Source organism: Pantoea sp. X-Soil-ISGK-259, from assembly GCF_059730705.1.
Genome location: NZ_AP035986.1, coordinates 461,372 through 519,042 on the forward strand (window position 1 = coordinate 461,372; position 57,671 = coordinate 519,042).

Here is a 57,671-nt window from a genome sequence, read left to right on the forward strand (position 1 = left end):
TGAACCAGGCACTGCGTGAGCAGACGCTGGAACGCCTGAAAGATGGTCGTCTCGACATCCTGATTGCAACCGACGTTGCGGCCCGTGGCCTGGACGTAGAGCGCATCAGCCTGGTTGTGAACTACGACATCCCGATGGATTCAGAGTCTTACGTTCACCGTATCGGCCGTACCGGTCGTGCCGGTCGTGCTGGCCGTGCGCTGCTGTTTGTTGAGAACCGCGAGCGTCGTCTGCTGCGTAACATCGAACGTACGATGAAGCTGACCATTCCTGAGGTTGAACTGCCTAACGCAGAACTGCTGGGTGAGCGTCGTCTGGCTAAATTTGCCGCGAAAGTACAGCAGCAGCTGGAAAGCAGCGATCTGGATCAGTACCGTGCTCTGCTGGCTAAAATGCAGCCAGAAGATGAAATGGATCTGGAAACCCTGGCAGCCGCACTGCTGAAGATGGCACAGGGCGAACGTCCTCTGATTCTGCCACCAGAAGCACCACGTCCTGCACGTCGCGAATACCGCGATCGTGACGAGCGTGATGGCCGCCGTGACAGCCGTGAAGCGCGTGGCGATCGTGCTCCGCGTGAAAACCGCGAAAGCCGTGATGGCGACCGTCCACGTCGCGAACGTCGTGACGTTGGTGAAATGCAGCTGTACCGCATTGAAGTAGGCCGCGATGATGGTGTTGAAGTTCGTCACATTGTTGGCGCTATCGCTAACGAAGGCGACATCAGCAGCCGCTACATCGGTAACATCAAGCTGTTTGGCACCCACTCAACCATCGAGCTGCCGAAAGGCATGCCAGGCGATGTGCTGCAGCACTTCACCCGTACGCGTATTCTGAACAAACCGATGAATATGCAGCTGCTGGGTGATGCACAGCCAAACGAAGGCCGTGGTGATCGTCGTCCAGCTGGCGGTGAGCGTCGTGGTCCAGGTGCTGGCGGTCCGGGCGCAGCTAACCGTGAAGGTGGTCGTCGCTTCTCTTCTGAACGCCGTGAAGGTGGTCGTGAAGGCGGTGGACGTACATTTAACCGTGAAGGTAGCCGTGGTCCACGTCGTGAAGAAGGCGCAGCTGCCGCTCCACGTCGTCGTGATGCATAACGACTTAGCGTCGTAGTAAAAAGGGAAGCCACTGGCTTCCCTTTTTTTATGCCCGTCAGGCACCGCCGCTAATCATGACGCGCTCTCCGCTGACATAGGCGGACTCCTCAGAGGCCAGAAAAAGCGCCACCTGCGCGACATCCTCTGGCAGACCAAAACGCCCCAACGGCGTAGCCGCCAGCAGCTGCGCTTTGAGCTGCGGACTCATCCTCTTCGCTGCCAGTAATCCCTCAGTCAGGATCATGCCAGGCGCCAGGGCGTTAACCCGTATGTTCCTGGCACCCAGCTCGCGCGCCAGTCCCTGAGTCAGGGTATCCACCGCACCTTTGGTGGCTGCCCAGAGTACGGAGCCCGGCGTGCTGTTTTTACTGTTAAGGGCGCTGAGGTTAATAATGCTGCCGCCGTGCGCGGGGAAGTGGCGAATCGCCTGCTGACAGACCATCAGCGTGCCGAGCAGGTTAACGTTAATTTGCTGCTGCATCTCCTCCTGTGTCAGCGCCTCAAACTCGCCGTGATGAAAGCTGCCTGCATTGTTCACCACAATGTCAGGTGCGCCGAAACAGTCTGCGGTGGTGGCGAACAGCCGTTCAACATCCCGCAGGCGAGAGATATCTGCCTGAACTGCCACGGCTTCACTGCCCAGGGTGACGATATCGCTGACTACGTCAGCGGCCCCGACTTCATCCTGACGATAATTGACCACGACGCGTGCGCCCGCTGCGGCAAAGGCGATAGCAATCGCCGCACCTATGCCTTTCGAGGCGCCGGTCACCAGTGCGATTTTGTTCTGCAGTGCTTTCATTATGTCATTCTCCGCCGTAATGATTGCGTCGAAAGACTATGCGCGCTGGTGCTGAGAAGCGGGTAGCGCAATCCTGCAAGCTTTTTGCACAATCCTGCAAAAGTGCCTTATCGCAACAGGTATTTGGCCGGAGGTCAGGTAATATCAGCACAGCGAGCAGGAGGGGGAAGAACAGAGTGACAGAGAGTGATAAGTGGCAGGCGCTGGCACAGTTAATTGCCCGTCATGCGCCGGAGGATGGCCGGCATTCCAGTGCCATCGATTGCTTGTTTTTTGGCCGGGTTTCAGCGCCCACTGAGCCCATGCACTTTGCTCAATGGGCCAGTTTTGCGCTGGTGGCGCAGGGCAGTAAAGCGCTGCATATGGGTGATGAGGTGCTGCACTATGGGCCGGGTGATCTGCTGCTGGTGACTCTCGATATGCCGGTACGCGCCTGCGTGACTGTCGCCACGCCGGAAAAGCCGAATCTGGGGATTGGTATTGCCATCAACGAATCCCGGCTGAGGCGCTATCTTGAAAAGTTTCCTCCCGCGCTGCCGCTGGCGATCGCACCTGATGAACGCGGCGTCACCGTACACAAAGTCTCACCTTTGCTGGTGGATGCGGTCATTCGACTGGTACGCCTGCTTGACCATCCCGAAGATATTGATGCTCTGGCTCCGCTCATTGAGCAGGAGATTTTCTACCGGTTGCTGACCGGGCCAGAAGGCTCGCGGATTTTAAACATGGCGCTGGCTGAGCGGCCGGGCAGTCGGGTGGCACAGGCTGCACGCTGGCTGCGGGAGAATTTTCATCAGCCGCTGAAAATCGATCAGCTTGCCAGTAATGTCGGCATGAGTATCTCTTCACTGCATCATCACTTCAAAGCCGTCACTGCCATGACGCCGATGCAATACCAGAAACAGCTTCGGCTGAATGAGGCACGGCGTTTAATGTTGGTTGAAAAGCTGGATGCCGGTACGGCAGGTTATCGGGTGGGGTATCAGAGCGCGTCACAGTTCAGCCGGGAGTATCGCCGCCTGTATGGGCAATCACCGGCGAGGGACAGCCGTGAACTGGCGGTGAGCACGGAGACCCGCCGCCCACCGCAAAACTGATTAGAGGCTGTTTGCCGCTTCCATCGCAATGGCAAAGGATTTGAGGCGCGCATCGCGGTTAAAAATCTGGCCGTTGACCATAATCTCATCCGCCTGGGTTTCACGCATCAGTGAGGCCAGCCCATGACGCACTTTATCAATATCGCCGACCAGTGACATGCTGAGTGCCTGCTGAACACCATATTGTTCTGACGGTGACCAGAGGTTATCCATGTTTTCAACCGGTGCCGGTAGCGGGCCCGGTTTGCCGCGGCGCAGGTTAATAAACTGCTGCTGCATTGAGGTAAACAGGAAACGTGCATCCCGCTCATTATCAGCGGCAACCACATTAATGCAGACCATGGCATAAGGTTTGTCGAGACGCGCCGATGGCTTGAAGTTCTCGCGATAGACGTGCAGGGCCTGGAACAGCTGGTCAGGCGCAAAGTGGGAGGCAAACGCAAACGGCAGGCCCATTTTTGCTGACAGCTGTGCGCTGTAAAGACTGGAGCCGAGCAGCCAGACCGGAATTTTCAGACCCAGACCGGGCACCGGTTGCACTGGCAGCTGCGCATCCGCGTCAGCATCGAACCAGTTAATCAGTTCAGCGACATCTTCGGGAAAGGTGTCGATGTGCATGTTGGCCTGATGACGGCGCAGCGCCATCATGGTGCGCTGGTCAGAACCTGGCGCACGACCTAAGCCGAGATCAATACGCCCAGGATAAAGGGAAGCTAGCGTGCCAAACTGCTCGCCGATGACCAGCGGCGCATGGTTAGGCAGCATGATCCCGCCCGATCCCAGCCTCAGGGTCTCGGTATTCGCCGCCAGATAGCCAATCAGCACTGACGTCGCGGCGCTGGCAATCCCTGTCATGTTGTGATGTTCAGCCAGCCAGTAGCGTTCGAAACCCAGTTTTTCCGCCTGACGCGCCAGCGCCAGTGAATTATGGAACGCATCCCGTGCGGTCGCGCCCTGTGGAATCGGCGCAAGATCCAGTACGGACAGGCGAAGAGGTTTTTTATCAGACATGACTACTCCCGTTGAATGGCGCAGGCATTAAGTGAAGGCCTGCACCATTAAGTATTACGCATCATTCCTTCTATTAAAACTGCTAACCTGTGCAGGAATATAGCCGGTATGTGCTTTTACTCAGGAGACCAGCGTCATACCCGCCAGTTTGCGCCAGTAACCGTTACAATCGCTGCCTTTCGCGACCATTAACGGTGCCTGGCCGTTTTCATTGGCGCGGAAACGGTCGATCTCCGCCAGCGTCGTGACACCCTGCGGCGAGAGCCGGACACAATCAACCCGATCGCGCATACCGGCCAGATCGTTACCCAGGTTATAGCAGTAGCCGCTCATGGTCTGAATGCCATTGAGGACGAACACCTGCTGTCCCTCCTGAGAGTTAACGCGACGGCCTGCTGGATAGTTGATGCAGCAGGTTTCGCAGTCATCTTTCGCGCGGTTTTCCGAGCGGGCGGTGAAGCAGCGCGCCGAGAGCGCCAGCGGCAGATGACCGTAGCCCAGCACCTCCACCTCAAATTGCTGCCGGATACCTCGTCTCTCGCACTGCTCCAGCAGCTGTAGCAGCCAGTCACGGGACATCTCCACCGGCATACACCAGCGCGTCATGCCCTCTTTGACCAGCAGTTGTAGCGTGTCAGCGTTATAGACATTCAGCGTCGGGCCCGCGACAAAAGGCAGGTGACGTTCAGCGGCCATATTGACCGCGCCGATATCATTAGCTTCAATCAGAAACTCGCCGTTCTCAACGTAACGCTGCAGCTCTTTCAGCTCAGAGGGTGACTGCAGCAATGCCAGCGTGCTCAGCACTACCTGTTTGCCGCTGGCCGCGACTTCGCGGGCCAGATCCATCCAGCGCGCATAGGGCGTGGCGCGGCGTTTACTGCACACCGCTTCGCCGAGATAGATAATATCTGCGCGACTGCGGACAGCCTGTTGATAGAAATCTTCCAGCGTATCGGTTGGCCAGTACCAGAGCACCGGCCCAAGGGCATATTGCATCATGACTCCTTATTGCCATTCACGGTGATAAGCACCCAGCGTGGTTTGCGTGCCTTCGGAGAGATCGCCCAGCGTCTGCATCCACTGCGGCGCGACGTCAAACTGTTCCGGCTGCGCTTTGCAGCGATCGATGGCCTGACGCCAGACGCGCGCCACGTCAGCAACATAGGCGGGACTGCGCTGACGGCCTTCGATTTTCACTGAGGCGATGCCTGCCCGCAGCAGTTCCGGCAGCAGTTCCAGGGTGTTGAGGCTGGTGGGTTCTTCCAGCACGTGATAACGCTGATTGTTAACCTCATAACGCCCTTTACATAGCGTCGGGTAACCTGCACTTTCGTCCGGCGCGTAGCGATCAATCAGCACTTCATTGAGACGTGACTCCATGCCCTTTGGCGTCTGCTGCCAGCGCACAAATTTCGCCGGGGAACAGGCGCCCGCGCTGTTAGGTGATTCGCCAGTCAGCCAGGAGGAGAGGTAGCAGCGGCCTTCGGCCATAATGCACAGGCTGCCAAAGGCGAACACCTCCAGCGGCACTGGCGTGCTGCGCGCCAGCTGTTTAACCTGATGAATCGACAGCACGCGCGGCAGCACGACACGTTGCAGATTGAAGTGGCGATGGTAAAAGCGAATCGCCTCCAGATTGGTCGCGGAAGCCTGGACAGAGAGATGACGTTCAACCTGCGGATAGTGCTTCGCGGCATATTCCAGCGTGGCGATATCGGCCAGGATCAGCGCATCGGCGCCGTTTTGCGCCGCCACATCGATTGCCCGCTGCCAGCGCCCCATACCATCCGGATGGGCAAACGTATTAATCGCCACATGCAGTTTGCGCCGATGCTGATGCAGATAGCGCGCTGCTTCAGCCAGCTTTTTATCGGTGAAATTCAGGCCCGCAAAGTGACGGGCATTGGTGTCATCTTTCAGTCCCACATAGACTGCATCAGCCCCATTCTCTGTGGCGGTGCGGACGGCGGGTAAATTTCCTGCCGGACAGAGCAGTTCCATAGATGTTCCTCTCAACATGCGATGGGCGTCGAGTCTAGGCATCTGATCCGGGCAGTGTTTTGATTTGGGGCAGTGAAATTCCAGTTCATCGGCCCTTGCGGCACTTTTTTCCTTGCCACCGCAGCCGTTTTTATTGATCTCAGAGGAGGCGCGCAGAAAAGGATATGGCAATATACGTAAAATTTTCTAAAGGGAGTGACGAAAGTGTTAGAGCGGATACATGCCCATTTTGTAAAAAACGGCCCTAAAATCTTAGGGTTACCCGCAGCACTCACCCCATTTCCGGTCAAACAGTTGATTCTGCAACAACTCTTAAACTGGCAATTTCGCCATGCTTTGGCTGAAGGTGAGTTAGACTTTCTGAACGGTCGCCTGCTGGGTATCGAGATTGCCGATCTCAATCTGCACTGGATCACCACGCTGCAGGACGGCCGACTGGCGGTATTGCAACAGTCCGAAGCGGATGTCTGGTTTCGGGGCAATGCCAATGATCTGTTGCTGGTGGCAGCACGTAAAGCAGATCCCGATATGCTGTTCTTTCAACGCCGGTTGGTGATTGAAGGTGACACTGAACTGGGACTTGAGGTGAAGAACGTAATGGATGCTATTGAACCTGAGGCTATGCCCACCGCGTTACGCACGGCAATTGAACAGATGGCGAAATTTATCGATGCCGGTATGAAACAGGACGCGAAGGCCGCACGGGCGCGCGCGGGTGCCGCATGTTGATCCGTAGCGAAATTGGTGTTGATGCCGCGGGCATCGACGCATTGCTCAAACGCTGCTTCAGCACCCCGGCAGAAGCGGAACTGACTCAGGCGCTGCGTGAAGATGGTCTGCTGACGCTCGGCGTGGTCGCCACTGATGAGGAAGGACAGGTGCTGGGTTATGCCGCTTTCAGTCCGGTCAGCGTTCAGGGTGAAGATCGCGGCTGGGTGGCTCTGGCACCGCTGGCCGTCGATGAGACGCTACGCGGCCAGGGTCTGGCCAGCAAGCTGATTTATGAGGGGCTGGATACGCTCAATGAATTTGGCTACAGCGCGGTCGTCGTGCTGGGCGATCCGGCGCTGTTCAACCGTTTTGGTTTTGAACCGGCGGCACGTTACGGTCTGCGCAGTCGCTGGCCGGGAACAGAGGCCGCATTCCAGGTCTACCGTCTGGCGGAGAATGCTTATGACGGCGCGGAAGGGCAGATCGACTACGCCGAACCCTTTAATCGCCAGCCGTAATACTCAGCCAGCTCTCCAGACTGATCGGCTGAGCCGCCACCAGCAGTAATTTCTGTTGGCGGGGCAGTTGCTTAACCTGATACTCCAGTCTGGAGGCGCTGGCACGATCGCCCGCTGCACAGTGAAACACCAGGTCCAGCGGACCTTTGCCGCGTAGCGCACGTGCGCCACGCCCGCTCTGGTGCTGAGCGACCCGGCGCACCACATCCGTGGTGATGCCGGTGTACAGAATCCCTTTCGCCGTGCGGACGATGTAGAGTTGCCACTGCTGACTCATCGCAATCATTTCCCAAAAAAAGGTGCCGGGCAGTGTAGCGCGCTTCACGCTCTGGTGCACCGCCAGGAGTTTATCTTGTCCGATCACGCCCATCTGGTTCGCTACCTCAGAAAGCAGCATGTGCTTTCACTCTGCTGTACCGCCGACGATCAGCTGTGGTGCGCTAACTGCTATTACGTCTTTGATGAGACGCGCATGGTCTTCTGGATCATGACCGAACCCGATACCCGCCATGGCGAGTTGATGGTGCAGAATCCGCAGGTGGCGGGCACCGTCAATGGTCAGCCCAGAAGTGTGTTGCTGATAAAAGGGGTGCAGTATCGTGGCCGGATTAAAAGGCTGGAGGAGGCCACAGAGCAGATTGCCAGAGCCGCTTACCAGAAACGTTTTCCGGTCTCACGCAAAGTGTCGGCACCGCTGTGGGAGATTGAGCTGGATGAGGTGAAAATGACGGATAATGCGCTGGGATTCGGCAAGAAAATTGCCTGGGTGCGGGAAAAATAGAAACGCCCCTTTCAGCTGAAAAGGGCGTATCGAGTTTACAGCGCTTCGAGGATCCGCAGGGATTCACGATTAAAGGCCGGTAAATCGGCCGGCGTGCGGCTGGTGACCAGCTTATCGCCGTCTACCACCACTTCTTTATCATGGAAGTCAGCACCGGCATTGATCAGGTCAATGGCAACGGCTTTAACCGTGGTCATCTTGCGACCGCGAACGCCATTCGCGCTGATCAGCAACTGTGGCCCGTGGCAAATGGCAAAAATGGGCTTGCCGCTGGCAACAAACTCTTTGGTAAAGGCCACGAAACGATCGTCGCCGCGCAGGGCGTCAGGCGAGTGACCGCCTGGCAGAAGCAGGGCGTCAAATTCAGCCGGGCTGACGTCATCGATGCTGCGATCGATGGTCACTTCCGCTTCGCCTTGCTTGCCTTTAACAACATTACCGGCTTGTTTCTCAATGGTAACCACCTCAAAACCAGCGCGTTTATACACTTCCGCAGGTGAAGTAAATTCTGAGTCTTCAAATTCATCGGTAATTAAAACCGCAACTTTCTTGCTCATCTTTTTCCTCCTGAAATTTGTGGAGCGCGAGGCGCGCTTTCCGGATAACGCTGTAAGTCTGGTCGCTGAGAGTCAGAACGCAAGCCAGCCCGTGAAGATCAGCTATCTTTTAACCTATACGCAGTGAAATAAGGACGAATCTGAGATGAATCGCGTATTACTGACCGGTGCAACCGGCTTAGTCGGGTCGCATCTGCTGCGCTTACTGATTCAGGATCCGCGCGTCGATGAAATCATCGCGCCAACCCGACGGCCACTGCCTGTGATGCAGAAAGTCGTGAACCCGGTTGAAGCCGATCTCACCGATGTGCTGGGGCCGCTGGACTGTTCACTGGATACGGTGTTCTGCTGTCTTGGCACCACGCGTAAGCAGGCGGGCAGCAAACAGGCATTCATCCACGTCGATTACACTCTGGTCGTGGACAGTGCATTGTGCGGATTACGCTTAGGGGCGAAGCAGATGCTGGTGGTCAGCGCGCACGGCGCCAGTCGTCACTCACCGTTTTTATATAATCGTGTTAAAGGTGAAATGGAGAATGCGCTGCGTCATCAGGGCTGGCCGCGCCTGACGCTGGTGCGGCCTTCACTGCTGCTGGGAGAGCGCAAGCAGAAGCGCGGCGGTGAAAGCCTGGCGGGGCCGCTTTTCGCGCTGCTGCCGGGTAACTGGCGCGCCGTGCATGCGCGCGACGTCGCGCGCTGTCTGCACCAGCAGGCTTTCACCCAGGGAGGTGAGAGTGTCACTGTCATTGAGTCAGGCGATATCCCGCGTCACTCAGCGTAACGGCCAGATAATCTGATTACGACTGCCGCGCCATTGCAGCGTGGCATCTTTCTCTTCTTCGACAAAGCGGCCATCGATCAGTACGTCGAGATAGTCCAGCACAGCGCGCTGCGCGCTGTTCAGCTCCTGCATCCGGTAACCGGTCCAGAGCCAGATATCTTTATCGGGGCACGCCTGCCGCACCCGTTTTACCAGACGGCGGATGTGCGGCACGTTTTGCGGATGCAGCGGATCGCCGCCGCTCAGCGACAATCCCTGGCGCGGAATGCGCGTATCCTGCAAATCCGCCAGCAGTTGCTCCTCCATCTCAAGTGTAAAGGGCACGCCGGAGTCGAGCCGCCAGGTGCTCTGGTTGTAGCAGCCGCGACACTGATGTTCGCAACCGGCGACAAACAGTGTGCAGCGGGTGCCGGGACCATTAATAATATCGACATCATAGTAGCGATGGATATGCATCATCCCAGCGGTCCCTCTTCAAGATGTTTTACCCGACGCTGCACTTCCTGCTGCTTACCGGCGTTAAACGGCCGTGCATCCGGACTGCCCAGATAGCCACAGACCCGTCGGGTGACAGAGACGCGCGCTGGATCGTGGTTGCCGCAGTTCGGGCAGGTAAAGCCGCGGCTGGTACAGGTGAACTCGCCGTTGAAGCCGCACTCGTAGCATTCATCAATCGGTGTGTTAGTGCCGTAATAGGGCACGCGGTCATAGCTGTAATCCCAGACATCCTCCAGCGCTTTGAGATTGTGCTGGACATTCGGGTATTCGCCGTAACAGATGAATCCGCCATTCGACAGCGGCGGATAGGGTGCTTCAAAGTCGATTTTGTCGTAAGGATTCACTTTCTTCTCAACGTCGAGATGGAAGCTGTTGGTGTAGTAGCCCTTGTCGGTGACGCCCGGCACCAGGCCAAACTGCGCGGCATCAAGACGGCAAAAGCGGTCGCACAGATTCTCGCTCGGCGTGCTGTAAAGGCTGAAACCGTAGCTGGTTTCCTCTTTCCAGCGCTCGGTGGCATTACGCATACAGGCGATAATCTCCACACCTTTAGCACGCAGCGCCGCGTCATCGTAAGGGTGTTTATGACCGCCGCTGAGTGCGTTCAGCGTTTCGTGCAGGCCGATATAGCCCAGCGACAGCGACGCACGGCCATTGCGGAAAACAGGACCAACTTCATCATCCGCATTCAGCCGGACGCCACAGGCACCTTCCATGTAGAGGATGGGCGCGACGCGTGCTTTGGTCTTCTCCAGCCGCGCGACCCGCGTCATGAGCGCCCGCTTAGCCAGCAGCAGGCGCGCATCGAGCAGCGTCCAGAAACGCACCTCATCGCCGCCTGCTTCCAGCGCAATGCGCGGCAGATTCAGGCTGATCACGCCGATATTATTGCGCCCTTCATGAATCTGCTCGCCATTCTCTTCATAAACGCCCAGGAAGCTGCGGCAGCCCATTGGGGTTTTAAATGAGCCGGTCACTTTCACCACCTGATCGTAATTGAGGATGTCGGGATACATCCGCTTGCTGGCACACTCCAGCGCCAGTTGCTTGATGTCGTAGTTAACGTCGCCCGCCCGGCGGTTAACGCCCTCGCGAATGCTGAACACCAGTTTTGGAAACACCGCTGTTTTGCGATTTTTACCCAGCCCCGCCAGTCGGTTGCGCAGAATTGACTGCTGAATCAGCCGCGCTGCCCAGTCAGTCCCCAGACCAAAACCAAAGGTGACAAACGGCGTCTGGCCATTGGCGGTGTGCAGGGTATTCACCTCATACTCCAGCGACTGAAAAGCGTCGTAGCACTCTTTCTCCGTACGCTGGCGTGCATACTCTTCTGCCTGTGGAATCTGCCACTGCTCAGCAATCGCCAGATGCCGGGTATAGCTCTGCTCAACAAACGGAGCGAGCACTTCATCAATGCGGTTTATGGTGGTGCCACCGTAAATGTGGCTGGCGACCTGGGCGATGATCTGCGCCGTGACGGCGGTGGCGGTGGCGATCGATTTAGGCGGCTCGATCTCAGCATTGCCCATTTTGAAGCCGTTGGTCAGCATACCTTTCAGATCGATCAGCATGCAGTTGAACATCGGGAAGAAGGGCGAGTAGTCGAGATCGTGATAGTGGATCTCGCCGCGCTCGTGCGCCAGCACCACATCGCGCGGCAGGATCTGCTGCTGCGCGTAGTGCTTTGCCACGATCCCGGCCAGCAGATCGCGCTGCGTCGGGATCACTTTGCTGTCTTTGTTGGCATTTTCATTCAGCAGCGCCGCGTTGGTCTGATCGACCAGGCCGCGAATGGCGTGATGTAACTGGCTCTGACGATCGCGAGCGACATCGCGATCGTGCCGGTATTCAATGTAAGCGCGCGCCAGCTGCGGGTATGGGCCCGCCATCAGCGTTTCTTCCACTGCACACTGAATCTCCCGGATATCCACTTCCGGACGATCGGCCAGCCGCAGGGCAACCTGCTCAGCGACCTGCGTGCACCAGGCCAGGTCATCGACCTCTGCTGCCTGTGCCGCCGCCGCGACGGCCTGCTCAATACGCTGCGCATCAAAACCCGTCCGACATCCATCACGCTTGATGACCACCGTCGCCATTTCTCTCTCCGTAAACTACATATAGGTGTTTGATGGATTCTATCCCCTACATGTAGTGATTGCTGCGAATTATTGCGTTCTGTTTTGACCTGAAACAAGGAAGATTCAACGCGGCAGGGCATGCCGACTGAGGTAAGAATCAGGTTTTGAGATCAGGTTTCCGGGTGATTAACTGGCGTATTGGCGTGCAGCAACTTTAATCAACGTTATGCCCTGTTAAAACGTTGACGTCACAAGGATGCCCGCCAATGTGGTTACCCCGTTCTCTGCTCCTGCTTTCAGCCTTTTGTCCACTCGTCCTGGCCAGTCCGCTGCCACTGATGCCCTGGCCGCAGCAGGTGGAGCAGCCCGCCAGTGGCGGTGCACTTACCCTGACGCCGCAACTGACGCTGCAAATCTCAGGTGATCATCTGGCAGGTGCTGAAGCGCGCTGGCTGGCGCGAATCAGTAACCAGACGGGCTGGCCGCTGTTGCCTGCATCCCAGCCGGTGGCCGCGCCGACTATACGTATCGTCATTGCAAAGGCGGTGGACCCGCTGCCACTGCCCGACAGCGATGAGAGCTATCAGTTGCAGGTCGATGGCGACGGCGTCCTGTTAACTTCACCCAGCCGTTTTGGCGCGATGCGCGGTATGGAAACCCTGCTGCAACTTATCCAGAACGGTGCACAGGGCACGACGATTCCTTACGTGACCATCCACGATCATCCCCGCTTTCCGTGGCGTGGTGTGCTGATCGACACAGCGCGCCACTTTATGCCGGTAGAGACACTTAAACGTCAGATCGACGGCCTGGCCGCCGCGCGGATGAACGTCTTTCACTGGCATCTCACTGACGATCAGGGCTGGCGCTTTGCCTCCAGCCACTATCCCCAGCTGCAGCAGAAAGCCAGCGATGGCAACTACTACAGTCAGCAGCAGATGCGGGAGATTGTGAAATATGCCACCGAGCGTGGGGTGCGTGTGGTGCCTGAGCTGGATATGCCGGGACACGCCTCAGCGCTGGCGGTGGCGATGCCGGAGCTGATAAGCAGACCGGGAAATTATCAGATGGAGCGCGGCTGGGGCGTCTTTAAACCGCTGCTCGATCCCAGTAACGAACAGGTTTATCAGGTGATCGACACGCTGGTGGGTGAGATGGCGGCGATCTTCCCCGATCCCTGGCTGCACATCGGCGGCGATGAAGTCGATCCCACCCAGTGGAACGACTCACCCGCGATTCAGCAGTTCATGCGCGATCACAATCTGAAAGATGCGCATGCGCTTCAGGCGTACTTCAATCAGCGGGTGGAAAAGATCCTGGAAGCCCATCACCGTCAGATGGTGGGCTGGGATGAGATCGCCCATCCCGATCTGCCGCGCAGCATTCTGATCCAGTCGTGGCAGGGCCAGGATACGCTGAGTGCGCTGGCAAAAGAGAACACGCGCGGCATTCTCTCCACCGGGTTCTACCTCGATCAGCCCCAGCCTGCCAGCTACCACTACCGCAATGAGGTCACGCCGCGCGGGCTCAACGGCCTGGATCGTCTGCGGCCCGGCGATCAGGCGCAGAGCTGGTCATTCACGATGCCGCGCCTCAAAGGCAGCCCGGTGAAGGGCAGCTTTACGCTCATTCAGGGCGAGTCGGGCTGGCGCGGTTTTATCGACTTCGACGGCAAGTCCCGGCGGATGGTTCGTGAGATCAACTGGCTCTCGACGCAGCAGGTGCAGTTCAGCGTGGATAGCTGGATGGGACCGTTCCAGCCGGTGTTCACGCTGCAGCAGCCGTCCCTCAAAGGCTATGTGCTGGTAGGCAACGTCCGTTATCCCACCAGCGGTCAGCGCCTGATGCAGCCGCCGGCGGGCATCGCGCCCGTGCTGCCCACGCCAGAACAGGTGCAGCACAATCTGCTGGGTGGTGAGGCAGCGCTGTGGGCGGAAAACATCAACAGCCAGATTATTGATACCAAATTGTGGCCGCGCGCCTTTGTGGTGGCTGAGCGGTTATGGTCGGCAGAGGATGTCACGAACATGGATTCAATGTATTCGCGGCTGTCAGCGATGGATCGCTGGAGCACTGTATCGGTGGGAACGCTGCAGCAAGCCCAGACGGAGCAGCAAATGATGCGGCTGTCCAACGGGCACGATATTGCCCCACTGCAAATACTGGCTGAGGTGCTGGAACCGGCGCAGTACTACACCCGCCAGCATCTGAAGTTTCAGGCGGGCCATTACGACTATCACGAGCCGTTAAACCGGCTGGCGGATGTGCTGCCTGCCGAGAGTGAGGCGGTGCGCCAGCTGGCGCAGCATGTCGCCGTGTTAATCGCCAACCGTAATAACCCGGCCGCTGCCTCCGCAGTTCGTGCGCCGCTGCAGCGCTGGCAGGCCAACACGACTGCGGTAATGCCGATCATCAACGGTAGCGCGACGCTGAAGCCGCTGGCACACAGCGTGCAGCAGATTGAGGTGCTGAGCACCATGGGCCTCGCGCTGGTGAATGCTTACGTCCGCAATCAGGCGTTTGGTGCCAGCGAAGTGGCGGAGATGCATGCGACACTCGATGCCGCTGCGCAGGTGCAGGATGAAACGGTGATTGCGCTGGTCAGGCCGCTGGAGACGCTGTTGCGCGCCTTTCAGTAAATGCGGTGGCCGGTGCGGAACCGGCCACCGTGGCATCAGGCCGGGCCGCTGACTGAATGGCGACGCACCAGCGTCGGGCTGAACATGTGGGTGACTTCTGGCAGCGGCAGATCGTTAGCCAGTGCCAGCGCAAGCTGGGCTGCCTGCTGCGCCATGGTGACAATCGGATAGCGGACGGTGGTGAGGCGCGGTCGCACATAGCGCGACACCAGCACATCATCAAAGCCGATCAGTGACATCTCTTCCGGCACGCGAACACCGTTATCGCTCAGCACTGCCAGTGCACCTGCCGCCATGGAGTCGTTGTAACAGGCGACAGCGGTAAAGTTCCTGCCGCGCCCCAGCAGTTCCGTCATCGCCTGCTCACCGCCGACTTCATCCGGTTCGCCCCAGGTGACCAGCCGGTCGCTGCACGGCAGGCCGTGCTCTTTCAGCGCATCGTAGTAACCCTGCAGGCGATCTTCGGCATCAGAGATGGTGTGGGTCGAACAGATAAAGGCGATATTCTGATGGCCGAGCTGGATCAGATGACGGGTGGCAAGCCAGGCACCGTAGCGATCGTCAAGCGCAATACAGCGCTTTTCAAAGCCTTTTATCAGCCGGTTCAGCAGCACCATACCGGGCACCTGCTTCATCAGCACTTCCAGCTCTGCGTCGGGAATTTTCTTGGCGTGAACCACCAGCGCCGCGCAGCGATGACGCATCAGCTGTTCAATCGCCTGCCGCTCTTTTTGCTCATTATGGTAACCGTTACCAATCAGCAAAAAGTTACCGGTATCGCCTGCCACCTCATCCACGGCTTTAACCATCGCGCCAAAAAAGGGATCGGAGACGTCACCGACAATCAGGCCGAGCGTTTCGGTCGATTGTTGCGCCAGCGCGCGTGCGTTGGCATTCGGGTGATACTGAAGCTGCTCCATCGCCTGGCCTACGGCCTGTCGGGAGCTGTCGCTGGCTTTGGGAGAATTATTGATTACACGTGAGACTGTGGCGACAGAAACGCCCGCCAGTCGCGCAACATCCTTTATGGTAGCCATGCGTTGACCTGCTTTGGGGAAAACGTTTACACATCACATCAGTGTTACGGAAAAGGGCGGACACATCAACCCGACAGAATGTCAGCGTCGTCGCAAAAAGGGGCGAAATCGGGCACTCAGGCACATCTTCTGCTCAGCCGCCGCCCCGTGTTATGCTCAATCTCCCACCTGGCTACCGTGAAAAACAACGATGAAAACCAAAGTGCCACATCTGGCTCACTGGGGCGCCTTTACCGCCGTCACTGAAAACGATCGCCTGATTGGCTGCGAACCCTTCTTCGCCGATGCCGATCCGTCACCGATGATCCACACCATTCCTGAACTGGTCTACTCCGACAAACGCATTCGCCAGCCGATGGTGCGTCGGTCGTGGCTAAAGTCACGCGAAAAGAGCGATCGCACGCTGCGTGGCCGGGAAGATTTTGTCGCCGTCGACTGGGAAACCGCGCTGGACCTGGTGGCGGAGGAGAATCGCCGCGTGCGCGAGCGTTACGGTGCATCGGGCATTTTCAACGGCTCCTACGGCTGGTCATCGGCTGGACGCGTTAATCACGCCCGCACCCTGGTTCGTCGTTTCTACTTTCAGGGTGGCGGTGGCGTCGATCAGCAGGGCAACTACAGCTGGGGTGCCGCGCAGTTCTTCCTGCCCTATGTAATCGGCACGTATATGCCGCTGACCGGGCGTGTCACCGAATGGCCGCAGGTGGTGGAACACGCCGAAATTTTTGTCGCTTTTGGTGGGCTGGCGCTGAAAAATGCCCAGGTTGCCTCGGGTGGCGCAGGGCAGCACAGCCTGAAACCGGCGCTGATGCAGCTGGCGGCCAAAGGGACGCCAGTAATCAACATCAGCCCGATGCGCGATGACTGCCCGGAATTCGTTAACGCCGAGTGGATCCCGATTCGCCCCAATACCGACGTGGCGCTGATGCTGGCGCTGGGCCATGAAATCACCCAGCGCGGCGCGGTTGACGAAGCGTTTCTCGCCAGCCACTGCACCGGCTGGCCGCAGCTGCGTGCCTATCTGCTGGGTGAAACCGACGGCGTGGCGAAAACCGCTGGCTGGGCCAGTCGTATCACCGGCGTTCCAGCGGATAGAATTGTGCAGCTGGCGCAGCAGCTGACCGGCAAGCGCAGCTTTATTACCTGCTCCTATTCCGTTCAGCGCGCCCATCGCGGCGAACAGCCTTACTGGATGATGATTGCGCTGTCGTCGATGCTCGGCCAGCCAGGCCTGCCGGGCGCAGGTTTCTCCTTTGGTCACGGTTCAATGAACAGCGTTGGCAACCCGCGTCAGGAGGGGCCAGCCCCGATGATGAGCACCGGCCCCAATCCGTCCGGGCTGTCGATTCCGGTGGCGCGCATCAGCGACATGCTGCTCAATCCCGGCCAGCCGTACCGCTTCCAGGGCGAAACGCTGCACTATCCCGACATTCACATGGTGCACTGGGCGGGCGGCAATCCGTTCCATCATCACCAGCAGCTGAACCGGCTGGTGGAGGGGTGGCAACGGCCCGATACGGTGGTGGTGCAGGATATCGTCTGGACGCCTGCTGCGCAGATGGCGGATATCGTGCTGCCTGCCACCACCACGCTCGAGCGCAATGATATAGGCGGCTCCTCACGCGACCGCTTTGTGCTGGCGATGCATCAGGCGATTAAACCGCAGCACCAGGCGCGCAACGACTTCGATATTTTTGCGGACCTGGCCGAGCGCCTCGGCTATCGCGATACCTTCACCGAAGGGCGCAATGAGATGCAGTGGATCGCCCATCTTTATCAGCAGTGTGCGACCGCGCATCAGCGCAAAGGCATCGATTTCCCCGAATTTGATGCGTTCTGGCAGCGCGGCTTTGTGGAAATTCCGGAAGGGGGCAAGCCCTATCAGTTTATGGAGGCGTTCCGCGCCGATCCGCAGGCGAATCCGATTAAAACCGCCAGCGGCAAAATCGAGCTTTTCAGCCAGACCATTGCGGACTACCAGCTTGACGATTTTGCCGGTCATCCGGAGTGGCGTGAACCGCAGGAGTGGCTCGGCTCGCCGGTCAGCCACGACTATCCGCTGCACATGATCTCAATTCAGCCTTCGGACCGGTTACACAGCCAGCTGGATGCCACCGAAACGGTGCAGGGCAATAAAACTGCCGGACACGAAACGCTCTACATGCATCCACAGGATGCAGCAGCGCGCGGTCTGGTGGAGGGCGACGAGATTGAGGTGAGCAACGCACGCGGCGTGATGCTGGCGGGCGTGCGGATCACCGAGGGTGTGACGCAGGGCGTGGTCATTATCTCCACCGGTGCCTGGTTTGATCCCGGCTTCGGCAAGGCGTGGCAGCCGCACGATCGCGCGGGTAACCCCAATGTGCTGACGCTTGATATCGGAACCTCGTCGCTGACGCAGGGACCAAACGCCATGAGTTGCCTGGTGGAAATCAAAAAACATCAGGATTGCACAATAGCGTAAGGATCTCATGGCTGGTTACATTTTGCGGGTAACTGTTGCGTTTGAGAGATAGCAGCCGATTAATCCCTCTTGCTACATTCAGGGTCCCAGAGGTATTGATGGGTGAACATCAATAGATTTTCTTGATTACACCAACCTGCGCAGATGCGCAGGTTTTTTTTGCCCAAAATCTGCGGCCGATAACGAACTGATACACAGTTTTCCTGTTATACAGCCAGCGCTTTCTTTATAACTGCTGGCACCAGCCTCTTTCTCTTTATTTTGCGCAGCGGAATGCCATGCCCCGGATTAAAAAACTACTGGGAAAAGACCAGATAAAAGCGCCATTTAACCCTTTTCGTTTTCGGCTGATCTGCCTGGGTGTCACGACCTGTCTGGTGGTGCTGCTGGCGCGCGTCGCGGACCTGCAGTTCCTGAATCAGCCGATGCTGGAGCACGAAGCCGATCAGCGATCGCTGCGTACCGTCACGCTGCCGACCAGCCGCGGTACCCTGCTGGATCGTAACGGTGAAGCGCTGGCGCTTAGCGTGCCATCGCGCGATGTCATTGCCGATCCGCAGCGTGTGCTTGAGAGTAACCCCGATTTCACCAGCGCTAAATGGGCCTATCTTGCGGCGGCGCTTAACACCCGTCCTGAAGAGCTGGCGGCGCAGATCACCGCCAACCCGAAACGTCGCTTCCTCTATCTGGGCCGTAAAGTTGAACTGGGCATCGCGAAAGATATTAAAGAACTGAAGCTGAAAGGCATCAGCGAAGTCTACGATGACAGCCGTTTCTATCCGATGAGCGAGGCCTCTGCGCCGCTGCTCGGCATTGTGGGGGCGGATAACGTGGGTCTTAATGGCCTGGAAAAAGGCTTTGATAAGGTGTTGCAGGGCGAGCCGGGCAAAGAGGTCTATCGTCAGGATGCGGCGGGCAATATCATCGCAATGATCAACTATCAGCCGCCGACTCAGCCGCCAACGGTGCAGCTCAGCATCGACAAATATGACCAGTACACGCTTTACAGCAAACTGCGTGACGGCGTGCTGATCAACAAGGCGGATTCAGGCGCCGCCGTGCTGGTGAAAATTGACACCGGCGAGATTCTGGCGATGGCCTCCTATCCGTCGTTCAACCCTAATAACTACGAAGGGGCGACCCCGGCGCAGATGCGTAACTCGGCCATCAATGACAGCTATGAGCCGGGATCGACTGTTAAGCCGTTAGTGGTCATGGAGGCGCTGGAGCGCCACCTGGTGCGCCCGGATTCCGTCATCGATACCACGCCTTATAGCGTGAACGGCCACCTGATCCGCGACGTCGGTCACTGGCCGCGCCTGACCATGACGGGCATTCTGCAGAAATCGAGTGATATTGGCGTATCACACCTCGCGCTGGCGATGCCTGCGGAAGCGCTGGTGAATACCTATCAGGCGTTTGGCCTGGGTAAACCCACCGGATTAGGGCTGACCGGCGAAAGCGTCGGCTACTTCCCGCTGCACCGTACCCGCTGGGCCGATATCGAGCGGGCCACTTTCTCCTTTGGCTACGGCCTGCGTGTCACGCCGCTGCAGATTGCCCGTGAATACGCCACGCTCGGCTCTTATGGCGTTTACCGTCCGCTGTCGATCACCCGCGTTACGCCACCGGTCATGGGGCGGCAGGTTGCCAACCCGGAAACGGTGAAAGAGGTGGTGCATATGCTGGAGAGTGACGTCCTGCCGGGAGGAACCGGGCTGAAAGCCGCGGTGCCGGGTTATCGTCTGGCGACCAAAACCGGTACGGCGGAAAAAATGGGCACCAGCGGCAAGTATGATGGCGGCTACGTCAACTACACCGCCGGTATTGCGCCAGCCAGCCACCCTGAAGTGGCGCTGGTGGTGATGATCAACCATCCAACGGCAGGCGATCACTTCGGTGGCTCGGTTGCCGCACCAGTGTTCGGTAATATTATGGGGCCGGTGCTGAAACACATGAACATTGCGCCAGATGCCATTTACACGAAACCGGCGACCAATACTTCGGATAAATCTTAGTGGAATCAGAGTGTAAGCGAGACGTGAAAGATATTCACACCTCGTTGCACTTCCCCGAATTCGGTTGCGTTTTCTCGCTGTCCCCGCGCGGTCAATCAGTGCGAGGATAGCAGTCCCAGAGGTATTGATGGGTGTGAAAACAACACCGCTTCGGCAGTGAGATCCCTGTTATTACACCAACCCACGCAGATGCGTGGGTTTTTTTTGCCTGCTCGCCGGACGCTCTCTTCCCCGCTGTATAACCGCCGTTAAATCATCATCGTTCTTAACGAAACCCTGACAGTTTGCCAATAGAAAGGCGCGTCGGCTTTCACCGATAATGGCCGCCGTGAACCCTGGCGTTTTTTTGCTCGCCTCAGCCGGTTCACACTGCCGCATTCCGCATGTTCCGGGATTTCTTTTTCTGCTTACCTGAAGAGTTTGACGATGACTCACCTTTCTCGCCCCGGGCGTACTTTTGGGCTCAAATGGCTGCTCCTGTTGCTGGTGGTTGCGATTGTCGCGGGCGTTATCTGGCGTCTGCTGACGGCGGGTCATGGGCCGGGTGAGGGGATGCCGCCGGGCAGGCATGGCGCGCATGGCATGATGGGCGGCGGGGCGACGCTGGTTCACAGCGGTATGGCCAGCACGGCGGATGTGCCGGTGTGGCTCAATGCGCTCGGCACGGTGATCCCCAACGCCAGCGTGACGGTGACCAGCCGCGTTGACGGCCAGCTGGAGCAGGTTTTCTTTACCGAAGGGCAGAAGGTCAGTGCCGGGCAGTTGCTGGCGCAGATCGATCCGCGCAGCTATCAGGCGACGCTGAACCAGTATCAGGGCGAACTCAGCGAAAATCAGGCGCTGCTGAACAGCGCCGAACTGACGCTGGCGCGCTACCGCAAACTGGCGGCACAGGACGCGCTGGCGCGTCAGGATCTGGACAGCCAGATTGCCACCGTCGGGCAGTATCGCGGTGCGGTCGCCGCCGATCAGGCGCAGATCGCCAGTGCGAAGCTGAGCATTGAATATGCCCGCATCACCGCCCCGATCAGCGGGCGCGTCGGTTTGCGTCAGATCGACCCCGGCAACATGGTTCAGAGCGCCAGCAGCACGGGCCTGGTGACGATCACCCAGATGCAGCCCGCCGCCGTGACCTTTAGCGTGCCGCAAAGCGATATCCCGGCGCTGGTCAGCGTCCTGCATCAGGGCCAGAGCCTGCCCGCCACGCTGTTTGATCAGGACAACCAGCATCAGCTCGCCAGCGGCGAAGTAAAGTTCATCAGCAACCAGATCGACATTGCTACCGGCACCGTGGCGCTGAAAGCGGTATTCGCCAACCAGGATGAGTCGCTGTTTGCTAACCAGTTTGTCAATCTGCGACTGCAGATCCGGTTGCTGAAAGGCGCGACGGTGATCCCGGCGCAGGCGCTGCAGTTGAGCAGCGACGGCAGCTTTGTCTTTGTGATCAATCAGGATCACACCGTCACGCGCAAAGCGGTCACCACTGGCCCTGCGTTCGGCGACGATCAGCAGGCGATCCTCAGCGGCGTTTCGCCAGGCGATCGGCTGGTGACAGAAGGGATCGATCGCCTCACCAGCGGCAGCAAAGTCACGCTGGCCGATGAGACACCTGCTGCCGGTGCCGTGTCGAAATGAACCCGTCTCGCCTGTTTATTCTGCGTCCGGTCGCCACCATCCTGCTGATGGTCGGCGTGCTGATCTCTGGCATTTTTGCCTATAAATTTCTGTCGACCTCGGCGCTGCCGCAGGTCGACTATCCGACTATTCAGGTCACCACGCTCTATCCGGGCGCCAGCCCGGATGTTATGGCGTCGTCAGTCACCTCGCCGCTGGAGCGCCAGTTAGGGCAGATGGCCGGGCTGAGCCAGATGAGCTCCACCAGCGCCAGCGGCGCGTCGATCATTACCCTGAAGTTCAGCCTCGATCTCTCGCTGGATGTCGCCGAGCAGGAGGTGCAGGCAGCGATCAATGCGGCGAATAACCTGCTGCCCGACAATCTGCCCAATCCGCCGACCTATAAAAAGGTTAACCCGGCGGACAGTGCAGTGGTGACGCTGGCGGCGAGCTCTAACACGCTGCCGCTGACCGAGGTGCAGGATCTGGTCAATACCCGGGTAGCACTGAAGCTGTCGCAGATCTCCGGTGTCGGGATGGTGACGCTGGCGGGCGGACATCAGCCCGCGATTCGGGTGCAGATGAATCCTCAGGCGCTGGCGGCGCATCATCTGACGCTGGAGGCGGTGAATACGCTGATTGGCAACAGCAACGTTAATGGCTCTAAAGGCGGCTTTGACGGGAAATATCATTCGGTCACCATCGACGCCAACGACCAGCTGCGCACCGCCGACGCGTACGGCAACCTGATCCTCACCTATGAGAACGGCGCGGCGCTGCGCCTGAAAGATATCGCCCATATTGAACAGGGCCCGGAGAACAGCTTCCAGTCAGCGTGGGCCAACAACCAGCCGGCGATTGTGATTAGCGTGCAGCGCCAGCCGGGCGCAAACGTAATTCAGGTGGTGGACAACATCAAGGCGCAGCTCCCCGCGCTGCAGGCGGCGCTGCCGGACGGGGTGAAGATGACGATTCTCTCCGACCGCACTCAGACCATCCGCGCCTCGATCAGTGATGTGCAGTTTGAGCTGATGCTGTCGATTGCGCTGGTGGTGATGGTGACCTTCCTGTTCCTGCGCAACGTGGCCGCTACGCTGATCCCCAGCGTGGCGGTGCCGCTGTCGCTGATCGGCACCTTTGGTGTGATGTATCTGGCAGGCTTCAGCCTGAATAACCTGTCGCTGATGGCGCTGACTATCGCCACCGGTTTTGTTATTGATGACGCCATCGTGGTGGTCGAGAACATTTCCCGGCGGCTGGAGCAGGGCGAGTCGCCGATGGAGGCTGCGCTGAAGGGCTCACAGCAGATTGGCTTCACCATCATCTCGCTCACCTTTTCACTGATTGCCGTACTGATCCCGCTGCTGTTTATGGGTGATGTGGTCGGGCGACTGTTTCGGGAGTTCGCGATCACGCTGGCGGTGGCGATTCTGGTGTCGATGCTGGTGTCGCTGACTCTGACGCCAATGCTGTGTGCGTATCTGCTGCGCCACATTCCGCCCGAACAGCAGTCAACTTTTTCCCGCAAGGGCGGCGAACTTTTCGATGCGCTGGTGCGCGGCTATGACCGGCTGCTGACCGTGGTACTTAACCATCAGAAACTGACGCTGCTGGTGGCGCTGGCGACCTTCGGGCTGACCGCGCTGCTCTATATGATGGTGCCGAAGGGCTTCTTTCCGACCCAGGATACCGGGCTGATTCAGGGCATTACTGTCGCCTCACAGGATGTCTCATTTAAAGCGATGGCCACGCGGCAGCAGGCATTGTCGGCTCTGATTCTGAAAAACCCGGCGGTGGAAAGCGTCTCATCGACGATTGGCATCGACGGCACCAACACCAGCCTCAACAGCGGACGGTTACAGATCAACCTTAAGCCATTTGGCTCGCGTGATGTGAAAGCGGATGAGGTGATTAAACAACTGCAACAGGCGACCGCCGATGTGCCAGGTATCCGGCTCTATCTGCAACCGGCGCAGGATCTCACCGTCAACGACCAGGTCTCGCCGAGTCAGTATCAGTTCACCCTGGACGACGCCGACAGTGAGAATCTGGTCAGCGGGTCGTCAAAAATGGTGGCAGCGTTGCAGCAGCGGCCCGAATTTAATGGCGTGGTAAGTAACCTGCAGGATCAGGGGCGCGTCTCATACGTTGAGCTGAACCGCGATAAAGCGGCGCGCTTTGGTATTACTGCGTCGGACGTGGACACCGCGCTCTATAACGCTTTTGGTCAGCGTCTGGTCTCGACTATTTTCACCCAGTCGAATCAGTATCGGGTGGTGCTGGAAGTGGCTCCGGCTTACCAGCAGGGTCCGGCGTCGTTTGATGATGTTTATCTGCAGCCCTCTTCCGGCAGCAGCTCGTCATCAACCACCAGCACGGCTTCATCCACGGCTTCGTCATCAACATCAACGTCTTCATCAACGTCGACGTCCAGCTCAGCTTCTGATAGCGACACGGCCAGCAGCGGCATGGTGAAACTTACCGCTATCGCCACTATTCATCAGCGCACCGGCTCGCTGATGCACATGCGGCTGAATCAGTTTCCGGCGGTGATGATCTCCTTCAACCTTAATCCGGGCTACTCGCTGGAGGATGGGCAGCGGGCGATCGCCGACGTGCGGCAGCAGTTGCACCTGCCAGAGAGCACCACGCTGCGTTACCAGGGCGAAACCTCGGCGTTCCAGAGTGCCACCGGCAACACGCTGTGGCTGATTCTGGCGGCGCTGATCACTATGTATGTGGTACTCGGCATCCTCTACGAGAGCTTTATCCATCCGGTCACCATTCTCTCAACGCTGCCGTCGGCGGCGGTGGGCGCGCTGCTGACGCTGTTGCTGGCAGGCACGGAGTTCAGCCTGATTGCGCTGATTGGGGTCATCCTGCTCATCGGCATCGTGAAAAAGAACGCCATCATGATGATCGACTTCGCGCTGGAGGCAGAACATAAGCAGCATCTCAGCCCGCGTGACGCGATTCATCAGGCCTGTCTGCTGCGCTTCCGCCCGATCCTGATGACGACCATGGCGGCGTTGCTCGGCGCGTTACCGCTGATGCTGGCTTCCGGCTCGGGCGCAGAGCTGCGGCAGCCGCTGGGGCTGGTGATTGTCGGCGGGCTGATTGTCAGTCAGGTGCTGACGCTCTTCTCCACGCCGGTGATCTACCTGCTGTTTGATGGGCTGGCGCAGCGCGGCAATGCCTGGGTGAAACGCCGTCAGCAGCAGGCGCGGAGTGGACAATGAATCTGACCCGGCTGTTTATCTTTCGTCCGGTGGCGACGCTGTTGCTGACGCTGGCGATACTGTTGCTCGGCGCGCTGGGCTACCGGCTGCTGCCGGTGGCACCGCTGCCGCAGGTCGATTTCCCGACCATCATGGTCAGCGCCAGCCTGGCGGGGGCCAGCCCGGAAACGATGGCCGCCACCGTCGCGACGCCGCTGGAGCGTTCGCTGGGGCAGATTGCCGGTATTAGTGAGATGACCTCCAGCAGTTCGCAGGGCTCCAGCACGGTCATCCTGCAGTTTGATCTGGACCGCGATATCAATGGCGCGGCACGCGACGTACAGGCGGCGATCAACGCGGCGCGCAGCCTGCTGCCGAGCGCGATGGCCTCGCTACCCACTTATCGCAAAGCCAACCCGTCAGATGCGCCAATTGTCATGCTGGCGCTGACCTCCGCCACCCGCTCGCCCGGCGAGCTTTATGACCTGGCAGAGAGCAAAATCGAACAGGTGATGGGGCAGGTGCAGGGCGTCGGCGAAGTCTCGCTGATGGGCAGCGCTTTACCCGCGGTGCGCATCGATCTGCAGCCGCTGAAGCTGACGCATTACGGCATCTCGCTGGAGACGGTGCGCGCCGCTGTCGCCAACAGCACCACCAATCTGCCCAAAGGAATTTTGCAGAGCAGTGACCAGTCGTGGCTGGTGGACAGCAACGGACAGCTGGAAAAGGCCGCCAGCTACCGCGATCTGATCATCACCTGGCAGCAGGGCAAAGCGGTGCGGCTGCGCGACGTCGCCACGGTCTATGACTCGGTGGAAGATCGTTATCAGGCGGGATTCCTCAATGCCACGCCTGCGGTGATGATCGGCATTAAACGTCAGGCGGGCGCGAACATGCTCGAAACCATCGACGCGATCAAAGCGCAATTGCCGCTGCTGGAAAAAAGTCTGCCCGCTGACAGCCAGCTGAAAGTGGTGGTTGACCGTTCGCCCGGCGTGCGCGCCTCACTGTATGACACCGAAGAGACGCTGCTGATCGCGGTGCTGCTGGTGATTGCGGTGGTGTTTATTTTCCTGCGCAATCTGCAGGCGGTGATCATTCCGGCGCTGGCGCTGCCGGTGTCGCTGATCGGCACCTGCGCGGTGATGTACCTGCTGGGTTACAGCCTGGATAACCTGTCGCTGATGGCGCTGATCGTCTCCACTGGCTTCGTGGTGGATGATGCGATTGTGGTGCTGGAGAATATCACTCGCCATATTGAGCGTGGGCTGAGTCCGCTGCGGGCGGCGCTGCGCGGGGCGCAGGAGGTGAGCTTCACCGTGCTGTCGATGACCGTGTCGCTGATTGCGGTGTTTATCCCGATCCTGCTGATGGGCAGCATTGTTGGACGGCTGTTCCGCGAATTCGCCGTAACGCTCACCGTGTCGCTGCTGATCTCGCTGTTCGTCTCACTCAGCCTGACACCGATGCTCTGCGCACGCCTGCTAAAGCCCAAACCGCCCGTCAGCCAGCGACCACATCCGCTTTATCAGTTTATTGAAAATCAGCTGAACCGCCTGCTGGCTGCCTACGGACGCGGGCTGGCCTGGGTGATGCGCCATCAGAAGCTGACGCTGCTCAGCCTGCTGCTGACCGTGCTGCTGAACGTTTTTCTCTTTACCGTGGTGCAAAAGGGCTTTTTCCCCAATCAGGACACCGGGCTGCTGATGGGCGCGCTGCGTGCCGATCAGAACATCTCATTCCAGGCGATGAAGCCGAAAATGCTGATGTTTACAAAGATCATTCAGAAAGATCCGGCGGTCGAGAGTGTGATGTCGTCTATGGGCAGCGGTATGTTTGGCTCCCGCAACAGCGCCAACTTCTTTGTGCGGCTTAAGGATTTTAGCCAGCGCGATGCCACGGCTACTGAAGTGGCTAACCGACTGACGCGCAAAACCAGCCATATCGCCGGGGCGCAGATGTTCCTGATGGCGGCGCAGGATCTGCACATTGGCGGACGTAGCGCTAACGCGACGTATCAATACAGCCTGCAGGCGGACGATCTTGCGCTGCTGCGGGTCTGGACGCCGAAAGTGCAGGCGGCGCTGGCAGCCATTCCCCAGCTTAACAGCGTAGATTCCGACTCGCAGACCGGCGGTCAGGAGGTGGAGCTGACGATTGACCGCGACCGCGCCACCCGACTGGGCGTCAACGTGAAAATGCTGGATACACTGCTGAATAATGCCTTCAGCCAGCGGCAGATCGCCACGCTCTATCACACTCTGAATCAGTATCACGTGGTGATGTCGCTGCAGGACAGCGACACCGCGAATCCGGCGACGCTACAGCAACTCTATGTGATTAACGACAGCGGTGATCGCGTGCCGCTCTCCGCCTTTGTCCGTTTCAGCGGTGGCAACGCGCCGCTGTCGGTAGCGCATCAGGGCCAGTCTGCCACCAGCACGGTGGCATTTAACCTCAATGATGGCGTTTCGCTGGAGCAGGCGCAGTTACTGATTAAACAGGCGATGGCGAAGCTGGGCCTGCCCTCGACCATTCATGCCGGTTTTGCCGGTACCGCCGCGGCCTTTTCACAGCTGACCGCCACCATGCCGTGGCTGATTCTGGCGGCGCTGGCGGCGGTCTACATCGTGCTCGGCGTGCTCTATGAGAGCTATATCCATCCGCTGACCATTCTCTCGACGCTGCCGTCAGCGGGCGTCGGAGCGATGCTGCTGCTGCTGCTGACCAACACGCAGCTCACGGTGATCGCGCTGATTGGCATCATCCTGTTGATCGGCATCGTGAAAAAGAACGCCATCATGATGATTGATTTCGCCATTGATGCGGAGCGGCGGTTGGGCATGTCGCCGCAGCAGGCGATCACCCAGGCGTGCCTGATGCGCTTCCGGCCAATCATGATGACCACACTGGCCGCCTTTTTTGGCGCCTTGCCGCTGGCGCTGGGCAGCGGCGGTGATGCCGACCTGCGCAGTCCGCTGGGGATAGCGATTGCAGGTGGGCTGGCGCTTAGCCAGCTGCTGACACTGTTCACCACGCCGGTTGTTTATCTTTGGCTCGATCGTCTGGGCCGTGCCACTCAACGTCAATGGCGTCGTTTGCGCCCTGCGGAATCCTGATCCATGAAACCTCTCATCCCGTTTGTTGTGATGCTGCTGTGCGGCTGTAGCGTGGGTCCTGACTATCAGCGCCCGTCTGTAGCGATGCCGGTTCACTATAAAGAGGCCCGAGGCTGGCAGCCGGCGACACCGCTGGATGCGCAAAGCAAAGGCGAGTGGTGGACGGTTTACCATGACGCCACGCTGAGCGGGCTGTTGAGCCAGGTCAGCGTGTCAAATCAGAACGTAGCTACCTATGCCGCGCAGTACCGGCAGGCGCAGGCTCTGGCGGCTGAGTCACGTGCAGCGCTGTTTCCCTCGCTGGACTATGACGGCAGCGTAACGCGCAGCGGCAGCCATGCCACCAACAGCAGCGTTCGCACCACCAGCAGCAGCCATCAGGCGGAATTGAGTGCCAGCTGGGAGCTGGATCTGTGGGGTAAACTGCGGCGCACGCTGGAGGAGAACCGCGCCAGTGCTTCGGCCAGCGCGGCAGAACTGGCCAACATCACGCTGAGTGCCCAGTCTGAGCTGGCGCAGGACTATTTCCAGCTGCGCATCATGGATCAGAAAATCGCGCTCTATCAGCAGAGCGTTGATGCTTATCAGCACTATCTGAACGTGATCACCAGCCAGTATCAGGCGGGCACCGCGTCGCGTGCCACGCTGGCCCAGGCGCAGCTGCAACGGGAGAGCGCCAGCGCCTCGGCGCAGGATTATCAGTGGCAGCGTGCGCAGATGGAGCACGCCATTGCACTGCTGATCGGCAAAGCTCCGGCCGACTTCAGTCTGCCCGCTGCGCCACTGACGGCCACATTACCCGCGATTCCGGCAGCCCTGCCGGGCGAGCTGTTACAGCGCCGTCCCGATATCGCGTACGCCGAACGTAATATGGCCGCCGCCAATGCCGCCGTCGGTGTGGCGGTAGCCGGTTACTATCCTGAACTGACTCTGAGCGCGAGTGGTGGTGTCAGCGCCTCCGTGCTGCATTCGCTCTTCTCGCTGCCGGACCGCGTCTGGTCACTGGGACCAGCGCTAAGCGGTACATTGCTCGACGCGGGTGCGACCTCGGCGAAGGTCGATCAGGCGCGGGCAAGCTGGGATGCCAGCGTGGCCACCTATCGTCAGACGGTGCTGACCGCGATGCAGGAGGTGGAAGATAAGCTGGTGGAGTTGAACACGCTGCAGGGCGAAATCGCCGCGCAGCAGCGCGCCACCGATGCGGCCCAGACTTCGGCGCGGGTGACGCGCCTGCAGTATGAGGCGGGCATGATTGACTACTTGGATGTGGCGACCACTGAGAACAGCAGCCTGAGCGCACAGCAGAGTTTGCTGACGCTTGCGACCACGCAGTGGGTGAGCAGCGTCGCGCTGATTGCCGCGCTGGGCGGTGGCTGGCAGGCTCCCTGAAGCCGCATCAGATTGCCGATAATTCGGTTGTCGAACCGCGTCAAATCCTGCATCGTGAGGGCTATTTTTCACGATGCTAAGGAGCTGGCATGGCTTTCACACTTTTACGCCTGATATTTCGCCTGTTATGGCGGGTCGAACTGCGGGGCGACGTCGCCGAACTGCATAAGCAGAAGGTATTGATCACACCGAACCATATGTCGTTTCTGGACGGCATGTTGCTGGCGCTATTTTTGCCTGTTAAACCGGTGTTTGCCGTCTACTCGACCATCAGCGAAAGCTGGTTTATGCGTCTGGTTAAACCCTTTATCGACTTTGTGCCGCTGGATCCCACCCGGCCCATGGCGCTGAAGCAGCTGGTTCGGCTGATTGATACGGGCCGTCCGGTGGTCATCTTCCCGGAAGGACGAATTACTGTTACCGGCTCGCTGATGAAAATCTACAGCGGGGCAGGCTTTGTCGCGGCGCGTTCCGGCGCTAACGTCGTGCCAATGCGCATTGAAGGCGCTGAATACACGCCGTTTGGTCGTCTGGCGGGCGTGTTTAAACGTCGCCTGTTCCCGCGCATCACTCTCACCGTTCTGCCCGCCACCCGCATTCCGATGCCAGAGGCGAAACGGGCGCGCGATCGCCGCGTGCTGGCCGGTGAGCATCTGCATCATGTGATGATGGAAGCGCGCATGGCAGTGCGTCCGCGTGAAACCCTGTTTGAGGCGTTTCTGGCGGCGCGGACGCGTTACGGCGCGTTTAAGCGCTGCATCGAAGATGTGAATTTCAAACCCGACAGCTATAACGGCCTGCTGAAGAAGTCGCTGGGCGTAGGCCGTATTCTGGAGCGTTACAGCCAGCCGCGTGAAGTGGTGGGGCTCCTGCTGCCTAATACCACCGTGACGGCGGCGGCGATTTTCGGTGCCACACTGCGCGGGCGCGTTCCGGCCATGCTCAACTATAGCGCGGGCGTTAACGGCATGCGTGCAGCACTGACCGCGGCGCAGATTAAAACCGTCTTCACGTCGCGGCAGTTCCTGGACAAAGGCAATCTGTGGCATCTGCCGCAGGGGCTGGACGATGTGCAGTGGATCTACCTGGAAGATCTGAAAGATACCGTCACGGGCAAAGACAAGCTGTGGATCCTTGCCCATCTGCTGATGCCGCATCGCGCCCAGTTACCTCAACAGCCGGAAGATGCCGCGATGGTGCTGTTTACCTCCGGCTCTGAAGGCAACCCTAAAGGCGTGGTGCATTCCCATAAAAGTCTGCTGGCGAACGTCGAGCAGATCCGCACCATCGCCGACTTCACGCCGCGCGACCGCTTTATGTCGGCGCTGCCGCTGTTCCATGCGTTTGGTCTGACCGTCGGGCTGTTTACGCCGCTGATGACCGGTGCTCAGGTCTTCCTCTATCCCAGCCCGCTGCACTATCGCATCGTGCCGGAGCTGGTTTATGACCGTAACTGCACCGTGCTGTTCGGCACCTCAACCTTCCTGGGTAACTACGCGCGCTTTGCCGCGCCCTATGATTTTGCCCGTCTGCGCTATGTCGTTGCGGGTGCGGAGAAGCTGCAGGAGAACACCCGTCAGCTCTATATCGAGAAGTATGGCATTCGCATTCTCGAAGGCTACGGCGTCACCGAGTGCGCGCCGGTTGTGGCGATTAATGTGCCGATGGCAGCGAAGACACACACTGTGGGACGCATTCTGCCGGGCATGGATTCACGCCTGATGTCAGTGCCGGGCATTGAGCAGGGCGGACGCCTGCAACTGCGTGGACCAAACGTGATGAAGGGCTATCTGCGGGTCGAAAATCCTGGCGTGCTGGAAGCCCCGGCCGCCGACGACGGCGAAGGTAATCTGGAAGCGGGCTGGTATGACACCGGTGATATCGTCAGCTTCGATGAAGGCGGTTTCTGCCAGATTCAGGGACGTGCCAAACGCTTTGCGAAGATTGCGGGTGAGATGGTGTCGCTGGAGATCGTCGAGCAGATCGCGCTGAAGGCGTCGCCGGAGAAACAACATGCGGCGTCGCTGCGTCCGGATGGACAGCGCGGCGAGGCACTGGTGCTGTTCACCACGGACGCTGAACTGGTGCGCGACAGGCTGCAGAAAGCAGCCCGCGAGCTGGGTGCGCCAGAGCTGGCACTGCCGCGTGATATCCGCGTCATGAAGCAGTTGCCGCAGCTGGGCAGTGGTAAACCCGATTACGTCACGCTGAAAAAAATGGCGGAAGAGGAGCAGGCATGAGCCTTGATCGTAATGCGCCGCTGATGTCGCGCGGCATGATTGCCGTGATTATCGCCCAGTTCTTTTCGGCGTTTGGCGATAACGCGCTACTGTTTGCCACGCTGGCGGTACTGAAAAGTCAGTTCTATCCCGACTGGAGTCAGCCGGTCTTACAGATGCTGTTTGTCGCGGCCTATATTCTGCTGGCGCCGTTTGTCGGTCAGGTGGCGGACAGCATGGCGAAAGGGCGGGTGATGATGCTCGCTAACAGCCTGAAGCTGCTGGGCGCGCTGGTGATCTGCTTCGGCTTCAATCCTTTCATTGGCTATACCCTGGTGGGCGCGGGCGCAGCGGCTTACTCGCCGGCCAAATATGGCATCCTCGGTGAGATCACCCACGGCGAGAAGCTGGTGAAAGCCAACGGGCTGATGGAGGCTTCGACTATCGCCGCTATTCTGCTGGGTTCGGTGGCGGGCGGCATGCTGGCTGACTGGCATATTCTGGCGGCGCTGGGCATCTGTGCGCTGACCTACGGCATCGCTGTGGTCGCGAACCTGTTCATCCCGAAACTGCAGGCGGCACGGCCTGGTCAGAGCTGGCAGTTTGGCGTGATGGTACGCAGCTTTTTCAGTGCTGCCGCGCTGCTCTGGCGTGACGCAGAAACCCGCTTCTCGCTGCTCGGCACCAGTCTGTTCTGGGGCGCAGGCGTAACGCTGCGTTTCCTGCTGGTGCTCTGGGTGCCGGTGGCGCTGGGGATCAATGACAACACCACGCCAACCACGCTGAATGCCATGGTGGCAATCGGCATTGTGATTGGCGCAGCGGCGGCGGCGAAGCTGGTGACGCTGGAGACCGTGCGTCGCTGTATGCCGGCTGGTGTGCTGATTGGTGTCATGGTGGTGGTCTTTGCGCTGCAGCACTCTCTGCTGAATGCTTATTTAGTGCTGATGCTGATTGGTGCACTGGGCGGTTTCTTTGTGGTGCCGCTGAATGCGCTGTTACAGGCGCGGGGCAAAGAGAGTGTCGGTTCAGGCAACGCCATTGCGGTACAGAACCTGGGTGAGAACAGCGCCATGCTGATTATGCTGGGGCTCTATACGCTGGCGATTAAGGCGGGCGCGCCTGCGGTAGCGACGGGCGTCGGCTTTGGCGTGCTGTTTGCGCTTGCGATCGCCGTGTTGTGGCTGTGGCGACCTGCTAAGCGTTAAGTGATTCACCGCCGCTCTCCTGTATCCCCGGAGAGCGGCGGCTTACGCTTTAGCGACGAATCGCAATCGCTTCGATTTCGATTTTCACATCTTTTGGCAGACGCGCCACTTCGACACAGGAACGCGCCGGGAAGTGAGCTTCATGCTCGGTGAAAAACGCTTCATAGGTCGCGTTGACCGTGGCGAAATCATTCAGGTCCTTTACGAACACCGTGGTCTTCACGATGTCGCCAACCTTCAGACCCGCAGCTTCAACAATCGCCTTCACATTTTCCAGTGACTGACGCGCCTGTGCGGCAATGTCATCTGCCACCTGGCCGGTCGCCGGATCAACCGGAATCTGACCGGAGGTCATGATCATGCTGCCCAGATCGACACCCTGAACATAGGGACCGATAGCGGCAGGGGCTTTTTCAGTACTGATTTCACGAGACATCATGGCTCCTTTGATTACGTCGTCAGGCGGCGATGCCGCCAGTGTTGCCCATTATAAGGTCGGGCAGGGCGATTACCAGTGACCGAGCACCACATGGCGGGCGAACTCTTTCTCGCAATATTTGCACTTCAGATGCACATCGTCGGCGCGCTGCTTCACGGTAAAGCTGGAGAAGACCGGCTCACTTCGGCTGATACAGTTGCTGTTGGGGCAGGTCAGCACCCGTTCAACATGATCCGGCAGCGTCGGGGCGATCTTCGCCACTACTTCATAATTGTCGATGCGGTTAACCGTGGCATGGGGCGCATAGACCGCCAGCTGATTGACCTGATCGTCAGTGAGAAACGTATTTTCAATCTTAATCAGGTCTTTGCGGCCCATCTCACCCGACGGCAGATTCAGACCGATGGTAATGCGCTGATCGGTTTCGGTCAGCCGGAACAGGGAGAGCAGTTTAAAGCCAATCTGTGCCGGAATGTGGTCGATGACCGTGCCGCGTTTGATCGCTTCGACCTGCAATTTGTTGTCTTGCGTCATGGGAAATCTCCTTACAGGGCGAGTTCGCTGTTTAAAACCAGTGCCAGCAGAGCCTGGCGCGCATAGATGCCGTTACCCGCCTGCTGGAAATACCAGGCGTAAGGGGTTTTGTCGACATCGGTGGTGATCTCATCGATGCGCGGCAGCGGATGCAGCACTTTCATGTTGTCACGTGCCGTCGTGAGATCGGTGGCGCGCAGAATAAACTGCGCTTTTACGTTGGCATATTCTGACGGATCGAGCCGCTCTTTCTGCACCCGCGTCATGTAAAGAATATCAAGCTGCGGCATCACTTCTTCAAAGCTGTCGTGACGTGACCAGGCGATATTCTTCTCATCCAGCATGTCAGTGATATAAGCCGGCATTGCCAGCGCATCGGGCGCGATAAAGAAGAAGCGGTTACCATCAAACTTCGCCAGCGCCTGCGTCAGAGAGTGCACCGTGCGGCCATATTTCAGGTCACCGACCATCGCCACATTCAGCTGACCAAGACGGCCCTGGGTCTCCTGAATGGTGAAGAGATCGAGCAGGGTCTGGGTCGGATGCTGGTTCGCGCCGTCACCGGCGTTGAGAATCGGAATGCCGCCAGAGAACTCCGTTGCCAGCCGCGCCGCGCCTTCCTGCGGATGACGCATCACAATCGCATCAACGTAGGTGCTGATCACGGAAATGGTATCGGCCAGGGTTTCGCCTTTCTTGCCCAGCGAGGTATTACTGCCGTCAGCAAAGCCTACCGCTGATGCGCCAAGGCGATGAATCGCGGTCTCAAACGACAGGCGGGTACGGGTCGAGGCTTCAAAGAAGCAACTGGCAATAACCTTGTGCTTCAGCAGTTCCGGCTGCGGATGGGCTTTCAGCCTGGCGGCGGTGTCCAGTGCCAGTTCCAGCTCTTCACGACTGAGGTCGTTGATTGAAATGATGTGCTTGCGATATAGCGGGTTAGGCATAGCTCTCTCCTCTGCGCGGCCGGATTGCGGACAAAAAAAAACCCCTCAATGAGGGGCTTTTTTTAAGATCGGTGACGCCAGGTAAGGAAAAACGACACTGCCCGCCTGCGGTGAGGCGCGTCTGGGCGACAATGTCAGCGGTGTTTAACAACATACTTCCTCCCGGCAAATCGCCGCAAAGTATACGCGGTTCCGCAGTGACTTCAAGACGTGATCCCGCTTCTTGTTGACATATCGGACCACGTTTCCTCATCTGCAGGAGGATTTAACAGTCTGAGGATCCGGCGATGCAACTGACGGGTTTGCTGCGTGTTACGTGGGGCAATCCAGATACTGTTGTTGGTGGCAACAATACCCAGTATCCCCGGCAGTTCGCCGTGTTCAATCACCCGGGCTATCGCACGGGCATATCCTGCAACCACATGAACTATAACAAAATTATCGTTAAAATCAGCGTCGATCACCATCGCGCAAAGCGGGCTGATTGCATCGGGTTTCGCCTGCGTTAACGGGTTTAAAGCGTAGATTCTCTCTCCTCTGGCATTGGCTATTTTAATCACGTCCAGCAAGGTTATCAGCTTTGAGATCGTTGACTGACTGATATCAGGCCAGCCACGCTGCTGGAAGGCCAGCCTGATCTCCTGCTGACTGTGAAAGCTGTGGTTGGCGATAAGCTGGCGGCAAAGTGCCAGTTGCTGCTGTTCTCTCTCTAATGTTGCCCTGGATTTTTTTACCATCGCATTATTTTACGCTGTGGTGGGTGGGGAATAAGGCCGTAGTGAATCAATAAAGTTTCTATTAATTATGAGGTTATAATGCTGCCCCGAGGCCAATTACCGCCATCAGCAGCACGAAGAGGATCAGCAGCAGCGGGGCGATCCATTTCACCCAGCGCACGTAGGGCACGCGAGCAATCGCCAGGCCGCCCATCACCACGGCGGAAGTGGGGGTGATCAGATTAACCAACCCGGAAGCTGACTGATAGGCCGTCACGACCAGATCCCGGTTGATACTGGCGAAATCGGCCAGCGGGGCGAGGATCGGCATGGTTAACACTGCCAACCCGGAAGAGGAAGGTACCAGAAATGATAAGATCACCTCGAGGAGGAACATCACGCTGATAAAAGCGACGGATGAGAGGCCGGTGACAATCTCTTCAGCAGCATGCAGAACGGTATGGGTAATCATCCCGTTATCCATGACCACCACGATGCCGCGGGCGATACCAATAATCAGTGCCACCCCCAACAGATCTCGCGCACCGTCGATAAAGGTGGTGGTCAGCTCTTTCTCGCTCATCCGGGCAATCAGTCCAATCATAATCGCAGCCACCAGAAACACGCCGGAGATTTGCGCCATCCACCACCCCTGCACGGAGACGCCATAAATCATGATGGCAAAGGCTAAAGCAAACAGCAGCAGGATCACTTTACGCACCGGCGTGAAGGCCAGCATGTTGCCGCTGGGTTGATTACGCAGGAAAAACGATCGGTGTTCTTCCTGCAGATCTGCCACAATCGACCTGGCTGGATCTTTACGGATACCGATCGCATAGCGCATCACCCAGGCGACGCAGATCAGCCAGCCGAGCAACAGAATGATCAGACGCAGCCCGATCCCGGCGGTAAATGGGATCCCCGCAGCATTGGAGGCTATTACGGTAGCAAAGGGATTGATCGTCGATCCCAGGGTGCCGATTCCGGCTCCCAGCATTACTACAGCAGCGGCAACCACCGAGTCGAAACGGGCGGTAAGCATCACCGGCACTAGCAGAGAATAGAAAGGTAGCGACTCTTCGGCCATGCCATAAATGGTGCCGCCTGCGGCAAACAGCGCCATCAGTATCGGGATCATCCACTCTTCTTTGCCCCGCAGGCGCTGCGTCACCCGCTCAATACCGGCATCAATTGCCCCGGTTTTGGTCACCACGCCAAGAAACCCGCCAATCACCAGAATAAATAGCGCGACATCAATCGCCCCGGCCTGGTCGGTCTTGTGATTATAAAAACCGTCGCCTGGGGCCAGTACTATTGCCACCAGCCCCTGTGGTTGCGGGGCCGTTGGCTGCCAGGTTCCGGCAATGGGCACCTCTTTATTCAGGGCCGGGTTCATCTCCATCCGGTATTGCCCGGCAGGAATAACCCAGGTCAGGCCAGCCACCAGGGCAATCAGCACCAGCAAAATGGTATAGGCCGAAGGAAAGCTGAATTTATGCATAACGTCTTATCCTTTGTCGTCAGCCAGCCGCCCCCGCACCAGGTACGGCGGCGGCTGAGGGAGTTAACTGCCCAGAGTCGCCACCATCACCGCTTTGATGGTGTGCATACGATTTTCCGCTTGGTCAAAAACAATCGAATGAGAGGATTCGAACACGTCATCGGTGACCTCCAGCCCCTTCAGCCCGTAAGCCATTTCGATTTCGCGACCTGTTTGCGTCTGCTCATTGTGGAAAGCAGGCAGGCAGTGCATAAATTTCACCTGCGGGCTTTGCGTGGCCTTCAGTACGGCAGCATTCACCTGATAAGGGGTCATCAGCGCCACTCGCTCGGCCCAGGCGTCCTTGCTCTCTCCCATTGAGACCCACACATCGGTGTAGAGGAAATCCACACCTGCCACGCCTTCTGCCACATCCTCAGTCAGTACGATCCTTGCGCCGCTCTCCTTCGCCAGCTCGCGACATTGCGCAACCAGCTCTTCCTCCGGCCAGAAGGACCGTGGGGCTACCAGGCGAATATCCATCCCCATCTTCGCAGCCCCCACCATCAGGGAATTTCCCATATTGTTGCGGGCGTCGCCGAGATAGGCAAAGGCGATTTGATGCAGCTGTTTGCCCGGCGCGTGTTCCAGCATGGTCATCAGATCGGCCAGGATTTGCGTGGGGTGAAATTCGTTGGTCAGGCCGTTCCAGACCGGCACGCCGGCAAAGGCGGCTAGCTCCTCGACGATTTGCTGCCCAAAGCCGCGGTACTCAATACCGTCATACATCCTGCCCAGCACACGGGCGGTATCTTTCATCGACTCTTTATGGCCAATCTGCGAGCCGCTGGGGCCGAGATAGGTCACCTTAGCGCCCTGATCGAAGGCCGCCACCTCGAATGCGCAACGAGTACGGGTGGAAGTCTTCTCAAAAATCAGCGCGATATTTTTCCCAATCAGCTTCTGCTCCTCGTGGCCGCTGTATTTGGCTTTTTTAAGCGAGAAGGAAAGATCAATCAGGAACTGAATCTCTGTGCGGCTGAAATCAAGCAGCTTGAGAAAATGGCGGTTATGTAATGAAACAGGCATGATTTTTTCCTTTTATTTTGTTGAATGGGTGGCAATAAGGGTGCCTTTATGGCCCCGGAGAATCTCTGTGGCATCGGCGAGAGAGCCAATCCCGGCTATCCCTGCGCGTTGTGTCACAAACTCACAGGCGGCGGCGATTTTCGGACCCATCGATCCGGCATCAAACGGAATACCCAGCAAGTCGGCAGGCGTCACGTGATGCAATGCGCGGCAGTCAGCTTTTCCCCAGTTGAGGTACACGGCATCCGCATCGGTGAGGATCAGCAGAGCATCGGCGGAAAGTTGGGTCGCCAGCAGTGCGCTTGAGAGATCTTTATCAATAACGGCTTCGGCTCCGTGGCGCTGGCCTTGCTGGTTCCGGATCACCGGAATGCCGCCGCCGCCATTGCAGATCACCAGATGTCCCAACTCCGTCAGCGCGAGGATCGCTTCGTGCTCTACGATGTGAACTGGCAGGGGAGAAGGCACCACCCGGCGGACGTACTCGCCATCGGCTTTCATCGTCCAGCCCTGTTCTTTCGCCAGTTGCCTGGCCTGCTGAGGGGAATAAACCGGGCCGATATATTTGGTTGGGTTGAGGAAGGCGGGATCGCTGACAGCGATTTCGACCTGGGTAAGCAGCATACTGATTTGGACATCCGGCAGATGGTTTTGCAGCGCCTGCTGCAGCAGATAGCCGATCATTCCCTGGGTCTCGGCCACAAGAATATCCAGTGGATAGGGGGCTGCCGCATCGCAGGCACTGTTCTGCAGAGCCAGTAAGCCCACCTGTGGCCCGTTGCCGTGTACCAGAATCACCCGCCATTCAGCGGTGAGGGCGGCAATGGCTTCTGCCGCCTGTTCGATATTTCTGCGCTGAACATCGGCTTCCAACGGCTCGCCCCGCTTCAGCAGGGCATTGCCGCCCAGCGCGACTACCAGTAAAGGTTTTTTCATTGCTCTCTCCCTGTTCAAAGGTCGTCACGTTCTAGCGGACAACTCATACAGCGTGCGCCGCCGCGACCTCTGCCCAGCTCGTTGCCGGGAATCGGCAGCACCGTGATGCCTGCTTTGTCATATTTTTCATTGGTATAGGTATTACGCTCGTAGCCAATTACCACGCCAGGACGCACAGTCAGCACGTTGTTGGCATCGTTCCACTGCTCGCGTTCGGCTTCAAAGCGGTCGCCTCCGGTGGTGATCAGGCACAGCTGGTCGAGATGGAGTGCCTGCTCAATAGCCTGCATAAAACTGCTCTCTTCTTTGCGGTTCAGGCCACCGCGTCCGTTGCTGGTCAGGGTCCAGCAGCGGGTTTGCTGATCGATGACCTCCGGGTAGACGGAGAAAATACTATGGTCGAGCTGGGTCATCACGGTATCGAGATGCATACAGGCGCGGTGTTTTGGCAGCTCGATGGCAATCACCCTGCTGGCCTGTTTATGCTGAAAGAGCGAACAGGCGAGGAACTCGATGCCGCAGGAGGTAGTGCGTTCCGACATGCCAATCATTACCGTGCCATTGCCCAGAACCAGCACGTCGCCGCCTTCCAGTGTGGCATGCTCATAATTGGTGGTTTCATCGCCGAAATATTTAATAAAGTCGCCGTGGGAAAATGCGGGGTGCCAGCGATAAATCGCCCGCAGGTTATTGGTTTCCCGCTGGCGGGCGGTTTTCGCCATCGGATTGATTGAGACGCCGTTGTAGATCCAGCAAGAGGTGTCGCGGGTAAAAAGATGGTTGGGGAGAGGCGCCATGATGAAATCATCCGGCGAATGCAGATCGATGGCCATATTGCTGAAAGCCGCTGGAATTTCACCGTAGGTCAGGCCGCCAGAGAGGTAGCGCGCTAGCTGGCGATGGTCGACATCTGCCAACCAGCCGCGGATATCGGCAGCGAAAGAGGGGCCGAGGTTATAATCTGAAACCTGATTATCCAGCAGCCAGGCTTTCGCCTGGGGAATGCCGAGCGTTTCAGCCAGCAGATCGGTAAAAAGCAGTACTTCAACACCCTGCTGACGCAGTGTTTTAGAGAACACGTCGTGTTCTTCTCCGGCTTTCTCTACCGAAAGCACGTCGTCAAACAGCAGCGACTGACAGTTGGAAGGTGTTAATCTTTTCAGGCTTAAATTGGGGCGGTGCAGCATCACGGATCGCAGCTGCCCAATCTCAGATCCGACATAATGTCTGTTCATCTTCAGTTCCCTACGTTTTAAGCAATAGTGGGCCCGGGTGAATATTTCTTTTCACCTTGTTTGACCCGCTTAGCGATTAAGTTTCGGGGGGATAATAAGCGTTGATGAAATGCTGAACGTGATTTTTATCACGTTACAAACAGTAGGGTGAAGGAATCTCAATGAAGTTGATAAACGTCATCAATAACAGATTTAAGTTTTATGCGTGAGTGAATATTTAAGGGTTATTGATGACTTATTTTAAGGTGTATTCCCTTTTTAGAGCCGTTTTTGCCTTTTTTATTTATCTTATGCATATGAATTTAATAGGATTTATTCTTGATTTGAATTTTTATATTTTATGACTGAGTAAATATTTTTAATTAAATGATGAAAGTACAATAGATATTCAATCGCGTTATGGGTAAACAGAAATCTATTCCTGTGACCCTCTCGTGGTTTTAATTTTTTTAAGTCGTGGTTCAAAGAGTTAAAAATAAAACCGAAGCGGGTAAGTCGGGAATATGTTCAGGTGATGAATAATTATTTTGAAATGAATTCAGCAGAAGTGGGGGGGCGGAGATAATTATATCGGATCAGAAACTGGGAGGTTACTGTGGGCCAGCCAGGCTGACCCACAGTTCTGCCGTTAATGTTGGTCCGAGAGCGTGGCCACCATCACCGCTTTAATGGTGTGCATCCGGTTCTCGGCCTGGTCGAACACAATGCTGTGCGGCGACTCAAACACCTCGTTGCTCACTTCCATGCCGTTGGGCAGATCGTACTGCTCTGCCATCTGCTGACCCAGCGTGGTCTGATCATCGTGGAAAGCGGGCAGGCAGTGCAGGAATTTAACCTGCGGATTGCCGGTCAGATCGAGCATCGCGCGGTTAACCTGATAGTCACGCAGCAGGGCGATACGCTCGGCCCAGACTTCTTTGGCTTCGCCCATCGACACCCAGACGTCGGTGTAGATAAAGTCAGCGCCTTTCACACCGTCGGCAATATGTTCGGTAAGGGTGATTTTACCCCCGGTCTGCTGCGCGGCGTGACGGCACTGCGCCACCAGTTCGTCCTCTGGCCAGCAGCTTTTCGGTGCCACCAGACGCAGATCCAGACCCACCTGTGCCGCCGCTTCCAGCATAGTGTTACCCATGTTGTTGCGCGCATCGCCCACATAAACCAGCGTCATCTCACTGAGCTTTTTGCCCGGCAGGTGCTCCTGCATGGTCAGCAGGTCAGCCAGCAACTGGGTCGGGTGAAACTCGGTAGTCAGACCGTTCCACACCGGCACGCCCGCATGTTCCGCCAGCGTCTCCACCAGCGCCTGACCGTAGCCGCGATACTGAATACCATCGTACATGCGTCCCAGCACCCTTGCAGTGTCGCGCATCGACTCTTTATGGCCGATCTGACTGCCGCTCGGGCCCAGATAAGTGACGTTTGCACCCTGATCGTAAGCGGCAACTTCGAAAGAGCATCGTGTACGGGTCGAGTCTTTTTCGAAGATGAGCGCGATGTTTTTACCTTTCAGATACTGCACTTCGCTGGCGCTTTTTTTCGCCTGTTTTAATTCAGCGGAAAGGGACAGCAGATGATCAATTTCGGCGGGGGTAAAATCCAGAAGTCTGAGGAAATGGCGCTGATACAGCTGACTCATACAACACTCCGGTAAGCATTAAAATGAATTAAAATTCAATTTAACCGTATGAATATTCATTTTCAAGTGTGAGCTGAATAAACTTTTCGTTTTGTGTAGTGGCGCGACAGGCAGTGTGGGAAAATAATTGATTATTGCCGAACTCAGAGAGGACATTGTCATGGCATATGAAGCATTACTGGAAGAGCAGCAGGAAGAGACGCGGCAGGTTATTGAAGAGCTGCTGGAGGATGGCAGCGATCCTGATGCGCTCTATACCATCGAGCATCATCTCTCATGCAATAATTTTGATTCACTGGAAAAAGCCGCGGTTGACGCCTTCAAGCTGGGTTATGAAGTGACCGAGCCGGAAGAGCTGGAGCTGGAAGATGGCACCACGGTGATGTGTGTCGATATTATCAGCGAATCTGCACTGAAGCCGGAGCTGATTGATGCGCAGGTTGAACAGCTGGTGAACCTGATTGGCAAGTACAACGTCGATTATGACGGCTGGGGCACCTATTTCGAAGATCCCGATGCCGAAGATGAAGACGAAGATGACGACGCCATCGAAGATGAAGATGATAATGGTATTCGCCACTAAGTAGCCGGGGCGGAGAGTTCTCCGCCTGTCACCTCTGCCACACCTGTTTTGACATCATGAACTACGCACCGTTACTTGAACCGATCTATCAGTTTCTGCACTGTCGCACGCCCCAGGCCTGGATTGATGAGGCGCGCAAACCAGAAAATCTGACTCTGCTGTTAACCGACCATCTGGTGTGCGAACTGAAAGCCGCGCAGACTGCGGTGTGGTTGATCCGCAAATATGTCGCCGACAAACCCAGCGGCGACGCTATTCTGGCGTGGCTGAAGCCCTATGAAGATTTTATCTTCCGCGAAGATGGCGACAGCGACTTTATCAATGCCCATAAAAACCTGACGAAACGCATCATCGTGCGCAATGCGCTGCCCTGGGCGGATGAGCTGGTGGAGAAGATGGTGTTGCTGATTAAAGAGGAGCTGCATCACTTCTATCAGGTGTGGGAAATTATGCAGTCGCGCGGGCTGGTCTATCAGAAGATCACCTCCAGCCGCTACGCCAAATCGCTGCTGCGTGAAGTGACGACGCATGAGCCGGAAACCCTGGTGGATAAGCTGATTTGTGGCGCTTACATTGAGGCGCGCTCCTGCGAGCGCTTCGCCAGTCTGGCACCCTATCTTGATGACGAACTGGCAAAGTTCTATCTGTCGCTGCTGCGCTCAGAGGCGCGGCACTATCAGGATTATTTAACGCTGGCGGCGCAGATTGCCACTAAAGACATTACGCCACGCGTGCAGGCGATTGGGATAACAGAAGGGCGGTTAATCAGCGAACCTGACACCGAATTACGCTTTCACAGCGGCGTTCCGGCGTTCTGAACCAATTATAGTCACGGGGCTGGCAGCCCCGATTGTCATAGCTGTTTCAGCATCCGCACTTCGCAGTCGACATGGCCGGTACAACCCATCGCGCTATCGATATGCTCAAAGCCCAGCGACTCATAGAGTTTAATGGCCCGCGTCAGGCTGGCGGTGGTTTCCAGATAGCAACGACGGAAGCCGTGGCCGCGTGCATGCTCCATCGCCCTCAGCGCCAGTTCGCGCGCCAGACCCTGCCCGCGCACCTCCGGCAGAAAGTACATCTTTTGCAACTCGCAGATATCGGGCGCGCTGCAGGCGAGAGGCGCAACACCGCCGCCACCGACCACCTTGCCCTGATATTCAATAATCCAGTAGGCGCTCTGGTCGGCACTGTAGAGCTCAAACAGGTGATCCAGCTGGGGATCGGAGACGGTGTAGCCCTTGTCAGCCGTCAGGCCGAACTCCGCAGAAACGTCGCGAATCACCTGGGCAATATGCGGATTATCGGCGACAGTAATCGGCCGCACCTGGAGGTTAAAACGCAAAGTGGCGTTGGTCGTCATCATCTCTTCCGGATTAGTACGAGGTCAATAAAAAAGCCGGGCAAGCCCGGCTTTATGGATAAGCTGTCAGCTAAGACGCTTACAATGCCGCAATGACCGCCTGCTGTTCAATCAGTTTTGCTTTTGATTGTTGCAGGTCTGCCACGCGTTCGCGCTCTTTCGCAACGACCGCTTCCGGCGCGCGTGAAACAAAGCCTTCGTTCGCCAGCTTGGTCTCGATCTTCTCGATCTCCACATCCAGCTTAACCAGCTCTTTCGCCAGACGCTCCAGCTCAGCGGTTTTATCCACCAGATCCGCCATCGGGATCAGCAGCTCTGCGCCTTCAACCAGTTTGGTCACCGACACCGGGCCTTTCTCGCCCGCAGGCAGAATGGTCAGGCTTTCCAGACGCGCCAGGCGCGACAGGAAGTTGCGGTTAGCTTCAACGCGACGCAGCGCAGCAGGCGAGCAGTCACGCAGCAGCACATCCAGCGGCTTGCTCAGCGCGATGTTCATCTCGGCACGAATATTACGCACCGCGACGATCGCCTGCTTCATCCACTCAATGTCCGCTTTCGCTTCGGCATCTTCTTTCGACGCATCATAGTGCGGGAAAGGCTGCAGCATAATGGTGTCGTCGCTGATATTTTTCAGTCCCTTCACGCGCTGCCAGATGGTTTCAGTGATAAACGGAATGATCGGATGCGCCAGGCGCAGCAGCGCTTCCAGCACGTGAACCAGCGTATGGCGGGTGCCACGCAATTCAGATTCACTGCCGCTGTTCATCACCGGCTTGGTCAGCTCCAGATACCAGTCACAGAACTGGTTCCAGGTGAAGTCATACAGCAGGTTAGCCGCGATATCGAAACGGTAGCTATCCAGCGCTTCACGGTAGGCTTTCACTGTATTGTTGAACTCGGTCAGAATCCAGCGATCCGCCAGCGACAGCGTCATATCGCCGCCGTTCTGTCCGCAATCCTGGTCCTCGGTGTTCATCAGCACAAAGCGGCTGGCGTTCCACAGCTTGTTACAGAAGTTGCGATACCCTTCCAGGCGCTTCATGTCCCAGTTGATGTCGCGACCGGTTGAGGCCAGTGCTGCCAGCGTGAAACGCAGCGCATCGGTGCCTGATGGCTCGATGCCGTCCGGGAACTGCTTCTCGGTGCGTTTGCGGATCTTCTCAGCCAGCTGTGGCTGCATCATGTTGCCGGTGCGTTTTTCCAGCAGCGCTTCCAGCGAAATGCCGTCGACCATATCCAGTGGGTCAATCACGTTGCCCTTGGATTTCGACATCTTCTGACCTTCTTCATCACGGATCAGACCGGTCATGTAGACGGTTTTAAACGGCACCTGCGGTTTGCCGTTTTCATCTTTGATGAAGTGCATGGTCAGCATGATCATGCGGGCAATCCAGAAGAAGATGATGTCGAAGCCGCTGACCAGCACGCTGGTCGGATGGAAGGTACGCAGCGCTTCGGTGTTTTCCGGCCAACCCAGGGTGGAGAAGGTCCACAGACCGGATGAGAACCAGGTATCCAGCACGTCGTCATCCTGACGCAGCGCCACATCGGCGGCCAGGTTGTTCTCGGCGCGAACTTCCTCTTCGGTACGGCCAACGTAGACGTTACCGTTGTCGTCATACCACGCCGGGATGCGGTGACCCCACCAGAGCTGACGGGAAATACACCAGTCCTGAATATCGCGCATCCAGGAGAAGTACATGTTTTCATACTGCTTCGGCACAAACTGGATGTCGCCATTCTCAACGGCTTCAACCGCCACTTTCGCCAGCGGCGCGGTACGCACATACCACTGGTCGGTCAGCATCGGCTCGATAACCACACCGCCACGGTCGCCGTAAGGTACGGTCAGGTCATGCGGTTTGATCTCTTCAAGCAGGCCCAGTTCATCGACGGCGGCGACAATGGCTTTACGCGCGGCAAAGCGCTCCATGTGCTGGAAAGCAGCCGGGATCTCATCGGAACAGGCATCGCTGGCTTCGCCGTTGGTGTCATACACCTGAGCGCGGTCGCGGATATCACCGTCGAAGGTCAGAATGTTGATCATTGGCAGTTTGTGACGACGACCGACTTCGTAGTCGTTGAAGTCATGCGCCGGGGTAATCTTGACGCAGCCGGTACCTTTTTCCATGTCGGCATGTTCATCGCCCACGATCGGAATCAGACGACCCACCAGCGGCAGCATCACAAATTTGCCGATCAGATCTTTATAACGTGGATCTTCCGGGTTAACCGCCACGCCGGTATCACCCAGCAGGGTTTCCGGACGGGTAGTGGCGACCACCAGGTAATCTTTGCCGTCAGCGGTTTTTGCGCCGTCAGCCAGCGGATAGCGGATATGCCACATTGAGCCTTTGCTCTCGCGGTTTTCCACTTCCAGATCGGAGATCGCCGTGCGCAACTTAGGATCCCAGTTTACCAGGCGCTTGCCACGGTAGATCAGGTTCTCTTTATAGAGGCGAACAAACACTTCTTTAACGGCATTGGAGAGGCCATCGTCCATGGTGAAGCGCTCGCGCTCCCAGTCGACGGAGTTACCCAGACGGCGCATCTGACGGGTAATGGTGCCGCCAGATTCTGCTTTCCACTGCCAGATTTTGTCGATGAATGCATCGCGGCCATAGTCCTGGCGCGTTTTGCCTTCTTCAGCCGCAATTTTGCGCTCAACCACCATCTGCGTGGCGATGCCCGCGTGGTCAGTACCCGCCTGCCACAGGGTATTTTTCCCCTGCATGCGCTGGTAACGGATCATGGTGTCCATGATGGTTTGCTGGAAGGCGTGACCCATGTGCAAGCTACCGGTGACGTTCGGCGGCGGGATCATGATGCAAAAGCTTTCCTGGCTGGTATCGCCATTGGGTTTGAAGTAGCCCTGCTTTTCCCAATGCTCGTAAAGCGGCTGCTCGATATCTTGCGGGTTATATGTCTTTTCCATTTCTGCTATGTCGTTTGCGGCTGTGGTGGCGCTGCCGTATTCAATTGGAATCCAACGCTGCGATACGCTTTATAGCGGTCGCGCGCCAGTTGTTTGAGAGCGTCTTCGTAAGGAACGAAGTCTATCACTTCATGGAAAGCAGTAGCAAAATCTGCGAAGTGGGGCAGCAGGCTAATCAGCAGGTCGCGCTGTGAACTGCCGCGACGCTGGGGCCAGGCCAGTTCGACCGGCGCACCGTAGCGCGGGCCTTCGCCCGCCAGGTTGTGCGGCACAAAGGCATTTGCTGGCCGTTGCCACAGTGCTTCATCAAGACGAATGGCTTGCTGCTCATCTTCGCAGGCGATCAACACCCGCTTTCCGGCCCGCCAGCGTGTTTCCGCCAGATTGCACACCAGCGCTTCAACGGCGCTAAGGCCATCGCTCGTTGCATCGGTTTCCAGCACGTAGAAGGTTGCGTTTTTCATCGGTTTGCTCATCAGAAGATCAAGGGCGGAATCAGATCCGCCCTTGCTGTCAGAAAAGAGGGCGCTTAGTCGTCGCCGTTCAATCCTGCCCGATTCAACAGAAACTGCGACAGCATCGGCACCGGTCGTCCGGTGGCGCCTTTGGCTTTACCGGAGCGCCAGGCGGTGCCGGCGATATCCAGGTGCGCCCAGTTATATTTGCGGGCGAAACGTGCCAGGAAGCAGGCGGCGGTAATCGCGCCACCAGGACGGCCTCCAATGTTCGCCATATCGGCAAAGTTGGACTCCAGCTGCTCCTGGAACTCATCCGCTATCGGCAGACGCCAGGCGCGATCGCCCGACTGCTCCGAAGCGCTAATCAGCTCATGTGCCAGCGGATTGTGGTTCGACAGCAGGCCGCTGATGTGATGGCCCAGCGCAATCACGCAGGCGCCGGTCAGCGTCGCCACGTCAATCACCACTTCCGGGTCGAAACGTTCGACATAGGTCAGCGCATCGCACAGGACCAGTCGGCCTTCGGCGTCGGTATTCAGCACTTCAACGGTCTGGCCAGACATGGTGGTCAGCACATCGCCCGGACGCATTGAACGTCCGTCCGGCATGTTTTCACAGCCCGCCAGCACGCCGACCACGTTCAGTGGGAGATTCAGCTCGGCCACCATACGCATCACACCATAGACGGCGGCTGCGCCGCACATGTCATACTTCATTTCGTCCATGCTGTCGGCAGGCTTGATGGAGATGCCGCCGGAGTCAAAGGTCAGCCCTTTGCCTACCAGCACAATCGGCCGCGCTTCCGCATCCGGATTGCCTTTGTATTCAATCACCGACATCAGCGATTCGTTTTGTGAACCGGCACCGACCGCAAGATAGGCGTTCATGCCCAGCTCTTTCATCTGCTGTTCGCCGATCACGCGGGTTGTGACATTTTTACTGAAAGCGTCCGCCAGCTGACGTGCCTGTGACGCCAGATAAGCGGCGTTACAGATATTGGGTGGCATGTTGCCGAGATCTTTCGCTGCTTTCATACCGGCTGCAACCGCTAAGCCATGCTGGATTGCGCGTTCGCCGCTGGTCAGTTCACGGCGGGTCGGCACGTTAAACACCAGTTTGCGCAGCGGACGACGCGGCTCTGCTTTGTTACTTTTCAGCTGATCAAAGTTGTAGAGTGCCTCTTTAGAGGTCTCCACCGCCTGACGCACTTTCCAGTAAGTATTGCGGCCTTTGACATGCAACTCGGTCAGGAAGCAGACCGCTTCCATTGAGCCGGTATCGTTCAGCGTATTAATGGTTTTTTGAATGACTTGCTTGTACTGGCGTTCATCCAGCTCACGCTCTTTACCGCAGCCAATCAGCAGAATACGCTCTGACAGGATATTTGGCACATGATGCAGCAGCAGTGTCTGGCCCACTTTTCCTTCCAGCTCGCCGCGGCGCAGCAGGGCGCTGATATAGCCGTCGCTGATTTTATCCAGCTGCTCGGCAATCGGTGACAGACGACGCGGTTCGAAAACGCCAACGACAATGCAGGCACTGCGTTGTTTTTCCGGGCTTCCGCTTTTTACACTGAACTCCATGCACTCTCCTGAATCTTAAAGACAACGGCCGCTGCTGCCGCTAGAATGTAGCGCGCTCATGACCCATTTATTCATTGTCGCAGCATGACATTCTGCCGCTGGAGGTCATAATGAATCAGGGTGACAAGATGTTGTTTTTTCACCACCCGGACGCGTTTTTCATACAAATTTAGCTACGGCGACGGCCATTGATGAAGAAAAATGGCTGATAAGCGTTGAAACTAGCGATTTTCCTGCAAAAAGACAAGTTTTCACAGGCGTACTAAGCGTGATCATCATTAGATATCTGGTTCGGGAAACGCTCAAAAGCCAGCTGGCTATCCTGTTTATCCTGTTACTCATCTTCTTTTGTCAGAAGTTAGTCAGGATCCTGGGTGCCGCGGTGGATGGCGAAGTGCCGACAAACCTCGTTCTGACATTGTTAGGACTCGGTGTGCCTCAAATGGCACAACTTATACTGCCCTTAAGTCTGTTTCTGGCAATTCTGATGACGCTGGGGCGTCTCTACACGGAAAGTGAAATTACCGTGATGCACGCCTGCGGCCTGAGTAAAGCCGTCCTGGTGAAAGCCGCGATGATATTGATGCTGTTCACCTCCGTGGTGGCAGCGGTTAATGTCATCTGGCTGGGACCATGGTCATCCCGTTATCAGGATGAGGTGACACAGAACGCCAAAGCCAATCCGGGTGCGGCAGCCATGGCCGCCGGACAGTTCCAGACCTCCGGCGACGGCAGCGCCGTGCTGTTTGTCGAGAATGTGAAGGGCAACAACTTTGGTAACGTGTTCCTGGCGCAGTTACGGCCAAAAGGCAACGCGCGCCCTTCGGTGGTGCTGGCTGACAGCGGCCACATGGAACAGCGTAAAGATGGCTCGCAGGTGGTGACGCTGGATAAAGGCACCCGCTTTGAGGGCACCGCACTGCTGCGTGATTTCCGTATTACCGACTTCACCAACTATCAGGCGATTGTGGGCTATAAAGCGGCAACGCTTGACCCTAACGATTCAGAGCAGGCGAGCCTGAGCGACCTGGTCGCGAATAAAACACCTGATTTCCAGGCTGAGCTGCACTGGCGTCTGACGCTGGTGTTCGCGGTGCTGGTGATGGCGCTGATGGTCGTGCCGCTCAGTGTGGTGAATCCACGTCAGGGGCGCGTGCTGTCAATGCTGCCTGCGATGCTGCTCTATCTGATCTTCTTCCTGCTGCAGAGCTCGCTTAAATCGAGCGGGGCGAAAGGGCGGCTCGATCCGGCGCTCTGGATGTGGGTAGTGAATATCAGCTATCTGGTGCTGGCGGTGCTCCTTAACCTGTGGGATACGGTGCCGATGCGTCGGATTCGCGCCCGCTTTACCCGCGGAGGGTCGGTCTGATGTTTCGCGTACTTGACCGCTATATTGGTAAAACCATCTTCAATACCATCATGCTGACGCTGTTCATGCTGGTGTCGCTTTCCGGCATCATCAAGTTCGTGGACCAGCTGCGTAAAACCGGCCAGGGCAGCTACAGCGCGCTGAGCGCCGGTTATTACACTCTGCTGAGCGTGCCTAAAGATATTGAGATTTTCTTCCCGATGGCGGCGCTGCTGGGGGCGCTGCTGGGACTGGGCGCGCTGGCGCAGCGCAGTGAGCTGGTAGTGATGCAGGCGGCGGGCTTTACCCGTATGCAGGTGGCGCTGTCAGTCATGAAAACGGCGATTCCGCTGGTGCTGCTGACCATGGCGATTGGCGAGTTTGTCGCGCCGTCGGGCGAGCAGATGGCACGTAACTACCGGGCGCAGCAGCTTTACGGTGGTGCACTGGTCTCGACGCAGAATGGTCTGTGGGCGAAAGATGGCAATAGCTTCATCTATATTGAGCGCATTAAAGGCGACAACGAAATTGATGGCGTCAGCATCTACAATTTCAATGACCAGCGTCGTCTGCAGAGTGTACGTTACGCGGCGACGGCCACATGGGACAAAGACAAAAAACGCTGGTTGCTCTCCCAGGTCGATGAGTCGAACCTCACCGATCCAAAGCAGATTACCGGTTCACAGAGTCTGACTGGCGAATGGAAAACCAATCTGACGCCAGATAAGCTGGGTGTCGTCGCGCTGGATCCAGACGCATTATCGATTCGCGGTCTCCATAGCTACAGTAAATATCTGAAGCAGAGTGGTCAGGAAGCGGGAAGATATGAGCTGAATATGTGGAGCAAAATCTTCCAGCCGCTGTCCGTCGCGGTGATGATGCTGATGGCGCTGTCATTTATCTTTGGTCCGCTGCGCAGCGTGTCGATGGGTGTGCGTGTCGTCACCGGTATCAGCTTTGGCTTCCTGTTCTACGTGCTGGACCAGATTTTCGGCCCGTTAAGCCTGGTTTATGGCTTGCCGCCGATTCTGGGCGCGATTCTGCCGAGCTTTGCGTTCTTCGCGATCAGTATGTTTATGTTGATTAAGCGGCGCTAACAGTCAGCCGCAAAAAGGCCGCCTCTCAGGGCGGCCTTTTTCATGGCACGCACCCTGTGCCATTTCAGTCATCCCGCAGTGTCATAAATCCCTTCATTAATGCATCAACGCATCCAGTCGTTTATCACTGCACCATACAGCGTTTCCGCTTCTGCTAACCGGCTCAGCAGGCAATACTCATCGGTCTGATGTGCCATTGAGGGCTCGCCGGGACCCAGGATAATACAGGGCGGCGTGCCCAGCGCGGGCAGCAGTAATGATGCATCGGTAAAGTAGGGCACAATGCGCGGTGTCAGCGGGGCGTCATGTAATGCCTGACAGTGCTGATAAACCGACTGAATCCAGGCCTGATTCTCTTCGCTCAACACCGCTGGCAGATCCACCAGCGTCGTCACCGTGACGCTCTCTCCCAGTAATGTTGTCAATTGCTGACGAATTGCTGCGTGATGCAGATTGGGCGCGCTACGGATATCCACGTCAAACTGCGTACGATCGGGCACGGAATTAATGTTCAGACCGCCGGCAATGCGTCCGACGTTAATGGTTGGCTGCTTCATCAGCGGATGAGGTGCGCCGGGTGAGAAGTGCTGAATCTTGCCCAGTGCCTCCGCCGCCAGATAAATGGCATTAATACCCAGCTCAGGCATCGCGCCGTGCGCTGTTTTGCCCCGGGTTTCACAGCGTAGCCAGAGTGCGCCTTTGTGGCCGATAACCGGATAGTTGCTGGTAGGCTCGCCGACAATCAATGCGCCAACCTCGGGCAGGTCGGTGGTATCAATCAGTGCTTGCGCGCCGTCGCACCCCGTCTCTTCCCCGCCTGTGATCAACAGGACAACCCCCGACCCTTGCTGAATTGCCTGCTGGTGCGTCACGCAGGCGACGGCAAAGGCCGCGACGGCGGCCTTCATGTCACTCGATCCCCGCCCATATAGCCTGTCGCCCACAACTTCCCCAAACGGATCATACTGCCAGTCGGCGTTGCCGAGAGGAACCGTATCCAGATGGCCGGTAAACGCTAACTTCGGTCCAGGCAGGCTGCCAGGCAGGCTGGCAATCAGGTTCAGGCGGTTTTCACCGAAGGTCGACAGGGTGACGTCGAAGCCACGCTGCGTCAGCCAGTCTGCCAGGAACTGCATGCAGGCTGCTTCATTGCCCGGGGGATTAATGGTGTCAAAACGCAGCAGTTGCTGCGCCAGTATCAGGCTCTGGCTCATTCGCCACGCACCGTTAACCAGTCCAGACAGTTGATCCACAGCTGGCGATAACCCGGCCACTGTGCAAATTCCTGCGGCAGCCAGTGTGCCGACATATCACTGGTCCAGACCAGTGAACGGCCCTGCTGATATTCGCGCACTGCCAGCAGCGGATGTTCCGTGCCGGCAATGGTCGCCAGCAGTTTGCCTTCAGGGTGCATTTCCACTTCGTTATAACCCAGTAACCATGGCCATTCGTTGGGGATATCACTAAACAGCGGGTGAGATTCCGTGACGCTGGGATAAGCCCCTTCTGGCGTTTCAATGCGGTCATCCCAGGCCAGGCAGCGCACTGGCAAGACTTTCTCCACGGCCGTGTTGCGATAGCGCGCACCGCCATTGATACCCTGAAAACTAAAGTAGCCGCCAATCATCATCAGTGCGCCGCCTGCGGCCACATAGTCGTGGATCAGTGTCAGGCGGTTCGCTGTGCGCTGGCTCTTTAGCCAGGTATCCGGGTGCAGCAGCAACGTATTCGCACCGATGTCGGACAGAATGATCGCGTCCCACTGCGAAAGCCCATCAGGCGTAAGTGGAAACTCGGTGGCGGCAGCATGAGCGGGCATATAGGTGATGGCATAATCACTGTCGGCCAGCGCTGCCATAAAGTCGGTTGCGCCATTATGCCAGGTGGCAGTGGCAAACTGATCGAAGCCTTTGACGTGAACGGACGTGCTGGTCCAGGACTCGCCGACCAGTAAAATTTTCTTCTGCATGACGGTTCTCCCTTACCCACCAAAAACGCGCTGTGGGTTAGCAATCAGTAAGGTTTCAAGTTGTTCGCCGCTGACGCCGTGGCGTTTCAGGCGCGGAACAAAATGTTTAAGGATATAGCCATAGCCGTGACCGCCGTAGCGGGTCAGCATGGTTTTCAGGAACACGTCCTGCGACAACAACACCTGTTCAATAAAGCCGTCATCAATCAGCTCGCGAATGGCGCGGGCATTCTCCTCATCGGACGGCGACTGCGCAGATTCATCGGCGTAGTAATAACTCATGCCGATCATGTCGTACTCCAGGAAGGCTCCGCGCTCTGCAAGCTCGCGCTGGTAACGCTTATCCGCAAAGCTGGGGTTCATATGGCACAGCACGACATGGCGCAGGTCAGCCCCTTCTTCTTCAAGAATATCCAGTACACGATGACCCAGACGCTCCCAGCCGGGCAGATGCACCTCAATCGGCACATTTGTCGCAGCGCTGGCGCGGCCTGCAGCCCGCAGGGATTTCTCTTCATTGGGGGTAAAGCGGCTGGAGACGCCGATCTCACCAATAAGACCTGCCAGCACGTCGGGTTTATCTTCTCTGCCGCCCAGGTCGTAAATCAGCTTGTCGGTCAGTGCTTCAATGCTGATCGTTTTCATCCAGTCCGGATGTGACGGTTCCAGATACAGCCCGGTGCTCATGATGATATTCAGCCCGGTCAGGCGCGCGATCCGCTGCAGGGCTTTGGGATCGCGGCCAATGCCGATATTCGTGGGATCCACCACCGTATCGCCGCCCAGCGCCCGGAACTTCATCAGCTCTTCAATCGCCAAATCCACATCAAACAGCTGACAGTTGTCGCGGCTGATAAGCGGGTTGAGTGACAGTTCGCCCAGGTTTTCAATGCTGACCGGCATTTCCGCCAGATGACGATCGCCGCAGCAGCAGGGCGGCACCCATTTGCCTGAGGCATCCAGCAGGATATGTTCGTGCATCAGCGTTACGCCCATTTCACTCACCGGCAATGGGCCGAGCACGGTCATCACATAGCCGCTACTGATACCCAGTGGCAGCGGATCGGGATGGCGAAAAATAGAATGTTTCATGCGCTATCCTTTCGCCGCCGACCGCGTCGGGTTGAGAATGCGGGTGTTCAGCCAGATGGCCAGCAGAATAATCGTACCGGTGGCGATCTGCGTATAAAACGGGGAGATATGCGACAAAATCAGGCCGTTCTGGATGATGGCAATCGACAGCGCGCCTAACAGCGTGCCAACAACGGTGCCGAAGCCGCCGAACAGGCTGGTACTGCCCAGCACCACCGCAGCGATGACCTGCAGCTCAAAGCCTTCGCCCTGGTTAGAAGAGCCGCTGCCCAGGCGAGCAGTGATGATCATGCCCGCCAGCGCCGCCGCCATACCGCTGATAATGTAGACTTTCATGGTGACGGCTTTGGTATTAATCCCGCTACGGCGCGCACCTTCTGCATTTGCGCCAATAGCCGTGACATAGCGACCAAAACGCATATGGTTCAGCACGATATGGCCGACCACCAGCACCACGATGCCAATCAGCGCAGGCATCGGCACACCCAGCACCCATGCGCGTCCCATAAAGGCGAACAGGCTGTCAGCGGGGATGGGAATGGAGTAACCCTGAGTGATCAGCAGCGCCACGCCGCGCACCACCGCCAGCGTCGCCAGCGTGACGATAAAGGCAGGAATGCCTTCATAGGCGATAAAAAAGCCGTTGATAGCACCGACCAGCGCACCCAGCAGCAGGCCGCCCAGCAAGACCACCGGCCAGGGCAGGCCCCAGTTATTCAGGGCGATAGCGGACAAGGCGCCGACAAGGGCCAGTGTTGACCCCACGGAAAGATCGATCCCACCCGTGGTGATCACCAGCGTCATTGCCGTGGCGACGATCAGTAATGGCGCACTCTGACGGATGATATTCAGCCAGTTAGCGCTACTGAGAAAGTTGCCGGTGATCAGGGAAAACACCACGCAGCAGAATACGAAAAACAGCGCGATGCTGACTACGCCAGAGTGGTTATGCAGAAGGCGACGCGGCAGCGAGTGCTGTGCCATACGGGAACTGCTCAGATTCATAATAGTCATCCTGTTACCTCGCTCAGTGCGCTGCGGCCGAGCGGGCGACAAATTTTTCACCCACGATCAAATTGACGATCTCAGTCAGGTCCGTATCGGCCACCCGGCGTTCCGCCACGTTGGTGCCCTCGTACATCACCATGATGCGATCGCAGACCAGGAACAGATCCTGCAGGCGATGCGTGATCAGGATGACGCTCACGCCACGTGCTGACACCCGGCGGATCAACTCCAGTACCGCCTCCACTTCGGCGACGGCCAGCGCGGCGGTAGGTTCATCCATGATCAGCACTTTGGGATCGAAAGCGGCCGCGCGCGCAATGGCAATCGCCTGGCGCTGCCCGCCGGATAAATTGCGCACCAGCAGCCGGGTGTCCGGGATAGAAATCCCCAGCCCTTTTAGCATCTCCCGTGCATCAGCGTGCATTTTCTCTTCATCCAGAAACGGAATGCCGAGAATGGACTTCATCGGCTCACGTCCCATAAACAGGTTGCCTGCCACATCGACGGTATCGCACAGCGACAGGTCCTGATAAACCATCTCGATATGGCAGCGGCGAGAATCCGCCGGGTTACTGAAATGCTGGTCCTCACCATCAATACGAATCGTACCACTGGTTGGCACGACAGCCCCTGACAGCACCTTGGTCAGGGTCGATTTGCCCGCGCCGTTGTCGCCCACCAGCCCCAGCACTTCACCTTTAGCCAGTTGCAGGTTTACGCCGCGAAGCGACCGTATCGCGCCGTAGGTCTTGGTAATATTCACCATCTCTACCCGTGTCTGGGCAGTTTGTGCTTGCTGCATGTGATTACTCCCATCACCGCTAACAGGATTGTCAATCTGCATGTAAAAAGGGTTATCCGGCACGGTTTACACCCTTGTAAACCGGTTTACCTGCAGAATAAAACCTTTGTCTCAACACACAGAACAACACGCTACAACGATATTTGTTTGCCAGGTACGACATTGCAGCTTCCGTGCCAGCCTGTGAACAGGCGCCACACTCGCGGTCTAACTAACTGTAATAAAATGCATTTAACATTTTACTTTAGGTAAACCGGTTTACTTACTATAAACCTGAGAAATTAAAAAGCTCATTATTTGCGCCAAAGCTGTGCGCTTTTGCGCCATTCTGGGACGTTGTTAACAAATTTGGATCGAGTCACGCGCCACCCACTCTACCGGCAGGCGGGTTTCGGCGGGGATCGACAGGTCATCATTCAGAATACGCAACATAATCTCTACCGCCGTGCGGCCCAGCTCGCGTGCGGGCTGGCGGATGGTTGAAATACGGGGTAGGGTGAAGTCGGCATAGGTCGCGTCATCAAAGCCCACCAGCGACAGCGCTTCGGGTGCTTTGAGTCCGCGCGCGCGCAGGCCATCCATCAATCCCAGCACGAGAAAATCACTGGCAGCAAAGACGGCGGTAGGGCGCTCAGCGCAGCTAAACAGCCGTTCCAGCGCCTGTTTACCGAACTCGCGCTGGTATTCGCCATACATCACCCATTCAGGCAGGACATGCAGGCCAGCCTGCTCCATGGCGGTGCAAAAGCCCTGGTAGCGTTCACGCACACTCATCAGTTCATCCGGACCGCCGACAAAGGCAATGTGCCGGTGACCTGCGGCGATCAGGTTTTCGGTAGCAATCCGGCCTCCCTGAACGTTGTCGGCAAAGACCTTAGGCACCACGCTACCCGGAATATCTTCATCCAGCAGCACGATGCGCTGGTGGCGGTTAATTTCTTTACGTAACAGGCCGTTATCAGGATGGTTGGTGGTAAACAGCAGGCCGTCCACCTGGCAGGTATCCAGCCAGCGGATAAACTGACTCTCTTTGCCAGGGTGGTTTCGGGTAATGCAGAGCACCAGGCTGTAGCCATGGGCAGAGGCGGCTTCTTCGGCGGCATCCGCCAGTTCGGCAAAGAAGGGGTTGGTAATATCGGGTAGCACCAGCCCCAGGGTTTCACTGCCGCCCTTGCTCAGGCGACGAGCCAGGCTATTACCGCGATAATCCAGCTGGCGAATCGCCGCTTCAATGCGGTCGATCGTCTCCTGCGGCAGGATAATGCTTTGATTCATATAGCGGGAAACGGTCGCTTTTGACAGTCCGGCCAGCGCTGCAACATCGGATAACAGCACCCGTTTTTTACTCATATCATCTGCCATCTTGCCCGGAATCGGCTATCAGTAACACAGTTGCGCGCAGCGAATACAGTTTTTTCCCTGACCGCTGACGATAAAATAATCGCTTGACAAAATTTAAGCAGAAGCGAATGTTAGAGGCAGTTTACCGCATTACCCGGGAGTCACTCCCAAGCCCGATTACTCTCTTTCATACGTGCACCATAATGGACGGTGTGCA

Annotated in this window: 47 protein-coding genes (1 of these 47 cut by a window edge); 19 read left to right on the forward strand and 28 right to left on the reverse strand. The window is 57.4% G+C overall.

Going from position 1 to position 57,671, the window contains the following annotated elements; all coding sequences use genetic code 11:
* Nucleotides 1–1,097 carry the 3' portion of a DEAD/DEAH family ATP-dependent RNA helicase gene (locus AC6I77_RS02110; protein WP_003851058.1) on the forward strand. 832 nt of this gene lie to the left of the window's left edge, so 1,097 of the gene's 1,929 nt are visible here — the last part of the coding sequence; the start codon falls outside the window, past its left edge; the stop codon is at nucleotides 1,095–1,097.
* 55 nt (nucleotides 1,098–1,152) lie between these two features.
* On the opposite strand, the gene AC6I77_RS02115 is transcribed toward AC6I77_RS02110, so the two are convergent.
* Nucleotides 1,153–1,899, reverse strand: a complete 747-nt coding sequence (locus AC6I77_RS02115; protein ID WP_003851056.1) for an SDR family NAD(P)-dependent oxidoreductase — start codon at nucleotides 1,897–1,899, stop codon at nucleotides 1,153–1,155.
* A gap of 176 nt (nucleotides 1,900–2,075) precedes the next feature.
* Here AC6I77_RS02115 and AC6I77_RS02120 point away from each other — a divergent pair, with 176 nt between their 5' ends.
* Complete coding sequence (locus AC6I77_RS02120) at nucleotides 2,076–2,996, forward strand: AraC family transcriptional regulator (RefSeq protein WP_003851054.1); 921 nt, start codon at nucleotides 2,076–2,078, stop codon at nucleotides 2,994–2,996.
* Here AC6I77_RS02120 and AC6I77_RS02125 read toward each other — a convergent pair whose 3' ends face one another.
* The 3 genes from AC6I77_RS02125 to ubiU form a co-directional block, all read right to left on the reverse strand.
* The gene (locus AC6I77_RS02125; protein WP_008925426.1) at nucleotides 2,997–4,007 is read right to left on the reverse strand and encodes a luciferase-like monooxygenase; all 1,011 of its coding nucleotides are present in this window, start codon (nucleotides 4,005–4,007) and stop codon (nucleotides 2,997–2,999) included. It lies immediately after the preceding gene.
* Nucleotides 4,008–4,127: 120 nt separating this feature from the next.
* Nucleotides 4,128–5,006 (reverse strand): U32 family peptidase, encoded by an 879-nt coding sequence (locus tag AC6I77_RS02130; protein ID WP_008925427.1) that lies wholly within the window; start codon nucleotides 5,004–5,006, stop codon nucleotides 4,128–4,130.
* 9 nt (nucleotides 5,007–5,015) lie between these two features.
* Nucleotides 5,016–6,011 (reverse strand): ubiquinone anaerobic biosynthesis protein UbiU, encoded by a 996-nt coding sequence (gene ubiU / locus AC6I77_RS02135; RefSeq protein ID WP_008925428.1) that lies wholly within the window; start codon nucleotides 6,009–6,011, stop codon nucleotides 5,016–5,018.
* Nucleotides 6,012–6,215: 204 nt separating this feature from the next.
* On the opposite strand from ubiU, the gene ubiT reads away from it, so the two are divergent.
* Both ubiT and AC6I77_RS02145 read left to right on the forward strand, forming a co-directional pair.
* On the forward strand, nucleotides 6,216–6,740 hold the full coding sequence (gene ubiT, locus AC6I77_RS02140; RefSeq protein WP_003851052.1) for a ubiquinone anaerobic biosynthesis accessory factor UbiT: 525 nt from the start codon (nucleotides 6,216–6,218) through the stop codon (nucleotides 6,738–6,740).
* Nucleotides 6,734–7,240: a GNAT family N-acetyltransferase gene (locus AC6I77_RS02145; RefSeq protein WP_008925429.1), complete on the forward strand. Its 507-nt coding sequence runs from the start codon at nucleotides 6,734–6,736 to the stop codon at nucleotides 7,238–7,240. Before ubiT ends, AC6I77_RS02145 begins: the two co-directional genes overlap by 7 nt.
* Here the strand turns inward: AC6I77_RS02145 and AC6I77_RS02150 are convergent.
* A complete protein-coding gene (locus AC6I77_RS02150) occupies nucleotides 7,224–7,517 on the reverse strand; it encodes a GIY-YIG nuclease family protein (protein ID WP_033743118.1) in 294 nt (97 codons plus the stop codon). The two genes, AC6I77_RS02145 and AC6I77_RS02150, sit on opposite strands and share 17 nt — an antisense overlap.
* A gap of 75 nt (nucleotides 7,518–7,592) precedes the next feature.
* Between AC6I77_RS02150 and AC6I77_RS02155 the strand changes: the two genes are divergently transcribed.
* Nucleotides 7,593–8,021 carry a YhbP family protein gene (locus tag AC6I77_RS02155; RefSeq protein WP_039658932.1) on the forward strand — a complete coding sequence of 143 codons (429 nt, stop codon included), beginning with the start codon at nucleotides 7,593–7,595 and terminating at the stop codon, nucleotides 8,019–8,021.
* A 35-nt stretch (nucleotides 8,022–8,056) separates the two neighbouring features.
* On the opposite strand, the gene AC6I77_RS02160 is transcribed toward AC6I77_RS02155, so the two are convergent.
* The gene (locus AC6I77_RS02160; RefSeq protein WP_140033743.1) at nucleotides 8,057–8,578 is read right to left on the reverse strand and encodes a type 1 glutamine amidotransferase domain-containing protein; all 522 of its coding nucleotides are present in this window, start codon (nucleotides 8,576–8,578) and stop codon (nucleotides 8,057–8,059) included.
* Between the two features lie 145 nt (nucleotides 8,579–8,723).
* Here AC6I77_RS02160 and AC6I77_RS02165 point away from each other — a divergent pair, with 145 nt between their 5' ends.
* Nucleotides 8,724–9,359 carry an NAD-dependent epimerase/dehydratase family protein gene (locus tag AC6I77_RS02165; protein ID WP_003851041.1) on the forward strand — a complete coding sequence of 212 codons (636 nt, stop codon included), beginning with the start codon at nucleotides 8,724–8,726 and terminating at the stop codon, nucleotides 9,357–9,359.
* Here the strand turns inward: AC6I77_RS02165 and nrdG are convergent.
* Both nrdG and nrdD read right to left on the reverse strand, forming a co-directional pair.
* Entirely contained in the window at nucleotides 9,351–9,815 is a 465-nt protein-coding gene (nrdG, locus tag AC6I77_RS02170) for an anaerobic ribonucleoside-triphosphate reductase-activating protein (RefSeq protein ID WP_181162224.1), read from the reverse strand. The two genes, AC6I77_RS02165 and nrdG, sit on opposite strands and share 9 nt — an antisense overlap.
* Complete coding sequence (gene nrdD / locus AC6I77_RS02175; RefSeq protein ID WP_140033744.1) at nucleotides 9,815–11,953, reverse strand: anaerobic ribonucleoside-triphosphate reductase; 2,139 nt, start codon at nucleotides 11,951–11,953, stop codon at nucleotides 9,815–9,817. Before nrdD ends, nrdG begins: the two co-directional genes overlap by 1 nt.
* Before the next feature lie 248 nt (nucleotides 11,954–12,201).
* Here nrdD and AC6I77_RS02180 point away from each other — a divergent pair, with 248 nt between their 5' ends.
* Nucleotides 12,202–14,574 (forward strand): beta-N-acetylhexosaminidase, encoded by a 2,373-nt coding sequence (locus AC6I77_RS02180; protein ID WP_140033745.1) that lies wholly within the window; start codon nucleotides 12,202–12,204, stop codon nucleotides 14,572–14,574.
* A gap of 35 nt (nucleotides 14,575–14,609) precedes the next feature.
* Here the strand turns inward: AC6I77_RS02180 and galR are convergent, their stop codons facing one another.
* Complete coding sequence (galR, locus tag AC6I77_RS02185) at nucleotides 14,610–15,611, reverse strand: HTH-type transcriptional regulator GalR (protein ID WP_003851033.1); 1,002 nt, start codon at nucleotides 15,609–15,611, stop codon at nucleotides 14,610–14,612.
* 190 nt (nucleotides 15,612–15,801) lie between these two features.
* Between galR and AC6I77_RS02190 the strand changes: the two genes are divergently transcribed.
* From AC6I77_RS02190 to lplT, 8 genes are all read left to right on the forward strand, one after another.
* Entirely contained in the window at nucleotides 15,802–18,075 is a 2,274-nt protein-coding gene (locus tag AC6I77_RS02190) for a molybdopterin guanine dinucleotide-containing S/N-oxide reductase (RefSeq protein WP_078804835.1), read from the forward strand.
* A gap of 278 nt (nucleotides 18,076–18,353) precedes the next feature.
* Nucleotides 18,354–20,093 (forward strand): penicillin-binding transpeptidase domain-containing protein, encoded by a 1,740-nt coding sequence (locus AC6I77_RS02195; RefSeq protein ID WP_003851029.1) that lies wholly within the window; start codon nucleotides 18,354–18,356, stop codon nucleotides 20,091–20,093.
* Nucleotides 20,094–20,519: 426 nt separating this feature from the next.
* A complete protein-coding gene (locus AC6I77_RS02200) occupies nucleotides 20,520–21,728 on the forward strand; it encodes an MdtA/MuxA family multidrug efflux RND transporter periplasmic adaptor subunit (protein WP_078804834.1) in 1,209 nt (402 codons plus the stop codon).
* A complete protein-coding gene (locus AC6I77_RS02205) occupies nucleotides 21,725–24,946 on the forward strand; it encodes an efflux RND transporter permease subunit (protein ID WP_078804833.1) in 3,222 nt (1,073 codons plus the stop codon). Before AC6I77_RS02200 ends, AC6I77_RS02205 begins: the two co-directional genes overlap by 4 nt.
* Nucleotides 24,943–28,044, forward strand: coding sequence for an efflux RND transporter permease subunit (locus AC6I77_RS02210; RefSeq protein ID WP_008925438.1), 3,102 nt, complete (start codon nucleotides 24,943–24,945; stop codon nucleotides 28,042–28,044). Before AC6I77_RS02205 ends, AC6I77_RS02210 begins: the two co-directional genes overlap by 4 nt.
* Nucleotides 28,045–28,047: 3 nt before the next feature.
* Nucleotides 28,048–29,433 (forward strand): efflux transporter outer membrane subunit, encoded by a 1,386-nt coding sequence (locus tag AC6I77_RS02215; RefSeq protein WP_078804829.1) that lies wholly within the window; start codon nucleotides 28,048–28,050, stop codon nucleotides 29,431–29,433.
* An 89-nt stretch (nucleotides 29,434–29,522) separates the two neighbouring features.
* Nucleotides 29,523–31,673: a bifunctional acyl-ACP--phospholipid O-acyltransferase/long-chain-fatty-acid--ACP ligase gene (gene aas / locus AC6I77_RS02220; RefSeq protein ID WP_003851019.1), complete on the forward strand. Its 2,151-nt coding sequence runs from the start codon at nucleotides 29,523–29,525 to the stop codon at nucleotides 31,671–31,673.
* Nucleotides 31,670–32,860 carry a lysophospholipid transporter LplT gene (gene lplT / locus AC6I77_RS02225; protein WP_003851018.1) on the forward strand — a complete coding sequence of 397 codons (1,191 nt, stop codon included), beginning with the start codon at nucleotides 31,670–31,672 and terminating at the stop codon, nucleotides 32,858–32,860. Before aas ends, lplT begins: the two co-directional genes overlap by 4 nt.
* Nucleotides 32,861–32,909: 49 nt before the next feature.
* Here lplT and ridA read toward each other — a convergent pair whose 3' ends face one another.
* The 9 genes from ridA to argF (AC6I77_RS02270) all read right to left on the reverse strand — a co-directional run bounded on the left by ridA (nucleotide 32,910) and on the right by argF (AC6I77_RS02270) (nucleotide 41,875).
* Complete coding sequence (gene ridA, locus AC6I77_RS02230; protein WP_003851016.1) at nucleotides 32,910–33,296, reverse strand: 2-iminobutanoate/2-iminopropanoate deaminase; 387 nt, start codon at nucleotides 33,294–33,296, stop codon at nucleotides 32,910–32,912.
* A gap of 72 nt (nucleotides 33,297–33,368) precedes the next feature.
* A complete protein-coding gene (pyrI, locus tag AC6I77_RS02235) occupies nucleotides 33,369–33,833 on the reverse strand; it encodes an aspartate carbamoyltransferase regulatory subunit (protein ID WP_078804827.1) in 465 nt (154 codons plus the stop codon).
* A gap of 11 nt (nucleotides 33,834–33,844) precedes the next feature.
* Nucleotides 33,845–34,780: an aspartate carbamoyltransferase gene (gene pyrB, locus AC6I77_RS02240; RefSeq protein ID WP_008925443.1), complete on the reverse strand. Its 936-nt coding sequence runs from the start codon at nucleotides 34,778–34,780 to the stop codon at nucleotides 33,845–33,847.
* Between the two features lie 203 nt (nucleotides 34,781–34,983).
* On the reverse strand, nucleotides 34,984–35,517 hold the full coding sequence (locus AC6I77_RS02245; protein ID WP_003851014.1) for an arginine repressor: 534 nt from the start codon (nucleotides 35,515–35,517) through the stop codon (nucleotides 34,984–34,986).
* A gap of 73 nt (nucleotides 35,518–35,590) precedes the next feature.
* Nucleotides 35,591–36,997: a YfcC family protein gene (locus tag AC6I77_RS02250; RefSeq protein ID WP_008925446.1), complete on the reverse strand. Its 1,407-nt coding sequence runs from the start codon at nucleotides 36,995–36,997 to the stop codon at nucleotides 35,591–35,593.
* 63 nt (nucleotides 36,998–37,060) lie between these two features.
* Nucleotides 37,061–38,065 carry an ornithine carbamoyltransferase gene (argF, locus tag AC6I77_RS02255; protein ID WP_003851012.1) on the reverse strand — a complete coding sequence of 335 codons (1,005 nt, stop codon included), beginning with the start codon at nucleotides 38,063–38,065 and terminating at the stop codon, nucleotides 37,061–37,063.
* A 12-nt stretch (nucleotides 38,066–38,077) separates the two neighbouring features.
* The gene (gene arcC / locus AC6I77_RS02260) at nucleotides 38,078–39,001 is read right to left on the reverse strand and encodes a carbamate kinase (protein WP_003851011.1); all 924 of its coding nucleotides are present in this window, start codon (nucleotides 38,999–39,001) and stop codon (nucleotides 38,078–38,080) included.
* A 14-nt stretch (nucleotides 39,002–39,015) separates the two neighbouring features.
* Complete coding sequence (gene arcA / locus AC6I77_RS02265; RefSeq protein ID WP_008925448.1) at nucleotides 39,016–40,236, reverse strand: arginine deiminase; 1,221 nt, start codon at nucleotides 40,234–40,236, stop codon at nucleotides 39,016–39,018.
* 628 nt (nucleotides 40,237–40,864) lie between these two features.
* On the reverse strand, nucleotides 40,865–41,875 hold the full coding sequence (argF, locus tag AC6I77_RS02270; RefSeq protein ID WP_003851006.1) for an ornithine carbamoyltransferase: 1,011 nt from the start codon (nucleotides 41,873–41,875) through the stop codon (nucleotides 40,865–40,867).
* A gap of 160 nt (nucleotides 41,876–42,035) precedes the next feature.
* Here argF (AC6I77_RS02270) and rraB point away from each other — a divergent pair, with 160 nt between their 5' ends.
* Both rraB and miaE read left to right on the forward strand, forming a co-directional pair.
* Nucleotides 42,036–42,458, forward strand: coding sequence for a ribonuclease E inhibitor RraB (gene rraB / locus AC6I77_RS02275; protein WP_003851004.1), 423 nt, complete (start codon nucleotides 42,036–42,038; stop codon nucleotides 42,456–42,458).
* Between the two features lie 56 nt (nucleotides 42,459–42,514).
* Entirely contained in the window at nucleotides 42,515–43,276 is a 762-nt protein-coding gene (miaE, locus tag AC6I77_RS02280; RefSeq protein ID WP_039658912.1) for a tRNA isopentenyl-2-thiomethyl-A-37 hydroxylase MiaE, read from the forward strand.
* 35 nt (nucleotides 43,277–43,311) lie between these two features.
* Here miaE and AC6I77_RS02285 read toward each other — a convergent pair whose 3' ends face one another.
* The 4 genes from AC6I77_RS02285 to pepA form a co-directional block, all read right to left on the reverse strand.
* Nucleotides 43,312–43,821, reverse strand: coding sequence for a GNAT family N-acetyltransferase (locus AC6I77_RS02285; protein WP_187512977.1), 510 nt, complete (start codon nucleotides 43,819–43,821; stop codon nucleotides 43,312–43,314).
* Nucleotides 43,822–43,900: 79 nt separating this feature from the next.
* Entirely contained in the window at nucleotides 43,901–46,756 is a 2,856-nt protein-coding gene (locus AC6I77_RS02290; protein WP_003850996.1) for a valine--tRNA ligase, read from the reverse strand.
* Nucleotides 46,757–46,761: 5 nt separating this feature from the next.
* Nucleotides 46,762–47,220 (reverse strand): DNA polymerase III subunit chi, encoded by a 459-nt coding sequence (locus AC6I77_RS02295; protein WP_008925453.1) that lies wholly within the window; start codon nucleotides 47,218–47,220, stop codon nucleotides 46,762–46,764.
* A gap of 65 nt (nucleotides 47,221–47,285) precedes the next feature.
* Complete coding sequence (gene pepA / locus AC6I77_RS02300) at nucleotides 47,286–48,797, reverse strand: leucyl aminopeptidase (protein WP_497816688.1); 1,512 nt, start codon at nucleotides 48,795–48,797, stop codon at nucleotides 47,286–47,288.
* A gap of 268 nt (nucleotides 48,798–49,065) precedes the next feature.
* On the opposite strand from pepA, the gene lptF reads away from it, so the two are divergent.
* Both lptF and lptG read left to right on the forward strand, forming a co-directional pair.
* Nucleotides 49,066–50,166: an LPS export ABC transporter permease LptF gene (gene lptF, locus AC6I77_RS02305; protein WP_033762289.1), complete on the forward strand. Its 1,101-nt coding sequence runs from the start codon at nucleotides 49,066–49,068 to the stop codon at nucleotides 50,164–50,166.
* Nucleotides 50,166–51,242, forward strand: a complete 1,077-nt coding sequence (gene lptG / locus AC6I77_RS02310) for an LPS export ABC transporter permease LptG (protein WP_033762287.1) — start codon at nucleotides 50,166–50,168, stop codon at nucleotides 51,240–51,242. Before lptF ends, lptG begins: the two co-directional genes overlap by 1 nt.
* A gap of 104 nt (nucleotides 51,243–51,346) precedes the next feature.
* Here lptG and AC6I77_RS02315 read toward each other — a convergent pair whose 3' ends face one another.
* From AC6I77_RS02315 to AC6I77_RS02340, 6 genes are all read right to left on the reverse strand, one after another.
* Nucleotides 51,347–52,456, reverse strand: coding sequence for a M20 family metallopeptidase (locus AC6I77_RS02315; protein WP_078804818.1), 1,110 nt, complete (start codon nucleotides 52,454–52,456; stop codon nucleotides 51,347–51,349).
* Nucleotides 52,453–53,211, reverse strand: coding sequence for a glutamine amidotransferase (locus AC6I77_RS02320; RefSeq protein ID WP_008925457.1), 759 nt, complete (start codon nucleotides 53,209–53,211; stop codon nucleotides 52,453–52,455). The genes AC6I77_RS02315 and AC6I77_RS02320 overlap by 4 nt, the downstream gene beginning before the upstream one ends.
* Nucleotides 53,212–53,223: 12 nt before the next feature.
* Complete coding sequence (locus AC6I77_RS02325) at nucleotides 53,224–54,303, reverse strand: phosphotriesterase family protein (protein ID WP_008925458.1); 1,080 nt, start codon at nucleotides 54,301–54,303, stop codon at nucleotides 53,224–53,226.
* A gap of 3 nt (nucleotides 54,304–54,306) precedes the next feature.
* Nucleotides 54,307–55,308 carry an ABC transporter permease gene (locus AC6I77_RS02330; RefSeq protein ID WP_164913091.1) on the reverse strand — a complete coding sequence of 334 codons (1,002 nt, stop codon included), beginning with the start codon at nucleotides 55,306–55,308 and terminating at the stop codon, nucleotides 54,307–54,309.
* 22 nt (nucleotides 55,309–55,330) lie between these two features.
* Entirely contained in the window at nucleotides 55,331–56,077 is a 747-nt protein-coding gene (locus AC6I77_RS02335) for an ATP-binding cassette domain-containing protein (protein WP_003850984.1), read from the reverse strand.
* Nucleotides 56,078–56,452: 375 nt separating this feature from the next.
* Entirely contained in the window at nucleotides 56,453–57,475 is a 1,023-nt protein-coding gene (locus AC6I77_RS02340; RefSeq protein ID WP_008925461.1) for a LacI family DNA-binding transcriptional regulator, read from the reverse strand.
* Nucleotides 57,476–57,671: the final 196 nt, after the last annotated feature.

What these genes read in the sequence shown, in the direction of transcription:
- AC6I77_RS02115 (WP_003851056.1), bottom strand. Translation starts at nt 1,899, where the DNA reads ATGAAAGCACTGCAGAACAAAATCGCACTGGTGACCGGCGCCTCGAAA.
- AC6I77_RS02125 (WP_008925426.1), bottom strand. Translation starts at nt 4,007, where the DNA reads ATGTCTGATAAAAAACCTCTTCGCCTGTCCGTACTGGATCTTGCGCCG.
- AC6I77_RS02130 (WP_008925427.1), bottom strand. Translation starts at nt 5,006, where the DNA reads ATGCAATATGCCCTTGGGCCGGTGCTCTGGTACTGGCCAACCGATACG.
- ubiU (WP_008925428.1), bottom strand. Translation starts at nt 6,011, where the DNA reads ATGGAACTGCTCTGTCCGGCAGGAAATTTACCCGCCGTCCGCACCGCC.
- AC6I77_RS02145 (WP_008925429.1), top strand. Translation starts at nt 6,734, where the DNA reads ATGTTGATCCGTAGCGAAATTGGTGTTGATGCCGCGGGCATCGACGCA.
- AC6I77_RS02150 (WP_033743118.1), bottom strand. Translation starts at nt 7,517, where the DNA reads ATGAGTCAGCAGTGGCAACTCTACATCGTCCGCACGGCGAAAGGGATT.
- AC6I77_RS02160 (WP_140033743.1), bottom strand. Translation starts at nt 8,578, where the DNA reads ATGAGCAAGAAAGTTGCGGTTTTAATTACCGATGAATTTGAAGACTCA.
- AC6I77_RS02165 (WP_003851041.1), top strand. Translation starts at nt 8,724, where the DNA reads ATGAATCGCGTATTACTGACCGGTGCAACCGGCTTAGTCGGGTCGCAT.
- nrdG (WP_181162224.1), bottom strand. Translation starts at nt 9,815, where the DNA reads ATGCATATCCATCGCTACTATGATGTCGATATTATTAATGGTCCCGGC.
- nrdD (WP_140033744.1), bottom strand. Translation starts at nt 11,953, where the DNA reads ATGGCGACGGTGGTCATCAAGCGTGATGGATGTCGGACGGGTTTTGAT.
- AC6I77_RS02180 (WP_140033745.1), top strand. Translation starts at nt 12,202, where the DNA reads ATGTGGTTACCCCGTTCTCTGCTCCTGCTTTCAGCCTTTTGTCCACTC.
- galR (WP_003851033.1), bottom strand. Translation starts at nt 15,611, where the DNA reads ATGGCTACCATAAAGGATGTTGCGCGACTGGCGGGCGTTTCTGTCGCC.
- AC6I77_RS02190 (WP_078804835.1), top strand. Translation starts at nt 15,802, where the DNA reads ATGAAAACCAAAGTGCCACATCTGGCTCACTGGGGCGCCTTTACCGCC.
- AC6I77_RS02195 (WP_003851029.1), top strand. Translation starts at nt 18,354, where the DNA reads ATGCCCCGGATTAAAAAACTACTGGGAAAAGACCAGATAAAAGCGCCA.
- AC6I77_RS02200 (WP_078804834.1), top strand. Translation starts at nt 20,520, where the DNA reads ATGACTCACCTTTCTCGCCCCGGGCGTACTTTTGGGCTCAAATGGCTG.
- AC6I77_RS02205 (WP_078804833.1), top strand. Translation starts at nt 21,725, where the DNA reads ATGAACCCGTCTCGCCTGTTTATTCTGCGTCCGGTCGCCACCATCCTG.
- AC6I77_RS02210 (WP_008925438.1), top strand. Translation starts at nt 24,943, where the DNA reads ATGAATCTGACCCGGCTGTTTATCTTTCGTCCGGTGGCGACGCTGTTG.
- AC6I77_RS02215 (WP_078804829.1), top strand. Translation starts at nt 28,048, where the DNA reads ATGAAACCTCTCATCCCGTTTGTTGTGATGCTGCTGTGCGGCTGTAGC.
- aas (WP_003851019.1), top strand. Translation starts at nt 29,523, where the DNA reads ATGGCTTTCACACTTTTACGCCTGATATTTCGCCTGTTATGGCGGGTC.
- lplT (WP_003851018.1), top strand. Translation starts at nt 31,670, where the DNA reads ATGAGCCTTGATCGTAATGCGCCGCTGATGTCGCGCGGCATGATTGCC.
- ridA (WP_003851016.1), bottom strand. Translation starts at nt 33,296, where the DNA reads ATGTCTCGTGAAATCAGTACTGAAAAAGCCCCTGCCGCTATCGGTCCC.
- pyrI (WP_078804827.1), bottom strand. Translation starts at nt 33,833, where the DNA reads ATGACGCAAGACAACAAATTGCAGGTCGAAGCGATCAAACGCGGCACG.
- pyrB (WP_008925443.1), bottom strand. Translation starts at nt 34,780, where the DNA reads ATGCCTAACCCGCTATATCGCAAGCACATCATTTCAATCAACGACCTC.
- AC6I77_RS02245 (WP_003851014.1), bottom strand. Translation starts at nt 35,517, where the DNA reads ATGGTAAAAAAATCCAGGGCAACATTAGAGAGAGAACAGCAGCAACTG.
- AC6I77_RS02250 (WP_008925446.1), bottom strand. Translation starts at nt 36,997, where the DNA reads ATGCATAAATTCAGCTTTCCTTCGGCCTATACCATTTTGCTGGTGCTG.
- argF (WP_003851012.1), bottom strand. Translation starts at nt 38,065, where the DNA reads ATGCCTGTTTCATTACATAACCGCCATTTTCTCAAGCTGCTTGATTTC.
- arcC (WP_003851011.1), bottom strand. Translation starts at nt 39,001, where the DNA reads ATGAAAAAACCTTTACTGGTAGTCGCGCTGGGCGGCAATGCCCTGCTG.
- arcA (WP_008925448.1), bottom strand. Translation starts at nt 40,236, where the DNA reads ATGAACAGACATTATGTCGGATCTGAGATTGGGCAGCTGCGATCCGTG.
- argF (WP_003851006.1), bottom strand. Translation starts at nt 41,875, where the DNA reads ATGAGTCAGCTGTATCAGCGCCATTTCCTCAGACTTCTGGATTTTACC.
- rraB (WP_003851004.1), top strand. Translation starts at nt 42,036, where the DNA reads ATGGCATATGAAGCATTACTGGAAGAGCAGCAGGAAGAGACGCGGCAG.
- miaE (WP_039658912.1), top strand. Translation starts at nt 42,515, where the DNA reads ATGAACTACGCACCGTTACTTGAACCGATCTATCAGTTTCTGCACTGT.
- AC6I77_RS02285 (WP_187512977.1), bottom strand. Translation starts at nt 43,821, where the DNA reads ATGACGACCAACGCCACTTTGCGTTTTAACCTCCAGGTGCGGCCGATT.
- AC6I77_RS02290 (WP_003850996.1), bottom strand. Translation starts at nt 46,756, where the DNA reads ATGGAAAAGACATATAACCCGCAAGATATCGAGCAGCCGCTTTACGAG.
- AC6I77_RS02295 (WP_008925453.1), bottom strand. Translation starts at nt 47,220, where the DNA reads ATGAAAAACGCAACCTTCTACGTGCTGGAAACCGATGCAACGAGCGAT.
- pepA (WP_497816688.1), bottom strand. Translation starts at nt 48,797, where the DNA reads ATGGAGTTCAGTGTAAAAAGCGGAAGCCCGGAAAAACAACGCAGTGCC.
- lptG (WP_033762287.1), top strand. Translation starts at nt 50,166, where the DNA reads ATGTTTCGCGTACTTGACCGCTATATTGGTAAAACCATCTTCAATACC.
- AC6I77_RS02315 (WP_078804818.1), bottom strand. Translation starts at nt 52,456, where the DNA reads ATGAGCCAGAGCCTGATACTGGCGCAGCAACTGCTGCGTTTTGACACC.
- AC6I77_RS02320 (WP_008925457.1), bottom strand. Translation starts at nt 53,211, where the DNA reads ATGCAGAAGAAAATTTTACTGGTCGGCGAGTCCTGGACCAGCACGTCC.
- AC6I77_RS02325 (WP_008925458.1), bottom strand. Translation starts at nt 54,303, where the DNA reads ATGAAACATTCTATTTTTCGCCATCCCGATCCGCTGCCACTGGGTATC.
- AC6I77_RS02330 (WP_164913091.1), bottom strand. Translation starts at nt 55,308, where the DNA reads ATGAATCTGAGCAGTTCCCGTATGGCACAGCACTCGCTGCCGCGTCGC.
- AC6I77_RS02335 (WP_003850984.1), bottom strand. Translation starts at nt 56,077, where the DNA reads ATGGTGAATATTACCAAGACCTACGGCGCGATACGGTCGCTTCGCGGC.
- AC6I77_RS02340 (WP_008925461.1), bottom strand. Translation starts at nt 57,475, where the DNA reads ATGGCAGATGATATGAGTAAAAAACGGGTGCTGTTATCCGATGTTGCA.